Source organism: Rhizobium sp. R693, from assembly GCF_002211315.1.
GTDB lineage: Bacteria > Pseudomonadota > Alphaproteobacteria > Rhizobiales > Rhizobiaceae > Rhizobium.
Genome location: NZ_LOKY01000016.1, coordinates 1 through 56,693 on the forward strand (window position 1 = coordinate 1; position 56,693 = coordinate 56,693).

Consider the following 56,693-nt stretch of genomic DNA (forward strand, 5'->3'; position numbering starts at 1 on the left):
GGAAGCTGGCGCGCTTCTCTGACGTCAGACAATCTGTCATCGACCGGATCGTACACGGCTGGTCGCCACAGCAGATTGCAGGACGCATGCGCCTGGAACGCCATCCGATCTCTGTCAGCCACGAGACAATCTACAAGTTCGCATATTCGCCCGACGGCACGCCATCAAGCTGTGGCGGCACCTGCCGGAGCATCGTGCGCGACGCCGACCACGACATGCCCGACGCAAGCATGGTCAACGGTTTAGCCCGGAACTCAACATCTTGCGGCGCCCCGACACTGTTGCCGAGCGCAAGCAGTTTGGGCATTGGGAATGCGACCTGATCCAGTTTCGGAAAAAGTTCGGCAAGGCCAATGTGACGTCGCTGGTCGAGCGAGTCAGCCGCTTCGCGATCTTCCTGCGCAACAATGACCGTCAGTCCCGTCCTGTCATGGACGGCCTTGTTGAAGCACTGCAGGCCCTGCCCCACCTTGCTCGCCGTTTCATCACCTTCGACCGGGGGACGGAGTTCACTGACTGGCCGTATCTGCAAGCCAGCATCGGCGCCCAAACCTGGTTTTGTGATCCGCAATCGCCCTGGCAAAAAGGCACCGTCGAGAACACCAATGGCCGGGTCCGGAAATGGCTTTCGAGAGAGGTCGATCCACTGTCCGTGACCGACGCCGACCTGATCGACATCTGCAATCGGCTCAATGATACGCCACGCAAATGTCTTGGCTATCGAACGCCCGCGGAGGTCTTCCGCAAGAAACCGCTCGCCCAGATGCGGTATGCAGGTTAGCTTGACCAAGCCCGCAAGTCGCGGTTCAGCATGAACTCACAATATCGCGTTCGTGCATTTCGCTTATAGGTATGGCTCATCGATGGACTATTATTGAACCATAAGGCCTCTCTATGATCCATATATGAAACATTGTTCGGCCCACGGGTTGACGCTGGCGGCACTTCGACGTATTTGATCCATAAATCGCCCACAAACCGCATTTGTGAGCTCTTTATGGTACAACCATGGCAAAACCGGAAACAAGAGCCTATTCCTCCTACAGCCGTGATGCGCTGCTTCTGCTTGCGCAGATGATCCGGCGTGCCCGCATCGAACGAAAACTGACGGCGCAGGAGCTGGCGGATCGGGCAGGAATCTCCCGCGGGCTCCTTCAAAGGATTGAGCGCGGAGATCCCGGCTGCGCAATTGGTGCGGTCTTCGAAACCGCTGCGATTGTCGGCGTGCGCCTCTTTGACGCCGATCAGCCGACGATGGCTACACAGATCTCAGCCCACGGCTCCACCCTCGCCCTCTTGCCGAAATCCGTTCGTCACAGCGTCGCAAAGGTAAAAGATGACTTCTGACCAGCGGTATATTGAGGCTTACGTCTGGGTCTGGTTGCCGGGACAGTCCGAGCCGGTCGTAGCCGGTCGCCTTGCTCGCGAAGGCGAAAATCTCCTTTTCAACTACGGTCGCAGCTATCTTGGGCGAAGGGATGCGATTTCGCTCTATGAACCGGAGCTGCCGCTCCGCTCGGGTATCCTTCCCCTGCTACCCGGCCTGTCGATGCCCAACTGCCTGAGGGACGCGGCACCGGATGCGTGGGGCCGGCGCGTCATTATCAATCGACGCCTGGGGGCAAAGGCGCGCGACGCGGATCCAGCCGATCTCGACGAGCTGACTTATCTTCTCGAGTCCGGCTCAGACCGGGTTGGATCTCTCGACTTTCAGCTTTCGGCATCCAACTATGTGCCGCGCGCGGCTGCATCGGCGCCTTTGGCGGAGCTTCTCGATGCCGCGCGTCTGGTCGAGGAAGGTGTGCCTTTGACGCCCGACCTCGACGCAGCCCTTCTGCACGGTAGCTCGATCGGCGGCGCGCGGCCGAAGGCTCTGATCGATGACGGCGACCAGAAATACATCGCGAAGTTTTCCGCACAGACCGATCTCTACAGTGTCGTGAAGGCAGAGTTCATCGCGATGCGCTTGGCGGCAATAGCAGGACTAAACGTCGCTCCAGTCCGGCTCGCGCACGTTGCCGGCAAGGATGTCCTGTTGATCGAGCGCTTCGACCGTCAAAGGACGGACGGCAAGTGGGCGCGCCTTGCGATGGTGTCAGCCCTCACGCTGCTCGGGCTTGACGAGATGATGGCCCGATACGCGAGCTACGAGGAGCTGGCGACGGTCATCAGGCACCGTTTCACGGAACCGAAAGCGACATTGCGCGAGCTTTTTTCCCGTCTCGTTTTCAATGTGCTGTGCGGCAATACCGACGATCACGCGCGCAATCACGCCGCTTTCTGGAATGGCAAGGCTCTCTCGTTGACCCCGGCCTATGACATTTGTCCACAGGGACGGACCGGTCAGGAGGCAAGCCAGGCGATGCTGATCGACGGAAATCGACGTTCGAGCCAGTTGGTAACCTGTGTCGATGCGGCGCCAAGTTTCCTGATACCGCGGGACGAGGCAATCGCAATTGCCGCAGAGCAAATCAAAGTCATTCGCGACAAGTGGGATTCCGTATGCACCGAGGCGGCGCTGACCGAGGTCGATAAAGGTCTGTTTTGGCGACGGCAGTTTCTCAACGATTTTGTATTCGAGGGGGCACCGGACGCTTTGAAAGACCTTATTGGCTGAGCTGAATGGCGCGGCGCAGGCCGCAGCCGGCGCGAATTCCAGACGATCGCAAAATCGTACTTGCTCACCCTCCAGATCGCGCGATCAGACCCTTCTCCTCCTGTCGATTTCCGATGGCTCATGGACCCCAAGGTCGCGCCATGCAAGCCGCGATTGCTGGTTCTCCTGTCTCAGCACATCATGCGCTGTGCGGCCGATGCCGGCGCTGCTACCGCCCTTTGGGACCAGGCTACAGATCTAAATTTTTCCAAGCGCTCCTGTGAACCGTATGACAGCGACGGGCGGTGAACGACCTTGCCGGCGTTCATCCTCTCGATCATCGCCGGGGCCGTCGCAGACAATTTCAGCCGGCGATCGGTCATGATCGCCGGCCTGTCTCTGATCGCGATCGCTTCGATCGTGCCGGCGATCTCTGCCGGCTTTGGCTTCGTCAGTCCCTGGCTCACCGCCCGCTCGATGGGCTCGTTCCTGTTGATGTCCGGCCAGCGGCCCCCGTCGCTCTACCGTCAAAACCTATGTTCCTTTCCTTGAACAGGTGAAGCAAAGAGCGTCTGGCCAAACGACAAGGGCCGGTCGCCATCGGTCCTGGCAACCAGAGACGGCAGGCGCTCAGCGTCAAGGAAGACCACGGTGTCGGCGCCGAGCCTTTCGATATGCCTGACGGTTCCACGCCATTTGCCCTCGCTTTCCGAAAGCGTAATGTGCTCAGGCCGAATGCCGTAGGTCTTGCAGCCCTCTTTCTCTGCGACTTCCCCCTCGAAGAGGTTCATCTTCGGTGAGCCGATGAAGCCGGCGACGAAGGGCGTTGCCGGCTTATTGTAAAGTGTCATCGGACTGCCGATCTGCTCTACCTTGCCCCCGTTTAGCACAACGATCTTGTCGGCCATCGTCATGGCTTCGACCTGGTCGTGCGTGACGTAGATCATCGTGGCGCCGAGTTTCGCGTGCAGTTCCGTGAGCTCGAGGCGCATCTGCGAGCGCAGCGAGGCATCGAGGTTCGAAAGCGGTTCATCGAACAGGAACACCTGCGGATTGCGGATGATGGCACGACCGATCGCAACGCGCTGGCGCTGGCCGCCCGAGAGGGCCTTGGGCTTCCGATCGAGTAGATGCGAGAGCTGGAGAATGTCCGCTGTCTGTTTCACCTTCTCGGCGATTTCGGCCTTCGGGCGGCGCGCGAGTGAAAGTCCAAAGCCGATATTCTCGCCCACCGTCAGATGCGGATAGAGCGCATAGGACTGGAAGACCATGGCAATGCCGCGCTGGGACGGTTCAGCTTGCGTGACATCCTTGCCGCCGATGAGAATCTTGCCGGACGTGGACGTTTCAAGGCCCGAGATAATGCGCAACAGCGTTGATTTTCCGCAGCCGGACGGGCCGACAAAGACGCAGAACTCGCCCGCCTCGATCGTCAGATCGACGCCCTTTATCACCTCGAGGCTGCCAAAGCTCTTGCGGACATCTTCAAGAACGACTGATGTCATGACTTATCCCTTCACGGCGCCGGCAGTCATGCCTGCCACGATCTGCCGGTTGAAAAATACGAAAACGATGAGAGGCGGAATGGTGACCAGCAGGATGTTCATGAAGAGGAGATTGAACTGAGTCTGGAACTGCCCCTGGAAGTTATAGAGCGTCAGCTGCACCGTCACGTTCTCGCGACCCGGCAGGTAATAGAGCGGGTTCGTGAAGTCGTTGAAGATCGCAATCGACTGCACGACGATGACGGTCACCGTGACGGGTTTGAGCAACGGCAGCACGACCCGGAAGAAGATTTGCAGGGGCTTTGCGCCGTCGATGATGGCGGCTTCATCGAGATCGCGTGGAATGGTGGCGATGAAGCTGCGGAACAGCAACACGGTGAAGGCCAGACCATAGGCAACCTGAATGAGGATCATCCCCGAGATTGTCTTGAACAAACCGAGCGATTGCAGCACCCATATGGTCGGTACGACGGCCGGCGGGATCATCAGGCCGGCAAGGACCGCACCGTAGATCACCGCATTCCAACGCGAGGGCCGGCGTTGCAGCACATAGCCAACCATGGCGCCGAATAGCACGAGCAGCGTGACCGCGACCACGGTGATGACGGTCGAATTGAAATAAGCGAGCAGCAGCATGTAGTTGCGGGTCTGCACAACCTCCATGAAGTTCTGCCAGAGATGCCATTCCCGAGGCAGGCTGAAGGTCAGCGACGCAGCATCCTGCTTGGTCTTGGCGGCTGTGATGAAGATAAAGAGGAAGGGCAGCACGAAGATCACGCCGCAGGCCAGAAGAGCGGTGGTACCGGTGTAAAGCTGACGGCGGTTCATAGATCCACCTCCTTGCGGTTGAACCACGCCGTCATCGGCAGCACGATCAAGCCAATCAGGAGAAACAGGATGACGTTGCCGGCTGTCGAGAGGCCATAGAAGCCAGCCTGGTATTGCTTGTAGATGACGCTCGCCAGCACGTCCGAGGAAAAGCCCGGACCGCCGCGGGTCATAGCCCATATCAAGTCGAAGCTGCGCAAGCCGCCGATAAGCGACAACGTGACGACGGTAACGGTGGCCGGCTTCACCAGCGGCACGGTAACCCGGAAGAACATCTGCCGACGGGTCGCGCCGTCGATCCTTGCGGCCTCGTAGTAATCGGGGCTGATCGAGGCGAGTCCGGCGATATAGATCACCGTGGCCAGTCCGATCCCTTTCCAGAGGTCGACGAATACGATCGAATAGAGCGCCAGCGCCGGATCCGTGAGCCAGCCCGGACCATGAATTCCAATCGCAGCCAGGGCGACGTTGATGATCCCGCGCGTTGGATGCATGAGCACGGAAAAGGTGATCCCGACGCCGATGGTCGAGACGAGAACGGGAAAGAAGATCACCGTTCGAAGCAGACCCTGCGCCCATATGCCCGATGTCAGCAGAACGGCGAGGAGCAGTCCGAGCACTGTCTTCGTACCGGATGTCAGGATGGCGTAGATGACCGTGTTTATCAGCCCCTGGATCAGGAAGGGCTCGCGGAAGAACTGTCGGTAGTTTTCAAACCCGATGAACTGCGTGCTGAAAAGGTCCCAGCGTGTCAGGCTGAACCAGAACGAGGCGATCGTCGGGGCGAGAAAGAGGACCGTGAACACGACTGCGGCCGGCAGCACGAACCAGTAGGGATAAGGCGATTTGCGGGTCATGGGGATACCTTGAAGCTTCCCCCACCCGGCCGAGGCCAGGCGGGGGACCGGCTGGGAGGTTACCAGTTCGGCAGGCCGAGCTGCTTGGCCTGCTTCTCGACATCCTGGTCGTAAAGGGCGGCGGCGTCTTTCGCCGAGCGAATGCCCGTTCCGACTTCTACGGTGATCTGTTCCAGTGCTGGTCCCTTGACCGGCGACAGGAATTCAAGGGCAGGTCCGGTGCGGCCTTCCGTCTCGAAGTAGGGGAGCATGTCAGCCACAACCGGCGGGATATCCTTCGGAAGCTCGCATCCCTTCACTAGATAGGGTCCCGATGGTGCCGCCTCGGCCATCAAATCGCAAGCTTCCTTCGATCCGACGAAGTCCAGAAACTTTTTGGCCTCCTCGAGATTCTGGGACTTCGCGGAAACGTAAAGCGCTGCCGGCATCCACACCGTCAGGCCGTTCTTGCTGGCGTCTGCTCCAGGCTGGGCAAAGAAGCCCAGGTCCTTGAGGTTGTCAGGGAAGTTCTGCTGAACGTTGCCGATCCCGAAGGTCAGGTTCGGGTAGTGCGCAGCTTCGCCGGTCGCGACCATGCGCATTCCATCGTCGAAGGTTGCAGCACCGAAATCGGCGTTGAACAGCCCTGCCTTGGCCACCTCTTCGAGGTGTTCGAAGCCGCGCAGGGCTGCCGGTGTGTTGGCATACTTGATCTTGTTTGCGGTGTAGTCGGCCGCAAAATTCGGAACCTCGGCCTGGACATTGTAGAAGTCGGCGAGGACGAACAATTGCGATGTCCACGTCGTACCGTAGGTTTGCGCGACAGCAACCTTGCCGGCCGCCTTGATCTTCTCGTTGTTGGCCATGAACTCAGCCCAGGTCTTGGGCGTGTTCAGGCCGAGTTCGGCGTAGATCTTGCGATTGTAGAAGATGCCACCACCCATGGCCGGACCGAACGGGATCCCGCGCACGTGACCGTCCGGGCTGGTAACGACCTTCTTAAAGCTATCAAGAATTCCGGCTTCGGAAGGCAGGTCGGAAAGATCAGCGATCGTTTCCTGTGGCTTCAGCGCCTGGAAGAGCGATCCGCTGTTGTATTGGAAAATATCCGCCATTTCGCCGGTTGCAAGGCGCGTCTTGACGATGTTATCGCCTTCCGATCCACCGGCGCGCTGCTCGACGTCGAAGGTCACATCCGGATGTTTTTCCGTGTAGGCCTTGGAGACGGCGTCGAACGAGGCAATAGACTCGGGATTCGTGTCGATCTGGACACTGAGCGTCACGTCGGCATGAGCGACGCTGGCTGCAAGCGACATCATGGTTGCGGCAAGGATGCTGCACTTCGTCATTCTCATAGTCGTTTTCTCCTCTTGAAGACCGGAATGATTTGGCTGCGCGCCTGCGGACTTGTCCGCAGGCTACCTGTCAAATGGTAAACGTGATCGTATGCTCTCCCTGGCCGAGCTTAAGCTCTTGTGCTGGTTCGACCACCTTACCGTCTGCTGTCAACTGCTTGCGGTCATCGCTTCCCTTCAGGCGCGCGGTGACCCCTTCGGGCAAGGACAGGCGGCAAGTGACATTGCTGCCTTCCACCGACCATCCGGCCTCGATGCGCCCGAAGCGCGTATCGTGCCATGCCGAGACCGGCGAGAGCGTGGGCAGTATCGCCGGATCAAAGGCGATCTCTTCGAAGCCCGGCTTGTCCTCCAGCGGCTTGATGCCGGCGACATCCTCGAACAGCCACTGGCAGACGGCTCCATAGGCATAGTGGTTGTAGCTGTTCATGTCGGGATCGTAGATCGTGCCGTCCTCGGCAAGTGCGTCCCATCGCTCCCAGATGGACGTTGCGCCGCGCTCGACCTGATACAGCCAGCCGGGAACCTTGCGGTTGAGGAACATCTTCTCCGCCAGGTCCAGCATGCCGAGCCGGGTAAGGGCCGGCAGCAGGGCTGGGGTGCCGATGAAGCCAGTTCCGATGACGCCGTCAGTTTCCTCGGAGACCCTGCGGAAATAGGCGCGTCCGGCCTCTTCGTATTCCGCTGGAACCAGGCCGTAAAGGAACGCAAGAGCCCACGAGGTCTGGTCGTTGTGAGCGATGCGGCCCGATGGCGAGAAGAACTCGTTCTTGAATGCCGACCTGATCGCCCGGGCACGGCCATCGAGGCGAGTGGCGTCGGACTTCTTGCCGAGGATACCGGCAATCTTGGCCGTCAGCTCGGTCGAAATGAAGTGATAGAGCGTTGCGGCACAATCGTCGGCAACGGTCGGGCGCGGCTTACGGTTGTCGCCGACCGGCTGCAGCCAGTCGCCGAAGGTAAAGCCAAGCTCACCCCAGACTGCGGGCGGGCGGATGATCGGACCGTCGGAGATGCCCCAGAGATAGTCCAGCCACCGCAGCATGGCGGGGAAGCATTCTTCCAGGACCGACACGTCGCCGTAGTGCAGGTAGAGCTGCCACGGGATGATGACGATCGCATCGCCCCAACCTGTGGAGCCTGCCCAGTCGCCCCGCCCATTGATCGGGTGAAGCCGGGTCGGGTCGGGTGAGAAATGCGAAACCGCACCGTCTGGGCGCTGGTCGTGCATGACGTCACGAAGGAATTTCTTCAAAAACGAACCGCTGTCGGCCAGCCAGCAAGCCGTTCCGGCGAAGACCTGCGCGTCGCCGGTCCAGCCAAGTCGCTCATCGCGTTGCGGGCAGTCCGTTGGGATCTCGATGAAGTTCGACCGCTGCGACCAGATGGTGTTCTCGATGAGCTTGTTCACGGCATCGACCCCCGACGTGAACCCGCCTGCGGCCACCGGTACGGACGAGATCGGCACCATGGCGATGCTGACCAACTCCGCCCGTCCCGTGATGGTGATGCGTGCGTAGCGGAATCCCATGAAGGTGAAGATCGGAGCGTAAACTTCCTCGCCCTCACCGGCCAGCGTGTAGATGAGTTCGGCGCGGGCGCTGCGATAATTGCGGTTGTCGAAGAAGCGATCGGGTCCAAGGACCTCGGAATGTTCGACCCGAACGGTGGCTCCAGCGTCGCCTTTCAGGCGAAGTCGGATATAAGCCCCGGCGTTCTGCCCGAAGTCATAGACGGTCCGGCCATCGGCCTCGACCCACTGATCAAGAGGCGCGCGTTCGGCAAGTTCCTTGACGGCTTTCGTCTCGTGGGGGACAAGCAACTGCCTGTCGAAGGCAAGGATCTCAACGCCGCTGGTATCGTGCGGGCGGATCCGGGCGTCGAAGTCCTCTCCGAAGTAAATGCCGTTTCGGGTGACGGATGTAAATCCGCTAGTCCAGCGTTCGTCGGTTTTTAGGAGTGCCTTTCCATCGGCGCTGATTTCCGCGATCGCCGCCGTACGGTGGCCCCAGCAATTGAATACGGGGTTCAATGCCCACATCAGCTGGCTGCGATACCATCCATCGCCGAGCCATATCTCAATCCGGTTGCTGCCTGGCCGCAGCGCATCGCCGATGTCATAGGCCTGGTAGGCGATCCGGGCGTCATAGCAGGTCCAGCCGGGGGTCAGGAGGTCATCGCCGATGCGCTGTCCGTTGATGTAGGCGCGGTAGAGGCCAAGTGCGGAAATACGCAAGGTTGCCGAGGACGGCACGGCGTCGAGCTCGAATTCGCGGGCAATGAACGTGCCGGCCGTGCCCTGGCCGGCATCGCACTGCGGCGCAATCATCGATGCAGAAAACTGAAATAGTGAGCCACCAGCGCCGTTGTCCGCAGCATCGCTGTGGCCAGTCACGATCTTCATCACGAACCCCCCTCGATCACCGCTCAGCCGGAAGATCTATCCTTTTGTGTATCGTTCTATGTATATCATTCTACATTCCAGATTGCCGTGCAAGCATTTTGTGCGTATAGTTTTTCGGACCCGGGGATAGAGACATTTAAGAATGAAAAATCAGCTTGTTACCGCGACACAAGAGCGGATCACGATCCGCCATGTGGCACAGGACGCCGGTGTTTCCGTCGCGGCAGTGTCCAAAGTTCTCCGTAACGCATACGGTGTCAGCGAGGCCCTTCGAAACAAGGTCGAAGCCTCGATCGAGAAGCTGAACTACCGGCCATCGGTCGCAGCTCGCGGTATGCGTGGGCGCACCTATACGATTGGTATCCTCGTAATCGAACTGTCGAACCCGTTTCTTGCGGGCGTGATCGAGAGCGCCATTACGACGTTGTCGGAAAACGGCTACAAGTCGCTGATTGGTATCGGTCGTTCGGCAAGCCCGATCGAGGCTTCGATGATCGAGTCGATGATCGACAACCGGATGGATGGTGTATTGATCATTGCACCACGCATCTCCGGAAAGGTGCTGGAGCGTTATTCGCGCCAGATTCCAATCACCGTAATCGCCCATCACGAGCCGCACGCGCAAACCTACGACACCGTCAATTCCGACGATCGCAAGGGGGCCGCGCTCGCAGTCGAGGCCGCAGTGAGCCAAGGCTACCAGGATATAGCGATGCTGGGTTACGACCTTCTCGATTCCCCGTCGACTGTCGTCGCACTTCAACGCGAGATGGGCTACCTGGAGGCCATGAAACAGGCTGGGCTGGAGAGCCGGATTATCCGATTGCCGCCCGTTGCCGAAAACCGCGAAGCTGCGATTAGACAGTTTCTCACGGCGGCCGATCGCCCGAAAGCGGTCTTCGTCTGGTCGGATCTCGACGCCGTGCCATTGATCAACGCTGCCAGAACCAGCGGGATCCGGGTTCCGGAGGATCTCGCCATCATCGGTTACGACAACTCGCCGATGGCCGCCATTCCGCTCGTGGGACTAACGAGCGTGGACCAAAATGCGGAGCAGCTTGGGCTAACGGCGTCCGAAGTGCTGATGGCGCGCATCGACGGGCGCCAGGAAGCACAGCATCTGTTGATCGAGCCGCACGTCAAACTTCGAGGAAGCGTGTAAGCCATTGTACGCTTCGAAAATGTCGCTTGCCGCGAGCTTTCCATGCCAATGTTCACATCGGTGGTTTTATGTGAGGATGAACCTCTCCTAAAGCTCGCGTCATCCACCTCGTAACCTAAGGCGATTGCGGCCGCGGCAGGGACGGATATCTCCAAGAGGGCCAAGATTGAGGCCCTTGAGCGTTTTAATCCCGAGGTCTTATGTGTGAAGTCGATCGGCTTAGCCGTCTACCGCAAATCATCACGATCATTGGTCAGCTCGAGGTCCGCTGTGCCGACGGTTCGCCACAGTCGGCGTAGTGGCGCGGAATCACCGTCGACGAAGCCCATGCAACAACGTTGCCCCGTGGTGCGAGCTTACGAGTTGATGTTAGGGCGGTCGACACACTCGGCCCGCTCGCCGCGCTGCGGTGCCAGCGATCTCGCGATATCGACAATGTCATTGCGGCAAGCGGTCGGGTCTTCCCTTGTTCCAGGCAATGCCAAGCCCGATCCTGAAGTCGACCCCCCTCACCCTCTTCAGTTCAAAGGCGCGATTGGGAAGATCGAGCGTTCATTCCGGCGCAAAGCCGATGTCAAGACCCGTAGAGACAAGCGATACCAGCGGCGCTCGACCCATGGGGAGCGCCCGAACCATCCCGCGGCGGATCGCTCGGAGCCGGGAGGCGACCATCGCGACCGCAAGGGTCGCTTCCCGAAACCTGAGTTTCCGTCCGAATGCTTCGCCACGAACCTTGGCCAAGCCCCGGAACTTTCGCCTCATCCGATCGTTGGCAAAGCAATACGAACGTGGAGGAGAATTCAATGAACAGCTCTGACAACGACCGCGCTCCGGTATTCTCGGGAAATCGCGCAAAAAGCACGCTTACCGCTTTCTATGACAGCCGAAGCAAAGCTGAAGCGGCGATCGACAAGCTGAGGGCCGCAGGCGTCGCCGAGGTCCGCCTGATGCCGGGGTACGAGGCAGATACCGATGGAGCACCTGCCCCTAAACACGCAACCTTCTGGGCCGGCCTCGAAGATTGGCTCTTCCCGGACGACGACCGGAATGTCTACGCGGAAGGTCTTCGCCGCGGCGGCTTGCTTGTCTCCGCTTCCGTTGACGATGCCACCTACGACACCGCGCACGGCATCCTGGATGAGGAAGGAGCAATCGACATGGACGAGCGTGCCGACCTCTGGAGGGCGGAAGGCTGGGGTTCCCCTGACCAGACGACTATCGCGTCTCGCGACGACGTCTTCCAGGCGGATGTGGCCGCAGGGGCCGCAACCGGAGTTGGTCGCTATACGCGAAATCTCGGATCTCCGTCCCCGCGCGTACGCTCTTACGACCTGACCAGGGATCTGCCTGACGACGTTGTCGACGACATTGTGCCGACCGGTCATCAGCGCGACGTGTCGGAAGGCGACCGTCGTGCGGAAGGCGGACTGTCTCAGAGCCAGTCGATTGATGATCTGAGACAGAAGCAGAGCTTTCCAGGGGGAAGATGACTTCGAGGCGGTGTGTCAGCCCGACGCGTCCGTCACGACCCGACAGGTGAGGAGGAGAAGGGCGACGAAAAGAATTGCGCAGCGCGGGCTCGCGGTGGCGCGCCGAAAGCAAGCCCCAATCAATCGATGGCTGACCACTGCCTTTCGCAGCAACGGGCGATGCTGTCGGTGTTTTCCTGATTGGCGTCGCGATTTCGGAGCACCTTCGATGGGCGACAAGGAAGGTCAAGTAACCGTCGCCAAGGGTAGGGTGCAGGCCATTCAGAACGCTATTCTAAGCAAGAACTGCGCGGGGTTCGTAGCGCGGCTTAGGTTTGATGGCGGCGTTGTGTCGCGATGAGTATCCTTCGCAAGCCCGCCTTACGGCCTCAAGCATTTGCAAATGACAGTCGAACCGCGCACCGAACAGGACGGGTCTTTCACAGGTGTCCACTGCGATAATTCTCCAGAGAAGGTGGCTTTCAGGAAGTCCCGAATTTCATCCTGAACAGGACTGACGTCGCGTGGGATGCTGAAGCAACTCCTCCCAATTTGACCAGATGTGAAGCCCAGATGGTCAAACGTGGTCCAGCCTACGGCCTTTTGGAGAAGGGTGTCTCCCTTAAATGCTGGCGAAAGGACGGCGGTTTCAATCTTCCGCAACCTCGCAGGATCCTCGTTGCAAAACCAGATTGGATTGTCTTCCTGCCAGCTCTCCACGGTGCAATTGGCCCCGGCGTATACGCTCGTAATGGTATTTCCCCATGCATCGGCCTCATTGACATCAATGATTTTAAGAAGATCCGGCCAAGTGGCCTCCAAGCCCGTGTCGAAAACTCGAACCATCTTGAGCGTCCCGTTGCGAAACTCTCCCTTCAGGTCAATCCCATCGGCGGCCAACTCGTCAACGATGGAGCGAAAGTCTGGGTATGGAAGCCCGTTAACGGAAAGGAGACTTATGTTCTCTTTCACCCCACGGATATGTTCGAAGTTCTTACTCCTTAGCGCTCTTATGATCCGAACTGTAGATTCAGCACCGCGTTTTTTTACTCCGCCGACGGTGACAGCATAAGCACTCGAGGAGCGACCAGCGAAATAGTCCCATCCCTCTTGATCAGCGCCGTTGTCCATCAGCAGGTCAATCAAACGATCATCAGCCTGCGCCAGCAGCGCTTCCTTCACAAAGCTCCGCTTGAACCGCCCATCGGCATATCCATTTCCGTCGACATTCCCGCGACGTAAGATAGTGCGAGCGCTAACAAAGTCGTTCTGCCCTATGGCAGCCATCAAGGCGCGACCATCATCGGTAACAGGATCTGCGATCGCAGCCTTTGGCAATCCGCAACCAAGAACGAACGCCACCAGCGTCATCGCGATGAAATGCGGCCGCCGTCGCGTGATACGTCGAGGAGTGACAATCATGTGCTCACCTTTGAACCCGACTGAGGCGTACTTTCCGCCCTCGCTGCAAGCCAACTCGGCCTCGCACTTGGGAATGGCGCGGGTCTTCTTTCGGACCTTCCAGTGGCGGTCGCCCAGTGGCATATCTAACCAGCGCCACTATGGAAAGCACGACCCAAAGGGCGCTGTTGGGCTTGAGGCTATGATCCCTCACTCGGCTAGATGCGGCTAGTGCGGATGGAGCCGAACGGCGACTGTTTTCCTCATCGCGATGGCAAGCGGATCATTGAATATCTCCAAGGCGCGCTTTGCTTGGTCCGGAAACAACCAGCTGTCGTCGATCCGCCAGAATTGACAGAACAGCTCGTCGAAGTCACGCCGCCTTATCCAACGTATGGTTTCGCGCTCCGCTCAAGCCCTGCCGTACCCATCAGTGACTCTTCTTCGTCAGGTCGCGTTCTGCCATTCGACGGCGCTAACGGCCGTTGATCTCATCGAGAGATCGGATGCGCGTGGCACGTTTCGCTATGATTTGCCGCTGCACATCGAAGGCCCGCGACATTGCCGAAAAGCGAAGCGGCGGGAAAAACCGTTGTCGAGCGGTAAGGACACCCATTGTAGAGAGCTTGGCGTCTCGCCCGGCTCGGAAGTAGGCAACCGGGTCGCCGCGATCACCATCGAGCTCTATCAACAAGGTGTCCGACAGGTACCCCAGTTGCAGCCGATCGTGGGTGCACTATTGAGGCAACAACGTTTGCTGCGAGAATCCGACAGATTTTCCAATTGTCCTAGCTTGTGATCGCTTACGGTATCAAATCCAGAAGTGCCTGACCGCTCCCGTCCATTGCAAAAGGAACGGACTCGTGCTGATGAGCCACCATCCATCGCCCATCTCGCTTCACGAGACCTAGCGTCTGTCGGAACCAGAGATCCACCTGCGCTCCGTCTGTCTTCGTACCCGTCATATTCACGAGGCCGCTCCAGAACGCTACGTCTCCGCCGATCGTTAACTTGGCATCCTGAACATCGCCACCGATCGGACCGCTCCAGGTATTGAACCACGCCTGAAGCCCCGCCTCATCCTTGCCGTGATAAACGAGTGGTGGCGCCAGCGAGAATTCGACACAATCTTCGGTGTCGTAGGACAGTGCATTTTTGGATTGCTTTTCTCCGATTGCAGTCGCCCGCATCATCAGCATGGCGATGATCGCCTCTTCCTCGGCATCTTGAACACGTTCCTCGGTCATCGCGGATCCTCCTGTTCCTCGCGAAGGACGAACGAGGCGGCGGCGAGCCGACACAGCTGATGGAAAAATTTCAGTTCAGAGCTAGGATCACGACATTCCCTTGACCCCAACCGAGAACGCCGACATGCTTGTCACGCACTGCCTTCGCGTATCCCGCGGTGCCGCGTGGATCTTGTCTGTGCCTTGCGAGGGTTCCTTCCCCTAAAGTTCAGTTTTTCGGCCACAAGGATTCGATAATCCTGCATTCGGCCGTGATGGGCTGGAATTAGACGCTCGGGCTATATTAACCGCACCAGCGAAGCGCATGCACTGACCGCGCGCTCGAACGCGGCCTCATTGCGTAACACATCGTTTCTGGCAGCGGAGGTTCGATCCGCTGCCAGAAATGTTTCAACCAGGGTCTGCTTATTTTGCCGGGGACTTGTAGGAAGACGCGATTGTACCCGCCTTCTCTTGGGCGGCCTTGAATTCCGCGCCCGTGTAGGCTCGCACGGTTTTGACATTCGATACGGCTCCCGATGCACTGACGACGAGAAGTGCGGGGATCAGGTCAGCACCATCGTCGAATTCCGTGATTGCCATCCAGTCGGTTTCGCCGGTCGTGAGGTAGAAAGAATGCAGTTTCCCGCCCGCTGCTTCCATGATGCCACGGGCCGCCTTTTCTCGGTTCGATGGATGGTCAATCATTCCTTTCGATGACGTGGCTGTATAGCACCCTGTGGTTACGAATAGTGGCATGGGACATCCTCCCTCGATCATTCGGAAGATCGTGTGATCTGCCGAATGCTCACTATCTCAAAAAACTTGGCGTTAGACGAGCGTCGGACCGCAGAGCGATATATTGGTCGCCGCCTACCTCGGCGCCGTCACGGGGCCTGGCCCCCCGGTGGCCTGCTTCTCTTTGTAAGCAAGCACGGTTTTGCTGAGGTAAAGGTTATGACGTCCGAGGAACTGATTGACGTCATCGAGGCGATCACATCCCTGGAGCAAGAGCGGGACCAGCCGCCGCCCCGCCATTCAAGGGGCTCCCGCTGGGACTTTAACCCGCCTTGCTGAGATGACCAATGCCCCACCCTAGTCTTGGCGGGGTGGAAGACGTTCGAGATGCTCGACCGTGTCGGCAAGCTGCACCCACGGATGTTTCGATTGCTCGAAGACTGACATGGAGGGCGGCGCATAGGCCGGGTCGGCGAATGAACCGACCGCCACACCGATCCAGGTCCGCGCGGCCTCGACCCTTCCAATAGACGGTCGAACCGCAAGTCGGGCAAAAGTGCATTTGAACCTTGCTGCCGCTGTCGGCGGTGCGAATGAACTCCGTCGACGCTCCGGAGATTTCGACACAATCAATGGCGTAGAACGCGTTGGCGCTGAACGGTGCGCCCGCTCTTCGCTGACACGCAAAACAGTGACAGAGCGCCGTCAACAGAGGCGGTCCATTAATGGTCAGTCTGAGAGCGCCACAGGCGCATTGAGCATCGGTCATGGAAACTCCTTCCGCGTACGCGGCGAGATCAAGTTGAGTTGTGGGGGCTGAGCGGAGGCACGAACTGCAAGTCAAGGCAGGTGTGAGCTCACCATCGAGATACTGTGTGAGAACCGATGCACGTTCAGCGTTCTGGCTCTAGGTCAGCATGGCGACAAGTCGCGCCAGATCCTTCCGAAAATCGCCGGAAGCGAAGTAAGCCTCTGCTCTGGCGATAGCAGAGGGGAAGGCAACAGCGATAGCGAGCATCCTACGTCTCGCTACCCCCGTCCTCTGCCCGGGCGCTATTGCATCGTACTAGCTCGGTCGTTTGCTACTCAGACTACCGGTGTACTCTCGACCCCGCACTGGAGTCCGGTGCCCAAGAAGCAACATTACGCCTCATGCCTGTCTCCTAATCAGCCACGGTTCGGCGTCAACGAAACCGAGAATTCCCGCTTCCTGGCAGCCAAAGATTTTAAGGCTCGGCCGCGTTACGCGAAATGAGTATTTCGAGTTCGAATCCCAGTTCGAGAACTATCTTGGATTGCGCCTGGCTGACGGCTATGATCTCGAAGCTGGAGAGCACGATGATGGATGATCATGTCGATCGTAGGTTGGCGGCGATCTTGGCGGCTGATGTCGTCGGTTATTCTCGCCTGATGGCAACCGATGAAACTGCAACCCTGGCCGCTTTGAAACGTCATCGGCAAGTGGTCTTCGATCCGGTCGTGGCGGGCCACAATGGCCGTATCTTCAAGCTGATGGGTGACGGCACACTTGTCCAATTTGACAGCGTTGTCGATGCGATGAATTGCGCACTGGCGTTGCAGGAAAACTCAACCGACAAGGACGATGCACTGCTAAGTGAGTCCTTCGGATAGGCATAAACCTTGGCGATGTGAGGTTTGATGACGCCGACATCTATGGCGATGGTGTCAATGTCGCAGCCCGCCTGGAGTCCTTGGCAGAGCCGGGTGGTATTTGCATCGCCTCGACAGTCAAGGAAAGCATCGTTGGCCGTGTCGACGCCTTGTTCGATGACGGCGGCGAGGTCCACCTGAAGAACATCGACCGACCCGTCCACATCTGGAGATGGCATCCACCACACTCGACGGTGGTGGACTCCACCGTTCCGCTCAAGAGCGTCGAAAGCATGCGCCCGTCGCTGGCCGTGCTTCCCTTCCAGAACCTGAGTGGCGATGTCGAACAGGAGTATTTCGCGGATGGAGTTGTAGAAGACATAATAACGGCGCTCAGCCGCTTCCGCTCGTTTGCGGTAATCGCGCGCAATTCCTCATTCGTCTACAAGGGACGAGCGACCGATGTCCGCCAGGTCGCGCAGGAGCTCGGCGTGCGCTACGTCCTTGAAGGCAGCATTCGAAGAGCCGCCACTCGTCTGCGTATTGCGGCGCAGCTCGTCGAGGGTGGTACGGGCGCCCATCTCTGGGCCGAGTACTACGATGGATCGACAGACGACATTTTCGATTTCCAGGACCGCATCACCGAAAGCGTCGTGTCGAACCGCACATCAAGCGCGCGGAGGTCGCCCGTTCCCGGAGAGAGCGCCCGGAGAGCATGGAGGCATATGACCTCTATCTTCGGTCGCTGGCAAACGTGTACTCGAGTGAGCTGGATCGGAATGGTGCCGGACTTTCGCTGATCAAAAGGGCGATTTCACTCGAGCCAGGTAATGCGACCTATCTTGCGTCTGGCGTGATGCTGCTGATGCAGCGCGGGGTGTTTGGATGGAAGCTCCCTGATGCGGACGACAACCGGAAACTTTGTTCGAACTATATCGAGCGTGCCCTCTCCAACGGCCAAGGCGATGCGACCGTGGTGGGGATGTGTGGAAACGCGCTCCTTCAGTACCTGAGAGAGTATGACCGGGGATTCGAGCTGATCCGACGGGCCGTTTCGATCAATCCAAACAACCTCGAGGTCGTGGCTACCGCCGGCGTTGCCAACCTGCTCTGCGGTAGCCTTGATGACGCCGTGACATATTTTCAGCGTGCCGAGCGGCTCAGTCCCAACGGAGTGGACTCGCACTGGAACCTAACGGGGCTCGCCCACATCGAGATGGTGCGTGGCAATTACGAACAAGCATTGATCTGGGCGGGTAAGTCGATGGCTGCCAATGCCTACTACGGCCCATGCTTCTGGATGCTGATCGCTGCGAACGCGCAGCTCGGACGGATGGAGGAGGCCCGACGGCATCTCGCCAGCTTGCTCACGATCTCGCCCGAGGTCACGGTCGCCAGTATTCGCGCAGGCCAAGCCGCCAAGCTTCCAGAGCGGATCGAACCCATTCTGGCGGGGTTATTGCTCGCAGGTATGCCTGAAGCATGAAAGCGCGACGCCCGAAAGCCACGTGCAGCAAGCTACTGCTTCATAAGCTTCACCTTCAAAGCCTCGATCTTCGGGGTGATCGTGTCGCCGCCAGACAGCTTCGGTGTGAATTTAGCCCACGTTCCGCCCTTGGCCGGCTCCGCCCGATAGAGAACCTTCGGCTTTGCGGTGTCGCGCGCCCACAGTTGACATTCGTCCGAGTGGTTCGTGCCCCATGCCCCCGTCCACTGGTCCGAAACGCAGAGCTTGCCGTCTGAAGTCGACCACGTGCCCTCAGCATGGGACGGGCCGTTTCCCGTGTAGCCGAGCATCTTGCCGTCGGCGCCGAGATACCAGGAGATCGGCTCCTTCTCTCCTTTGTGACCTTTCTCGGTGAAATTATAGGTCTTCCCGGCGAACATTTCCTTGATTTCGGCCGCGGGGATCGGTGCGGCCCCTTTTGGCGCTGCCTGAGCGAACGCAATGGTGGGAAGCGCAGCCAGTACTGTCAAAGCAATCATCGATCGCATGTGAACCTCCTCTTTTTGAGCAAATACAAAAATGCGAATACCACGCTCTGGCTCGGCAACAGGCCTCTGTCAGCGTCTGAATGCGTTAAACGATGCGGGGCCGAACGACGCCAGCGAGTGGCTCGCAACCAGTACGCACGCTGAAATCGTAATCCATTGATGCCCCCGCCCGCCCACAATAGCACAGCGAACGGCGCTTTTGCCCTCCTCCGATTGAAGTAGCCAGCGGACGTGCTCCTGGCGCTTCGACCAGAGAGAGTCGCCGAAGGATTCGAATTCGCAGCCGTTGGGTCCTAAATCCCCGACCCTGTAGGCGCGGAGCGCTGAAGAGCTCACCCCCCTCGCCCTGCGGGAACCATTCCACCTCGAAAGGGATCTTCAACGCGGATCCGGCGTATCTCGCGATAGACGGTCCGCATTACCTCTCAGTACAAGATGCAATTGATGGAACTGCCGAACGGCTGACAGTTGGTTTGCCTTACCGTCGAAGCTACTGACTGCGACGCCTGCATCTTATTCCGGATGAGCTGGTTCATGATGGCTTGATCGTTCTGTGCTGACCTTTGCGCCTCCTCGATCATACGGTTGGTCTGGTGAGCTCCTGGTTGGTCATGGCGGGACGCAACCCAGTGTCCTTCCCCTTCGCATCAGCGCACATGATCCGGTCCGGGCCATGTTGCCTCACGATTTTGCAGGCACGATCGCCCGCCAGGTAATATCTGCCGTCCACCGGGCAACGGACTCTTGCTGTCGAAGAGCACAGCCTTTCCGGTCGTGGCGCTCACGGCGGGAACCAGCAAGGGCTTGCCGATGGACGACAGTTGCGTCAAGGAGTGAGTGGACAGCGTTCCCTCGACTGCGCTCGCCAGTCCTGACCCCGCTAGCCTCTGCTTGGGGCGGTCGCGCCGCGATTACCCCATGTTCTGCGACCCCAGTGCCCCCTGGTGGAAGGGAGTCGTCGAAAATGCCAGCACAAGCGCATTCGCCGCTTCATGCCAACCCATACCGACCTAGCACCGGTCGCTCAGCGAGAGCTAATACACCTCGCTCGCCACCTCAACGACCAGCCAAGAAAGTGCATCGGCTACAAAACGCCGGCCGGAGTCTTCATGGCGCATTCGCAAGAAGCGGGTGATCCCCTACCCTAATCGCCGGCCTGATGCACTCGGGTGAGGCTCTCCAAAATAACAGAGTGTTATGGGAGGGCAGAGCCTATACGGCAGGCGGCTCTGGATGGAGGAAGGGCCATGGGCTAGCTTCCGAACCCCTCTCGATCGGCACCTCGATAAGGACAGGAGCGTTCAGATCCAATGCCTCGATGATTAGCGACTTGAGTTCGCGCGGTGATGTGGCCCGGAATGTCTTGACGCCGAAGCTCTCGCCCAGCTTCACAAAGTCTGGGTTCGTCAGTTCGGAACCGAGGTAGCGACCTGAATAGGTCTGCTTCTGGTCACGCAGGACGTTTCCGTAGGCGTTATTGTTGAAGACAATGGCTACAACCGCGATGTTGTGTTGAACGGCGGTTGCCAGCTCCTGGATACCGAACATGAAACCGCCGTCACCTGACACCGATACGACGGCTTTGTCGGGGTTGCCGACTTTGACGCCGAGCGCGGTATTGAAGCCAAAACCGAGATTGTCCTGATAGCCGCAAGTGACATACCGTCTTGGGCTGTAGACCGGGAACGCAAATCGAGCGGTGAAGCCCATCTGACTGACTTCCTCGACGAAAAAGCCGTCTCTGGGAAGGGCCTCGCGGATCGCGTTGAGATAGTGGACCTGCGGCTGCACAGCCGAAAAGCGCTCCCTCGCCCTGCGGTTGAGCTCTGCAAACTCGCCTGTCCTGTCGGCAGCGGTCGGCGGAACCAGAGCGTCGATCAGAGCCCTGGTTCCTGCCCTCGCGTCGGCAACCACACGGACATCCGGTTTGAGGCGGACCATTTCCGTCGGATCGATGTCGATGCGAATAACCTTCAGCCCCTTCGGCAACCACCGCCAGCGCATGTATTGAAGTTCAAGGCGGCTCCCGATCCCGATCAAGACGTCTGTGTCCTTCCAATAGTCGAAGGCAGCCACCAAATTGAGATAGTTGGGATGGTCATCGCTGACGACGCCCTTGCCAGAACGGTGTGAGGTGACCGGCGCGTTGAGGGTTTCCGCCAGCAGAGCGACTTCATCGCCCGCCCCCACGGCGCCGCCGCCGACCATAATGAGAGGGTTCCGTGCATTTGCGAGAATTGCGGCAGCTGCCTTGATCTGCTCTGGATTTACCTGTGGGGCGGAAGCAGGTTTGGTCTGCGGAAGATCCAGTTCAGGTCCCGCCATGCCGAAGACATCCCACGGTGCTTCGACAGCGCCCGGCCCTCGACGTCCGGAAAGCATCTTGCCGATAACCTCGGCCATGACCGCTCCCGTCTGAGAGTGGTGATCGATGCGTTCGGCGACCTTGGTGATGCCCCGCATGGTCGCCAATTGGTCGGGCAGTTCGTGCAACTGCCCTCGCCCCTGGCCGATCAAATGAGACATGATATTGCCTGTTAGGCACAGAACCGGCGAATTGGAGCCGTAAGCCGTGCACAAAGCTGCGCCGGAGTTCAGGACGCCCGGACCGGGCACGACCGTGTATGCGCCGATCCGGCCGGTCGACTGGGCATAGCCGTAAGCCATATAGCCGGCACCCTGTTCGTGGCGGGTGTGGATGAAACGGATCTCGTCGCGCTTTTCATAAAGAGCGTCATTGAAGTCGTACATGTGGGCGCCGGGAATGCCGAACACCGTATCAATGCCGTTTTCGATTAGGGAGCGGGCAATGGCCTGCCCCGTGGTTTCCATTTTTGTCATGACTTGTCCAACTTTGAATTAGGAATGAGGTCTGGCTGCGGATCGAGTGTTCAATGCGCCCTCTGCGTGAAGAGACTTCACGATGACGTCGACGTCGTCAGGTTGCATTCCTGCAATGTTCATGCGGCCGGAATCCGCCATGTAGACCCCCTGCTTCAATCGCAGGGCTGCGGTGATTTCCTTCGAAATGGCCAGATTTGAGAAAAGGCCACGCTGCTTTGCGATAAAGGCCAGATCAGGATGTGCCGCTGCGAGTGCTGCACGATTTCCATTGACGCGAGAGCACATTTCCCGAAGCTCATCCTTCCAGATTTCCGTTAGCTCCGCGCTTTCCAGAATGGCACGAACGATTGCCGCGCCATGATCGGGCGGCATCGACCAGTTGACTCGGGCCAAGGAGGCCAGGTTGCTTTCGGCAATTTGAAGTTCTCTGGAATTGCGGCTCACGAGATAAAGTGCGCCGACGCGTTCGCGGTAAAGCCCGAAATTCTTGTCGCAGGAATAGGCAACCATTGCTTCGTCGACTGCACTGAGAACAAGGCGCGTCGGCTCTGCGTCTTGCTCAAGACTATCGCCGAGTCCCTGATAGGCAAGGTCGATGAACGGAATGAGCGCCCGTTCTACGAGGAACGCCGTGATCTGCTTCCATTGTTCAGTGGTAAAATCGATTCCCGTGGGGTTATGGCAGCAACCATGAAGAAGAACGATATCTCCCGCGTTCGCCAATGACAGCGCCTCGACAACGCGATCGAAGTCGATCTTCTGCGTGGCCAGATCGACGAACCGATAGTCCTTGACGGCCAACCGGGCGGATCCAAAGATCGGCGCATGGTTAGGCCAGCTGGGCGTCCCCAACCAGGCCTGAGCATTCGGATTGGCCTTAGCGATGAGCTCGGCGCCGAGCCGCAAGGCCCCGCTTCCGCCGGGCGTCTGAATACCGACAATGTGATCAAGCAAGCTGCTCGTGGCTCCGAAAATAATCGGCTTGAGCAAATTAACGAAAGTCAGATCGCCTTCCGGACCGAGGTAGCGTTTGCTGTCCTGCGTTTCGAGCAAGAACCTCTCCGCCTTCTTGACGGCGCGCATAACCGGCGTCTTTCCCTGTTGGTCACGATAGACGCCAACACCAAGGTCGATCTTAGTTTGACGTGGGTCGGCGTGAAACGCCTTGATAAGTGCCAGAAGGCTATCGGCTGGCTGCTCTTTGAGTTTATTGAACATCTTCCACCTCGCTTTTAGGAGCCGGCGTCACCCTACCGTGACTACGATGGCGATTTCTTGCATTTTTGTTCACACACAAGTAGAAGGACGCATGAAATTCCTAATTTTGCCGAACTTCACGCATGAAAGTCGACATGGCGAGCAAAGAGGCACTAGACCAGTTTGATATCCGGCTCCTTGCGGCAATCCAAAGAAACGCGGAACTGACGCAGGCCGAGCTATCACAACTCGTGAACCTGTCGGCCGCGCAGTGCTCTAGAAGGCTTGACCGCCTCCGGAGCGAAGGTTTTGTTCAGAATGTCGTGGCTATCCTCAACCCAGAAAAGCTAGGACTTTCCGTCGTTGCCCATACATTGGTGAGCCTGCGAGCCCATACGGAGGGAGGCAATGAGCAGTTGCACCGCTTCATTGAAACCTCTCCAGAAATCCTGGAGTGTTATTCGCAGACCGGCGAGGCCGACTTCCTGATGAAAATTGTGGCCAGCGACCTTGATCACCTCAGCGTATTCCTGGAGCGGATGATCAAGGTCACGGGCGGGCTTGCGTCAGTGCGGTCGAGTATCGTCCTCCGCACCCTGAAGAAAAGCACCGAGCTTCCCTTGCAGATCATGCGGTAGGCGAGCCGAGCTACGGAGCTCGAAGCATTGCTTCGACAGTCTGCGAAATGATTGCCTGATCCGCGCACAAGAACCGCACCGGAGCTCAATGCAGCCCCGATCAAGGGAGCCGCCAACGGACACAATTGGCAATGGCGTCCCTGGGGCATAGCAAAGCACCACACAGTCACGTGTGTTACCCGCCAGCGACCGTTTCGCACCGGGCAACAATCATTGAGAGGAAGAGTGCGCGGGTTTAGCCGCCTCCGTCGTCGGCAAAATCATCTTCACACGCAAAACCGCTACCAGAGATCCGCGATGCGTCGATCCTGCGCAACATCGATCGCAACAGTGCGGCCTATCTGGAAGGTTTAAAAATCGCTCCCATTCGACTTCTCGCACAAGCCGTCGGCTTTCGGTAAAAGAACGAGACAACGAGGCCCATATGATGCACCCAAAGCTATCTTTGCAACTGTTCTCAATGAGGGGGCTCGGCCCACTCGATCTGCAGCTGCGCGCTGCCGCATCCGCCGGGTTTCAATTCGTGGAGCCGCTCGAAGACCATCTGCAAGATAGTGCCGAGCTAGTAAGCGGTTTGCGCCGTTACGGGCTTAAAGCGCCAACGGCTCATATCGGTCTCGATTCCCTTCGGGCGAAGTCCCAAGAGCTTATCGATGCGTGCAACGAGTGCGGCGTCGAGACGGTCTTCTCACCCCACCCTTGGCGTACGTTCAACGGACACGGCGAGATCGCCTGGAGGAAATTGGGCGTCGAGCTTGCCGACCTTGCCGAACGACTGGGAGACCAGCGCATTGCATTTGGATACCACAACCAATCCGCGGGCTTCGCCGCAATGTCTGGTGCACGCTGTGGCATCGACGTTCTTTTCGAAGCTGCACGAGGAAGTCGGCTGCGATGGCAAGCAGACATCGGCTGGATCCACAACGCGGGCGCCAGCCCGTCAGAATGGCTGCGACGTTATCAACGACTTCTTGACTCCGCCCACGTCAAGGATAGAGCTCCTGAAGGAGCAAATGCCGATCAAGACGGATGGGCTGACGTCGGCGCAGGAGTTCTGATTTGGCCGAGCCTATGGCGGGAAGCGATACGTTGCGGGGCGAAAACACTCGTCGTGGAGCATGATAATCCGAAGGATCCCTCGGAGTTTGCAAGGCGCAGCTTCGAATATCTCAACCGCTTCCTGGCTCCGTGACGCCATCAGACGTTCTCATTGCCCACGCCGCCGCCATGGCAGCGGCTTGGATAATTTCCAGATTACGTGTTCGATCCGTAGTTAGCCGCTCTCATCCCAATGCTGGCCGTTCCGACTTCCAGTAGATACCTTTCGCCGGACCCTTCTGCTCATCCCGACTTCCTCCATCGCCTCTTCAAGGTCGGCAAGGTTCCAGGATGACATCCAGCAGATCGTCAAGCGCAATGAAGCCATCCAAATCCCCTTTGCCGGCCTGCCGTCTGAGGCTGCGTTCGTTAAGATGAAAAGGCGGCGTGCCTTCGCAGTAATGGCATTCCAGCGCCTTTGAGGATCGCTGCTGCGACCAAGAGCCGGGCCTCTGCCGCCGGTATTTCTTTCAAAGTTCGAACGAACATTTTCCATGGAGGTTCCATGATTGACCTCTCCCTTTGTGCCTTCCACTCGCGCATCAACTTTCGACCGCGCGGCCATCTGGTCGCCCGAGAGCTGCCAACAGCCGCCGGGCCGTGTCGTGGCTACGCTCCGTCGATCCCCTGGGTGTCCATCCGACTGCAGCATCGGCGAGATCAATGCGCCTTAATGCTTCAAAACAGAAATCGGATCCGAAGGCTGCCGCTCATGTCATCATCCTCGCGCTTGACGTTATCCACCTAAGATTGTTTAATCCGAGGCTATAACTTCTGGAGGTATGATGGCGTCGCGGTTTTTTTACGTCGCAATGGTAGTCTGCGTCGCCGGCGCGCTTCTGTGGTGGGCCATCAATTGGTGAACGGCCGTCGGGACGCGGTTCAATGACATCCGCTCAGGCCGGGACGCGCACGAAGCGCCCTCTCAGTCGCTTCGCGCAGTACTCTCACGCCAGGGTGTCGTAACGGTGGCGCAATCCTGTACTGCTTCGTGCCAACGCAATCGAGAAGCCGCCAGGCCATGCCGTCGCCGGAAAAACGGTTGAGCAGCTATTGAGAATACCACTCGTCTACACCATCATCGCTAAAGGTCCGGGCACCAGAGGACTTCTCGGTAAGCCGGATCATCCTAGAGGCGACGCCCATGCGAAACCTGAAGCGTGCATTTTGGGCTATGCTCGTGCTCCTGTCCCTATCTTGGTTGGTTGCTGAGCCAGCGGTCTTTCAGGCGGTGAGCTTCTTTGGCGTTCGTGCTCTGACGATGCAGTTCACCGGCATCATCGCGATTGGTTGCATGAGCGTCGCGATGGTTCTGGCGTTGCGGCCACGCTGGCCGGAGCCATGGTTTGGTGGTCTCGACAAGATCTATCGCCTGCACAAGTGGCTCGGCGTCACGGCGCTCGTCGTTGCCATCGTCCATTGGCTCATGGCTCAGGGGCCGAAATGGGCGGTCGGTTGGGGTTGGCTCGAGCGCCCGGTGGGCGGAGGGCGGCCTGCGATCGACAACCCTGTCCAAGCGTTCCTGGGGAGCTTGCGCGGTTTTGCCGAGACCGTCGGTGAATGGGCCTTTTATGCCGCCGCGCTCCTGATCGCACTGGCACTTGTCCACTATTTCCCCTATCGACTGTTCTATAAGACGCACCGCCTTCTAGCCGTCGCCTATCTGGCTTTGGTCTTCCACACGGTCGTCCTCATCAAGTTCAGTTATTGGGTATCCCCTGTTGGATGGATGACCGCGGTGCTGGTCGCCTATGGTACATGGGCGGCTACGATCGTCCTCCTGCGTCGAGTAGGTGCGGACCGCCAGGTGAACGGTAGGATCGTCTCTCTTCGCTACTATCCTGGGGTGCGCGTGCTGGAATCCGAAATCGAGGTGCCGCGAGGCTGGCCGGGGCACAAGCCAGGCCAGTTCGCCTTTGCCACGTCAGATGTGACAGAGGGCGCCCATCCCTACACCATCGCCTCCGCATGGCATCGTGAAAACCCAAGAATTTCCTTCATCACCAAGGAACTGGGCGACCACACCGGCCGCCTGCGCGAGAAGCTTGCGGTCGGGCAAGAGGTGAAGATCGAAGGGCCCTATGGCTGTTTTACCTTTAATGACGACTGTCAACATCAGATCTGGATCGGCGGCGGAATCGGCATCACCCCTTTTGTTGCGCGTATGAAGCACATGGCACCGCAAAAGACAGCGCCCGACTGGCCCGATGGGCAGACGGCGGATCTCTTCCACAGTACCGCCGATGTCGATGAAGAAGCCCTCGCTAAGCTGGCTCAGGATGCCAGATCCGCTGACGTCCGACTGCATTTGTGGGTCGATGCGCGCGACGGCCGCCTGACGGGCGAGCGCATTCGAAAAACTGTTCCCAACTGGCGTGAAGCGAGCATCTGGTTCTGTGGCCCGACGGGCTTTGGCGAAGCATTAAAACGCGACTTCGCTGCGCAGGGCTTTCCCGTAACTCGGCGCTTCCACCAGGAACTCTTCGCGATGCGGTAGAGGTCTTTAACGGAGTGTCCAACTTGCAAACCGCATGGGCATCATTCCGGGACGCTGCTTTGCGCTATGTAAATGCTACCGGTCGGAAAGACGAACGTTTTCAGTCCATGCCTCCTTGTCCCGACTTCGAAGCCGTCGCAGCTAGATTTATGCCTGGCTGGCGTTTGAACAAACAACAGATGACATCATGCCGGTGTCGTGTCTTCAGACATAGATCCTGCGCAGCGCGATTTTGGACAATTACGCTTGCGATGCTATGACTTAATCGCGACTAGAAGCGGAGCGCAGACAGGGCGGAACGCGCATGGCTACTGCAGTTGCTATCCTCGGGGGTATCGGGCTTTTTTTGCTCGGCATGACCGTCATGACTGATGGTTTGAAGGCGCTGGCGGGATCTGCACTGCGGACTGTTCTCGGCAAGGCCGCGGCAACGCCGCTCTCAGGGGCTTTCTGGGGTGCCATCGTCACGCTACTCGTTCAGTCGTCGAGCGCGGTAACGATGACGACGATTGGCCTCGTCAGCGCCGGGCTCTTGACGTTTCCGCAAGGGCTTGGCCTCGTATTCGGCGCAAATGTTGGCACGACCGGAACGGCCTGGCTCGTGGCGCTGATTGGTGTGCGCGTCTCGCTTTCAACTTACGCGCTGCCGATTATCTTCTTTGGCTCACTGGCCAAGTTGCTGGGGAGCAGGCGGATCGCGGCGGCGGGCGGCGCACTCGCAGGATTTGCGCTCGTACTCTACGGGCTGACCACCTTACAGCAGGGCATGGGAGGTCTCGCCGAAAGTCTGCACCCGTCCGACCTGCCCGCGGTTCTCGGCATGCCGGGGGTCGGCTGGATCGATGGGTCGGTCGGTCTCATGAGCTTGGTGGTCGTCGGCTTGGCGATGACCGCGGTCATGCAGTCATCGACAGCTTCGATCGCCGTTACCATTTCGGCATTCTACGCCGGTGCGGTGGGCCTCGAACAGGGCGCAGCCCTGATCATCGGTCAGAACATCGGAACGGCGACGAGCTCTGCACTGGCAGCCATAGGCGCCAGCGCAACGGCCAAGCGCCTGGCTCTTGCCTATGTTTTGTTCAAGCTTATAGCAGCAGTTATCGCTATCGTCGCGTTTCCGGTCACGGCCCGGCTGATGAAGGCCCTGACGACATCACTCGATGGGATGACGCTCCTTGCCGCCTACCATACGGCCTATAACGTGGTGGGTGTCGCGGTGCTGCTTCCGGCGACGCAGTGGTTCACCCGCATCGTGGAGCGGCTCCTGCCCTCCAGGCAGACGGCACTTCAACGCGCTCTCGATCCAAGCGCACTTGCCAGTCCGGTGATTGCGGTCGAAACCGCCCGGCGCGTCATAGCCGGCGTCCTCACGCGGTCCACGGCTTCCGTTGCCGTGATGCTTTCCGGCGGAGCCGTCCCTTCAGCGCAGGCTGGCGAGGCGGCCAGTGCACTGTCGGAAGTACGGTCTTTCTTGTCCGAGCTAATAGAAGGGCCTGAGACAGATGCCGAACGGTTGCGCATGACGAGCACGGTGCACGCACTCGACCACGCCTCACGTCTCGCAGAAATCTTGGCCGACGGCAATTCACCTGGGCATCGGGCCGAGGCTTCCGGCAATCTTCGCGCTGCAGAGCTATGCGCACGGGCCATGCGCGCGGTACAGGCGATAGGTGGCTCCATCACCTCGGAATCTGCTCTCAGCACAAAGGCCACCTCCATCGGCTGGAGCACTTCGACCGAGGTCGCTGCATCGCTCGATGAAGCAGAGGCAGCATCAAGCGAGCTGGAGGCCCTGCAGCGCAACCACCGCGCTGCGGCCCTCGCCTCCGTTGCGCGGGGCGAACTGACTGCGGCCGATGCGCTTGGTCGGATCGACGCTGCCCGACGGCTTGACCAGATTGCGCACCACGCCTGGCGTTCGGCTGCCCATCTGCTCGGCAGAGGCGTCAATGCCGATTGAGACTTGCGGTGAGGCCCAAAGGCCGATCCGCTTACTGGCGCTCGTCAGGTTGTTAGCGACTGCAAAAGCGGAGCCAAGGCTTCATCTCAGTCTTCTCGGCGACGCGAAAATCTCTTCGTCGCACCACACATAACAGACGCTCTGCTCTTACCCTCAAGACATCTAATCCCGGTCGAAACAACGTGACACCATGGGCCTACCCTATCGACATCAGGCTGGCGTTGCCGCCGGCTGCGGCGGTGTTGATCGAGGTGGACACCTCCTCCAGAAGCCAGTTGAGGCAGTAAGCGTCGGGATCGCGTTCAAGCTGCTCGCTCGAAGCTGACTGGGTCAGCAGCAGAGGACCGGGCATCACAGCGAGTTTTGCCAGCATGGCCGAAACGCGGTCGGCGTCGCCTTCAATCAGAGCGCCGGCCATCGGGCTGGCCTTTGCGGACGCCGCTTGCCAGGAAAGCCGTTGGGCGACGCTGGTGGGAACGCCGTTCAGCGTCGAGCGGAGACTGTCATCAGCGTCGATGACAGCGCTGTTACCGGTGGCGAGAACCGCCGAGACCTGGCGAATGAGGCCGGTCCGAGAGGCCGCAGCGCAGAGGATCGCGCCTCGCGCGTGAAGCGCATAGAGGTTGCGCTCGCCGACGGGACCGGCAAGCTCGGTTTCCAGGCCCAGAGCCGATTGGCTGCCGAGATGGCGCGCCATTTCCGCGTCGTCTGAAAGCCCCTGTTGATCCAGCCACTTGGCAAAGTCGGAAAGAGCGGGATCGCTGTAGACGGAGCTGTGTTGCGGCGGGATCGGCGGCGTTGTGACCAAACGCCCGAGATAGAGCGGACCGCCTGCCTTGGGACCTGTGCCCGACAAGCCGCGACCGCCAAAGGGCTGGACGCCGACAACGGCGCCGATGACGTTGCGGTTTACATAGAGATTGCCGGCCTTCACCTGCGACGTGACGGTCGCGATCGTCTCGTCGAGGCGCGTGTGGAGACCGAAGGTCAGGCCGTAGCCGGTGCCATTAATCTCGTCGATCAGGCGACCAAGATCCTGGCGCCGCCACCGGATGACGTGCAGAACGGGGCCGAAAACTTCGCGCTTCAGCTGCGAGATCTTGTCGATCTCGATGATCGTTGGTGCAACGAAGGTTCCGTGCTTGGTCGCATCCGGCAAGTCAACGCGCTCGACAGCGCAACCGGCGCTGCCCATGGCGGCAACGTGGGCCTCGATGATGGCCTTGGCTTCAGCGGTGATTACCGGACCGATATCGGAGGCCAGCCGGTTGGTATTGGCGATCGAAAGCTCGCGTAACGCGCCCTTCAGCATGGTCAGCGTGCGATCAGCGACGTCTTCCTGCAGGCACAGGATGCGCAGTGCTGAGCAGCGCTGCCCGGCGCTGTCGAAGGCCGAGGCGATCACGTCGCCGACGACCTGTTCGGCGAGTGCCGAGGAGTCGACGATCATGGCGTTCTGACCGCCAGTCTCTGCAATCAATGGGATCGGCTTGCCGTCCTTTGAGAGGCGTTTGGCAAGTTCGGCCTGGATCATACGGGCGACTTCGGTCGAGCCTGTAAACATAACAGCTGCGGCTTCAGGGGCTGCAACAAGGGCCGCCCCTACCCTTCCGTCTCCGGGAACCAATTGGACGACGTCTGCAGGAATTCCGGCCTCGTGCAGGATGCGAACGGCCTCGGCGGCAATCAGCGGTGTTTCTTCCGCGGGCTTTGCAAGGACCGGATTGCCGGCGACAAGAGCGGCAGCGACCTGGCCGGTGAAGATTGCCAGCGGAAAGTTCCAGGGGCTGATGCAAACGACCGGCCCGAGTGGCGCGTGCGACGGTCCAAGCGTGCGGCGGCTCTGCTCGGCATAGTAGCGCAGGAAGTCGATGGCCTCGCGCACTTCGGCAACCGCGTTTAGCAGCGATTTACCGGCCTCGCGGATAATGAGGCCCAAAAGCGTTTCCATTTTCGCCTGCATGATGTCGGCGGCACGATCAAGCAGTGCCGCTCTTGCAAGGGGCGATGCCGCAGCCCAGGACGAGGCAGCCTTCAGTGCGATCGCGGCTGCATGAGCCGCCTCTTGCACGGTCGCTTCGCGCACGCTACCGACAACGTCACGGCTGTCGGCCGGGTTTGGAACGTTACGGGCCGCTGGCGCCGCATCGGTCTGGCTCGTTGGCGCGGCCGTCCACGAGAACCTGGCACTCGCCTTCAGTGTTTCGGTCAGCGTCTGCAGAGAGGTTTCGTTGGAGATATCGAGGCCGGCAGAGTTGCGGCGCTGACCGTACAGATCGCAGGGAAGCGCGATCTTCTCGTGCTTTTGACCGGGCACCGGCATTTTGGCGACGATCTCGACCGGATCGGCAACCAGCTCATCGATCGAGACATTGGGGTCGGCAATGCGGTTTACGAAAGAGGAGTTGGCACCATTTTCGAGAAGACGGCGCACGAGGTAGGCAAGCAGGGTTTCATGGGTACCGACGGGGGCGTAGATGCGGCACGGACGGTTGAGGTTCTGCCGACCGACAACCTCGTCGTATAGCGGCTCCCCCATACCATGCAGGCACTGGAACTCGTACTTGCCGACATAATAGTCCGCGCCGGCCATGCGGTAGATGGTGGCAAGTGTCTGCGCGTTGTGGGTGGCGAATTGCGGGAAGACCGCGTCGGTTGCGGCAAGCAGCTTCTTGGCGCAGGCGATGTAGGAAACGTCGGTGTAGATCTTGCGGGTAAAGACCGGAAAATCCTCCAGGCCATCAAGCTGCGCGCGCTTGATTTCTGCATCCCAATAGGCACCCTTGACGAGGCGTACCATGATGCGCCGACCGGCACGACGAGCAAGATCGATGATGAAGTCGAGCACGAAGGGGCAGCGCTTGCCGTAGGCCTGAACCACGAAGCCCATGCCGTTCCAGCCGGCGAGGTCTTCGTCGAGACACAGCGTTTCGAGGATATCCAGTGACAGCTCCAGCCGGTCTGCCTCCTCGGCATCGATGTTGAGGCCGATGTCATAGGATTTGGCGATCACTGCAAGCGCCTTTACCTTTGGCAACAACTCGCCCATGACGCGGGCGCTCTGAGCTCTCGAATAGCGCGGATGCAGGGCGGAAAGCTTGATCGAAATGCCGGGGCCTTCATAAATGCCGCGGCGGTCGGAGGCTTTGCCGATGGCGTGGATCGCTGCTTCGTAGTCCTTGTAATAGCGCTCGGCGTCGGCGCCTGTGGTCGCCGCCTCGCCGAGCATGTCATAGGAGTAGCGGAAGCCGCGCTGCTCCAGCGGCTTTGCCCGCTGGAGCGCTTCGTCGATCGTCTCACCGGTGACGAACTGCTCGCCCATCATGCGCATTGCCATGTCGACGCCGCGCCGAATGACAGGCTCGCCGCAGCGTGCGATGAGGCGGGTGAGCGCTGCCGAGAGGTTGCGATCGTTGACTGTCGCGGTGAGCTTGCCGGTAACCACCAATCCCCAGGTTGCGGCATTTACGAAGAGCGAACGACCGCCACCGAGATGCGATTTCCAATCGCCTTCTGCAATCTTGTCTCGGATCAGGGCGTCGCGCGTTGCCGTATCGGGAATGCGCAGTAAGGCTTCGGCGAGACACATGAGTGCAACGCCTTCCTGGCTTGAAAGCGAATATTCGTGAACGAGACCCTCGACGCCAGTGCCCTTGTGCTTGGCGCGCAGCGCCCCGATGAGCTCGCGGGCCGTTGCAGCCGCGTCCTGCCTGACCTTTTCGGGAAGCGCGGCGGCGTCAACGAGCCGTGGGACGCAAACGGTCTCCGGTGTACGGTAAGCGGCCGTGATGGCACGCCGCAGATCGCCTTGCGGTCGCACTGCCGGGGCAAAATCCTCGAAGGGATTCTGACCGTGAGGCTGCGTGTCACCGGTCTTGTTCGCCACCGCTTCGTTGGTGATCGTCATCTCTTTGCTCCAGGTCGGAATGGTGGAAGATCCATAGCAGTTCCCAAGAAGTGAATTTCACTTGAACGTGACTCAATAGAGATATATTTGCCTATTTTAGGCGCAACGAAGAGGAAATACCGTGAGCATTGTTACAAATGGCAGGGAAATCGACCAGTTCGACCACAAGATCATCGAAGCCCTTGTCGCCGACGGTCGCATATCGATTACCGATCTTGCCAAGAAAGTGGGCCTCTCCAACACCCCCTGCCAGGTCAGGTTAAAGAGATTGATCGAAGAAGGCTATATTCTTGGCTTTCGAGCCATTGTTGATGTCAAAAAGCTCGGCAAGAATCACGTTGCGTTCACGGAGGTAAAACTGTCGGACACGCGTGAGCATGCGTTGAAGGCTTTCAACAACGCCGCGCGCAAGCTGCAGGAGGTCGAGGAGTGCCATATGATCGCCGGCGCGTTTGACTACCTTTTGAAGATACGCACGTCAGACATTGCCAATTACCGCCTCGTGCTCGGCGAAAAGATCTCGAGCCTCCCCTTCGTCGCCAGTACATCGACCTTCGTGGCGATGGAAGCGGTCAAGGAAAGTGGCGCCTGACGATGATTGTGCTCGCCTAAGCTCTTTCACGGCACCTGTCCTGCTTAAGTGCGGCACTTACATTTTACCTATTTACAGCTAACATGTCAGTCTGCTACCTCTAACATATCGACTTGGAGGATTGATGTTGACTGAGAAATTCGGGCTTTCCGTTGCCCTTGCAACTCCGTTTGATTCCAATGGCCATATCGCCGTTGACGCGATGATTGCGCAGGCAAGACAAAGCCTTGCGGCTGGATGTTCAAGTGTCACGCTGTTTGGCACCACCGGCGAAGGCTCTTCAATCGGAACCGAGGAACGTGAGCGTATCCTCGGCGCATTTCTCAATGCCGGGATCGAGCCGCAAAAGCTGGTTATGGGCGTGCTGGTTGACGCCGCCGAAGATGCCGCAGCCCAGGCAGGGCACGCCCTTTCGCGCGGTGTGCGCAACATCCTTTTGGCCCCGCCTTCCTATTTCAAGAACGTCAGCGACGACGGCCTCTTCAAGTGGTTTTCTGCTGTCTTCGCGATCCTCGGCGACAAGGCGCGCGACATTATCGTCTACAACATTCCGTCGTTAACCATGGTGCCACTGACCGTGTCGCTGATCGGGCAGTTGCGCACGGCCTTTCCGACGATTGTCACTGGCGTAAAGGATTCATCCGGCGACTGGCCCTATACCGAAAGCCTGCTCAAAGCGCACGGCGATCTCATCATTCTGATCGGCGATGAGCGGCACCTCGCAAGGGGCGTGCGCCTTGGCGGCCAGGGCGCGATCTCCGGCATGGCGAACTTCCTGCCTGGCGAGGTGAAGCTCATGGCGGAAGAAGGCAAGGATGATACGCGCGTAGAGGGTTTTGTCGGCGAGCTTCTGCAATATCCGGTGACTGCGGCCGTCAAGGTCATGGTCGCTCGCCTTGCCGGCGACAAGATGTGGCTTTCCGTTCGTCCGCCACTCGTTTCGATTTCCAGCGACGGACAGGAAAAGCTTGCTCTTGCCTTCGATGCACTTTTCCGCTCCAAGGCAGCATAGGTGCGATGTACGAGGGGGAGGCAATGGACGGGTCGGATGAGCAGCCAACATTGCGCGAGAAGGCCTATGCAAGCTTTACGCGCCATCTGCTCGCGCATGACGTGCGCCCCGGTCAATTTGTATCCCAGCGTCGCCTCGTGGAACTGACGGGATTGCCGCTCGGCGCAATCCGGGAGCTTATCCCGCGACTTGAGGCCGAAGGGCTGATCAAGACGGTGCCGCAGCGCGGGCTGCAGATCGCCCATATCGATCTCAATCTCATTCGCGAGGCGTTTCAGCTGCGCCTGTTTCTGGAGAAAGAAGCAGTCGCATTGTTTACGCATTCCGCCTCCGACGAGACGATTGCGAACCTTCTCAAACAGCATCGCGACATCGCTGATGCCATTCGCAATGGCGACGCCTCGCACGAGCTGGAAGTGCACGCACAGGCGGTTGACTGGGGCATGCATGACGCTTTCATCGATGCGCTCGGCAACACCATCATTTCGAACGCCTACCGGGTCAATTCCATCAAGATGCGCCTGATCAGCCAGGAGCGCTTTCGCATTGAGGGGCACGTTGGCCCCGTTATGGGCGAGCATCTTAAGGTACTCGAGGCGATCGAAAGACGATCGGCAGAGGATGCCGTCAACAGCCTTGCGACGCACATCAACCATGCAAGGGATCGCGCACTGAGGATGTAGTCGACAATAACGCGCCGGCATGAGGAGATCGCCGGCAACAAGAGGAGGAGTTACATGCCATCATCATTTTTCAACCCCACTCGCCGTGGTTTTCTTGCCGGGACGGCTGCTCTTGGCGCCAGCGGCCTGTTAGGGGTCCGCTCGGCATCTGCTGCCGTCGATTGGAAGCGTTTCGCCGGCACGACGCTGGAAGTCAATCTGGTCAAAAGCCCGCGAAGTGAGACGCTGATCAAATATCTGTCTGAGTTCGAGGCACTGACGGGCATCAAGGTCAATGCCGAAGCCACGCCAGAGCAGCAGCAGCGCCAGAAGACCACGATCGAACTGAGTTCCGGCAAGCCGAGCTTCGACGTCGTGCATATGAGCTATCACGTGCAAAAGCGGCAGTTCGAAAAAGGCGGCTGGCTTGCCGATATCAGCAGCTTCCTAAAAGACCCTTCCCTCACCGATCCGTCTTTGGTCGAAAGTGACTTCGCCGAGGCCGGCATGAAATTCGCCAAGGATTCCGATGGCGTGCTCCGTTCGCTTCCGTTCTCAGTCGACTACTGGATCGTTTACTGGAACAAGGCGCTCTTCGAAAAGAAGGGGCTTTCCTATCCGACCACGTTTGAGGAGATGGCACATGCCGCCGAGGTGCTGACCGATCCGTCGACCAACACCTACGGCTTCGTTGCCCGTGGCCTCAAGAATGCCAACACGCCGGTTTGGACGACGCTATTGCTCGGCTATGGATCGAGCCCGCTCGGACCTGATGGCAAGCTGCGCACCAATTCTGAAGAGGCCGTCGAAGCAGCCAAGCTCTACCAGCGGCTGATGACCAGGGCAGCGCCTCCCGGTGTCTCCGGCTTCAACTGGGCAGAGGCCCAGTCGGCCTTCCTGCAGGGCAAGATCGGCATGTGGCTCGATGGCGTGGGTTTTGCGCCGCCGATCGAAAACCAGGAAAAGTCTCGTGTCGTCGGCCAGGTCGGATATGGCGTCATGCCGAAGGGGCCGAAAGCCCAGGCAGCGGCAACCACAGGAGACGGCCTGGGCGTTGTCGCCGCAAGCCAGAAAAAGGAAGCCGCATATCTCTTTTGCCAGTGGGCCATTTCCCACGACATGGGGGCGCGCCTGCTCCAGGCCGGCGCCGGCGTTCCGTTCCGCCAGTCCGTGCTCGAGGATCACAAAGTGCGCGAAGGCGTGAAAATGCCGGCCGCGTGGCTCGATGCTGTTGCCAATTCCGCGAAGGTGTCGCAGCTTGCCCTGCCGATCATCATACCCGTCACGGAGTTCCGTGACATCTACGGGGTCGGCCTCACCAACATGATCGGCGGTGCTGATCCAGCCACGGAGTTGAAGGCTGCCACAGCTCAATTCGAGCCGGTCCTGGCACGAAGCGAGGGATAATGGCTTCGGTGAGCATGGAAACCGCAACTGCGGTCAAGGCCAAGCAGAGGAGCAAACCGGGCCGGTTTGCTCCCAATTACTGGCCTTTCGTTATCCCCGCCCTGATCGTCGTGGCGGCTGTGATCGTGTTTCCCTGGGTCTTTACCCTGTGGATGAGCGTCAACAGCTGGACGCTTGGCCAGACACAGGTCTTTGCCGGGCTGGACAACTACCTGCGCCTTGCGGTTGACCTGCGCTTTTGGGACTCGCTATGGCATACCGTGCTCTACACGACGCTGTCGGTCGCAGCTCCGCTTTTCCTGGGGACGCTGGCCGCCCTCATCTTCGATGCCCAGTTCCCGTTGCGCGGCATTATGCGCGGCATATTCGTGATGCCGATGATGGCGACCCCGGTCGCCGTCGCGCTCGTCTGGACAATGATGTTCCATCCGCAACTCGGCGTTTTGAACTACCTGCTTTCCCATATCGGGATCGGTCCGCAGGAATGGATCTACAACCAGACGAGCGTCATCCCCTCGCTGGTGTTGGTGGAAACCTGGCAGTGGACGCCGCTCGTCATGCTGATCGTGCTTGGCGGCCTGGCCGCAGTACCGCGCGAACCCTACGAGAGCGCGGAAATCGACGGTGCCAATGTGTGGCAGAAGTTTCGTTACCTGACGCTGCCGATGATTGCGCCGTTCCTGATGATCGCCGTCATCATTCGTAGCATCGATGCGGTCAAGAGCTTCGACATCATCTACGCGATGACACAAGGCGGCCCCGGGACCGCGTCGGAAACGATCAACATCTATCTCTACAACACGGCCTTCGCCTACTACGACATCGGCTATGGCTCGGCGATGGCGGTTGTCTTCTTCATCTTGATCGTGGCGCTTTCCTTCATTCTCTTGATGGTCAAGCAGCGCACCAACTGGTCCGACGGGGAGACACACTGATGAAGCGCAAGGCGCTAGATCGCATCGGACTTCTTTTCGTGGCGCTGGTGATGGTCTCGCCAGTGGTCCTGTTCTTCCTCTGGATGATCTCATTGTCTCTGAAATACGAGATCGACAATGGCGCGTATCCGCCGATTTTCATCCCGGAACGCCTCGCCTGGTCGAACTATGTCAAGGTGTTCGAGGAAAACAACTTCTTCCTCTATCTCTGGAATTCGGTTCTGGTCACCGGTACGGCGACGCTTCTGGCACTGGTAATCGGTGTACCGGCCGGTTACGGCATTGCCCGTCTGAAGGCTGAGAAATCCGCTGTCGTCATCATGATCGCGCGCATGACGCCTGGCCTTTCTTTCCTCATTCCCCTCTTCCTGCTGTTCCAGTGGCTGAACCTGCTCGGCACGCTATGGCCGCAGATCATCATCCATCTGGTCGTCACCGTCCCGATCGTCGTCTGGATCATGATCGGCTATTTCGAAACAACGCCGATGGAACTGGAGGAAGCCGCAAGCATCGATGGGGCAACGCCGTGGCAAGTGTTCCGTCTGGTGGCTCTGCCGATTGCCAGGCCCGGGATCGTCGTTGCCTTCATCCTGTCGGTCATCTTCTCCTGGAACAACTTCGTCTTCGGCATCGTCCTTGCAAGCCGTGAGACGCGTACGCTGCCCGTTGCGGTCTATAACATGCTGTCGTTCGAACAGGTCAGCTGGGGGCCTCTTGCCGCAGCAGCCCTGATCGTCACTCTGCCAGTGTTGATCCTGACTGTCTTTGCACAGAGGCAGATTGTCGCCGGCCTGACGGCAGGTGCAGTGAAGTGATATCTGCAATCTCGATGGAAGAGCCGCCGGTGCGGGCCAGGCACGTTCTGTGTGTCGGAGCAGCTGTCCTCGATACCCTCTTCAGGGTCCGTGTTATGCCGACCGGGCAAGGAAAAGTCCTTCCCTACGATATGCAGCAGATTGCGGAAGGTATGGCCTCGAGCGCCGCCTTTGCCGTTGCAAGACTTGGCGGCAAAGCCAGCCTTTGGGGTGCCGTCGGGGACGACGAGACCGGCGAGCGCATCATCAGCGAGCTTTTTGAAAGCGGCATTGACACCCGTGGCATGCACCGCGTGGCAGGCGCTCGCTCGGCCGTGTCGACGATCCTTGTCGATGATGTTGGAGAGCGCCTGATCATCCCCTTCTACGAAGAGCGGCTGCATCAGTTCGTTCCCCCGGTTAGCGCTGACGATGTCGCGGCATTCGATGCGGTCCTGGTCGACGTTCGTTGGCCACAATTGGCATTACAGACGCTGCTCGCTGCCCGTGAAGCCGGCATACCCGCGATCCTCGATGGTGACGTGGCGCCCAATGGTGTGATCGCGATGCTGGCGCCTGCAGCAAGCCACATAGTCTTTTCTCAGCCGGCCGCAGAAGGCCTTGCGGGAACGGCAGACCCGGTATCGATGGTCCGCTTGCTGAAGGAGCGCTTCAGCCACGCCTTCGTCAGCGCAACATTCGGGGATAGAGGCTCCTATTGGTTTAATGACGACCGTGCCTGCATCTGCCATCTCGAAGCACCACGGATTGCGGCCATCGACACACTGGCCGCAGGTGATATCTTCCATGGAACCTTCGCACTCATGCTTTGCGAGGGCATGGCGATTGAGGATGTGATGCGCTCGTCCTCGATGGCGGCGGCCATTAAGTGCCGGACATTTGGAGGGCGCATGGGGGCGCCCGATCGAGCCTCGCTTGATGATGCTCTGAAGAACTGGCCAGCCCGGGCCGCCGACGTCACATCTTGCGCGAAATAACAATCACATCGCATTGATATTGCTTATTATCCGCACTAAATAAAGGCGAGCTCCCAAGATTTACTCTCATCCCGCCTCGCATCGAAATCGGAGCGGCCCGCTCTTGCCAGGACGGGCCTATATCCAAGCTTGCCATTCAGCCTCATGCAGATCCAAGGTGCTCGAACCGCGTCGGATTGCGCTCAACAGGTGCCGGAAGAGATCCGAAGGACCGCTGAGGCTGCGAAGCGGCAGCTTGGCGATTTTGGCTCTTCTTTTTTCAATTCCGGCCCGCGCAGGCTTTCCTTGAAGATGTCTGCAGGGCTCATGCGGGTCTTGCCCCTGGCCTCTCTCACTTCCGGCGGAACCCTGCACAAGGATCGGGACATCTCTTACGCGCGCTCGTGCACTCGACCGGTCTCGAGCCGTGATGAACCGTCCAGATGTGAGGACACGGGATCGCATGGCCTTGCCTGTCCGCAAGGGCTGGAATGCCGTCGCCGGGGCCGTCTTCAATACTCAAGATTGTGTATTGCCAAATTATCACCACTGCGCGAATATTCTGGCAGTTTGGTTTTGAGGATGCGACTTGCCATGGACATGTGGAAGCCGCCGGTCATTATCATCGGCACCGAGAGTGGCGCTATGTTTACAATCGCCGATAGCCGGGCGGCGATTGACTTCCTGTTGATGCGCTGGACGGGCAAATTAAGCCCCGCCTACCAGACCGCTATCTATGTCTGCGGTCGTTCGATTGCAGATCAAAAGGAAACCGCAGCCGCCCAAGAGGCTTTTCTTGCCGTTCTGTCGGATGCTGAGATCGCGTTCGATTTCCTGCAATAGGCGATGGCCTATGCGGCTTGCGCCAGACACTGACTAGCGCCGGTTTGCGAAACCGCGAGGTTCTCAACCGCCATGGATAACGGCTGAGGCGGACAAAACCTCGTCTGGAAGCGGTCGGCGGGAATGTGACGGCGCATTTCCTCCATGCGGCACGCCTAAGCCGTTCTAACCGCCTGCAGGCGGTTGCCTGTGTCCCGTCATTGCGACGTATAGATCATGCCACCAGCATGTGAGCTTCGTAGGGGCGCTAAGAAGGAAGCCGCAGCCAAGGCACGCCAGAGCATCACTATGCAGTGGCCCTGCCTCCACCCATCATCGGGCGGTCGACTTCGGCCCGATTGCGGCCGGATCGCTTGGCCGCATAAAGTGCGCGATCGGCTTTCTCGAGAAGGTCGGCGGAATTGTCTGCAGGTGAGGTGGTAAAGGAGACACCGACGCTGGCGGTAAAGCGTAAAATCGTCCCGTCAACGCTTTGCGTTTCAAGCAACTCTATCTTCCGGCAAAGGAACCGAGCATACTCAAACGCGTGATCGGATGAGGGAGCGTCGTAGACGACGACGAATTCTTCGCCTCCAAATCTGGATGCCAAGGCGTTCGATAGGTCTGGGATATTCTCAAGGAGACCAGCGAGGGATTTGAGACAGCGATCGCCAGTTGGATGTCCATGCTGATCGTTGATCGATTTGAAATGATCGATATCGATCAGCAGAACGGCTGTGCCCCATTCTGCCGACGATCTCAGGATCGCTGCGGCCAAAAATTTCTCGAACATGCGGCGATTGGCCAGTCCCGTTAAAGGGTCTTTCTCGGCGAGCGCCTGCAATACCACATTCGTGCGACGCAATTCACTGGCGGTGCTTCCGTAGGAGACGATCGCATCTCCAATGAGTGCCAACTCCTTGAGCCGTGGCTTGCTCTGCGGGGGTTCAAGCGCTTCGTCCTTTTCGATCCGGTGAAGGTTGCGGATCGCCGCGCCGATTGGTTCTGCAAGGTGTCGGCGCGCCAGTAACAGTAAAACCGGTACGAACAAGGCGGGAATGATGAGCGCGACGATCACGAGATAGCGAACCGCCACGGCACTCCGTTGAATGCCTCCGGCGATGTCGTCTGCCACAACAGCGGAGTTCCCGCTGACCTCCTTGCCCATCGTTTCGAGAATGCGTATCGCCTCTTCATATGCGACAAGACCCGCCGTGGATTTCGCTGAGCCTGCGGATGCACTATCACTGGCTTCGATGTCTGCGTCTTCCCGCTCTTTCTGACGCGTGGCCGCTATGGTCTTCGCCAGCGAGGCCACCTTACGGGATCCGGCGGTTAGGGCGCTTGAACCATCGAAACCGAAACCCTGGGCAAGTGCCTGGATTTGCAATTGAAGTTGGCGTTCCAGTCGACGGTCGTTGGCGAGAAAAATGGCGCGCACAAGAGACGACATCCGTTCAACCTTGACGGCATTTCGGGTCTGCGACAGGATCAACGGTATCTGCGTCTCGCGGGTTGCAATAGCGTCTTGCTCGATGCGGGTCAGAAACAGACCCGCGCCCAGCGCCGCAAGCACCGAGTAAACGACCGCAATTAGCAGGAAGATTCGTCCGACAAATCGGAGCGACACCCCGCGAATTGTCGGTGATCGAGTATCGGTCAATTGGCCGCCCTAGTAGATGTTGAAAGGGAAATATTGATCGTTGATCTTGTCGTAGACGCCATTGAGTTTGATTTGCTTTAGCGCCTCGTTCACGCGAGCTATGAGTGCGATATTGCCTTTTTGCGCGGTGATATGAGCGGAGCTCTGCAGGAACTCGCTGGAAATCGGATCTCCGATATAGCCGTACGTGGAACCCGTGGGTGTTTCCATGAAGCTCAAAAGCTCGATGGCGTCACCAATCAACAAATCGGCTTTCTTTTCTTCGAGCAGTTTCTGCGCTGACGGCTGGTCTTTTGCCAGGACTGTGATGCTGTCTTTGTACGCCTTCTTGGCATAGTCGGCCTGGACCGTTCCATCCGCAGCAGCAATGCGGGCACCCGCCAGAGCGGCGGGAGAACTGTCCGTAAATTTCTCGGCGTCACCGATCAGGACCGAGTGCGAGCGATAGTATGGCGCGGAGAATTCGACGCGTGCGGCACGCTCCTTCGTATATGCCATGCTGGCGATGATCAAATCATACTGGTTGGACTCCAGGCCTTCGATAATCTTGGACCACTCCACCGTCTGAAAAGTGCAGTCAGCTTCCAGCTGTTTGCAAAGTGCTTTTGCAATGTCGACGTCAAAGCCTTTTAGGACACCGCTCTCATCAACAAAATTGAAAGGTGGATACGCCCCTTCTGTCGCAATCCTGAGGTGCTCGGCAGGGAAGGCGGATGAAATGCCAGCAAGTAGAACACCTAGGGCCAAGACCGCGATTCGCATCATGTGGTTCTCCATTTCCCGCAACCATAGTCTGAAAAGACTAAGGAAATCCTGAAATGGCCGCTCGAACTCGACCGGATGAGGCCACCGATGCGCGCTGATTGCCGGCCGCAAAGGCCTTAATCGACCCGCATCGAGGCAGACGAGGTGGCAAAGCTATGGTTGCGCTCCTGATACCGGCTGCCTTTGCAGATTCGTGACGACGTCCCCTCGCCGCTTGGGATTGGCTCCGACGGCCAAGGCCGGTCCTGCGCGGAGAACCAGAGTAAGTTTGGGAAGGGATTGAGGCTCGTCAGGCCCGCAGGGCCGGTGCGCTGCAAATGCGGGCACAAGGCCCCCCGGCTTTTGGTGAGGCAGCGCCTGTCGCGGTGATTACCGCACATCACAGACGGACGTGTCCGTCGATTAGGCGCCTTACCCAGTCTATTTCTTCTGATAAGCGACGGATCATCTCGATCGTGAGCTCGTGCTCTTTGCCGTCAGCCGCCTTGCAGACCACAACCGCGCTATCTGCTTCCCAGGGGTCGGCGAACGCGGAATGAATGCAATGCGCAAGAAGGTTCCGAGATGCAGCGACCTTTTCCACCGCGTCGAGATGGGCGGCGATCACATCGTGATCAGCTTGAGCGGCGCGCCGCACGCGCATGTGGCTTCGCCAATGAGAAATGATGGGACCTTTCGTTATGCGCTCCTGCATTCCCGCTTCCTGCAGTTGGGCGCGCATCGCACTTTCGAGAAAGCACCAACGGATTAGAACGTTACCGATCTCTGAGGCCAGGTCACGCAATGTTGGATTGGAGGCATTCATGATGGAAAGGATCACCACGCTAAATAGAATCAACCCTACCGCGAAGAATGAAGGCGTATGACGCTTCCGTCTACTTATCCGTTTAGGTGAACTTGGCGGCAAGAACAAACGACGAAACGTCGTCAAAAGCTGTGGTTCAAACCGACCACCATTCTCCCTTATTTTTGATGGGTTGACCCCGGAGCCGAACCCCAGCCCCTCCGTGGGTCAACGGGGCGTGCGGTTGGGGGCTATGGCGAATTTACTCTACCCGCGCGCTCCCCCTTTGCGAGGTTCTTTGAGCCGAGAACGGAACAAAATATCGTCACCGACCATTTGTCCAATGCCTTGGGAGTCGAAACCCCTCAAGGCCAATGCTCCCTGCCCCGCAACCGCGACAGCGGGGACTTTTTTAGGCCGGCTGCCGGGGGCGGCAAGCGGCTTTGCACTTGGCGAGTTGACTGCGGCAAGCGCGTCGGGGACATCTCCCTCAAAAGTCGCGGAAATCAAGAACCCGCCACACCGATCGCCAGCTCCTGCGCCGCGATACTCATTTTATGGATGACAGCCACGCGCTTGTCTGCGACAAGAGCCGATGAGAGACAGGGGCGCCTTCCTAACGGTTGGCTGAGAAGCACCCTTTGAACCTGAACCGGATCATGCCGGCGGAGGGAGTCGCTCGGGACCTTTCGCTTCCTGCGTTCGTCGCCCGCGCCTTTCTCCCCGATCGAAAGGCGCACGATGCTTGACCAAACCTCGCCGGGAATGTTGCTTTGCGAATTACACAAGCAACCACCGCTCGTCCACTGCATCACCAACTTCGTTGCCATGAACATCGCAGCCAACGTGCTTCTGGCGACTGGCGCTTCTCCCGCCATGGTGCACGCGGAAGAAGAGACTGGTGAATTTGCCGCAATCGCCGGCGCCCTGACAGTCAACATCGGTACACTGTCGTCAGGCTGGCTGCGCGGCATGGAGGCGGCCGCCGTCGCGGCCCGCCAGTCCGGCAAGCCATGGGTTCTCGATCCGGTCGCCCATTATGCCACGGGTTTCCGTCGCGCGGCCGTGGCCCGGCTGCTGGAGCTTGGTCCCGCCGTCATTCGGGGCAACGCTTCGGAGATCATCGCGCTTGCCGGCGGCGCAAGTCGCGGTCAGGGCGTCGACAGCCGTGACGGTGTCGAACAGGCCGAGGAATCCGCCCGGCTGCTTGCTCGGGCGCATGGAGCGACCGTTGCGGTGACCGGCATCGTTGACTTTGTCACAGACGGCAAACAGGCGGCACGCATCGAGGGCGGCTCGGCATTGATGCCCCAGGTGACCGCGCTCGGTTGTTCCCTGACCTGCCTTGTGGGAGCTTTCGTAGCGGTTCGCCCGCACGCGCCATTCGAGGCAGCGGTTGCGGCCCTTGCGACCTTTGCTGTTGCCGGCGAGATGGCAGCCAGCAAGGCGCACGGCCCGGGTTCGTTTTCGCCAGCGTTCCTCGACGCGCTGGCAGCGCTCGACGCCTCCCTGCTTGATCGAAAAGCCAAAGTGTCTGCCGCATGAAACACCTCGATCTTTCTCTCTACCTCGTCCTCGATCCTGGCCTTTGCGCTGCCTTCGGGATGGTGGGGACCGCACGTGCAGCGGTCGCCGGCGGGGCTAAAATAGTGCAGTTGCGCGACAAGCGTGCAGATACCGCCCAAATGATTAAGACCGGGCGGGCACTTAAGGCGGCTTTGTCTGGCAGCGGCGCGCGGCTGATCGTCAATGACGACGTGGAGGCGGCGATCGCAATCGGTGCAGACGGCCTGCATGTCGGACAGGAGGACATGGACGCGCCGACTGCCCGGGCACGGATTGGGCCGGACATGATCCTTGGGCTCTCGGTCGAGACCGAGGCACTGGCTGCAGCGGTCGATCCTGAAATCGTCGACTATGCCGGTATCGGCCCGGTATTTGCGACGCCGACGAAGGCGGACCACAAGGAGCCGATCGGTTTTGCCGGGCTTGCTCGCCTGGTGCGGATCTGCCCCGTTCCCTCAGTCGCAATCGGCGGCCTGAAGGCTGTCCATGTGGGGGACGTTTTCACGGCCGGCGCTGACGGTCTTGCGGTCGTCTCGGCGATCTGCGGCACGCCCGATCCGGAGGCTGCCACCCGCCAGTTCGCCAAAAACATCGAAAGGGTTTACGGATGATCCGCAACGTTCTGTCCATAGCCGGTTCCGATCCCTCGGGCGGAGCCGGAATCCAGGCCGACCTGAAGGCCTTCTGCGCCCGAGGCGTCTACGGCATGGCAGTGTTGACTGCGCTAACGGCGCAAAACACGCAGGGTGTGTCCGGTGTCCATCTGGTTCCCGCCGCTTTCGTGGCCGATCAGATCAGAGCAGTTTTTGCCGATGTGCGCGTTGACGCGATCAAGATCGGCATGATTGCCAACGCGGAGATCGCCGATGCGGTAGCCGATGCGATCGAACCCCATAAGGGCATACCGATTGTCCTTGATCCCGTGATGGTCGCCAAAGGTGGCGCTGCCCTCCTCGATCCGTCAGCGGTCGACGTCCTTACCCGGCGCCTGCTGCCACTTGCGACGCTCATCACACCCAATCTGCCCGAGGCTGCAGCACTCCTGCATGCAGCGACGGCCGAAACGCGCGCGCAAATGGCGCATCAGGCGCAAAGCCTGCGTGCGCTCGGCCCTGAGGCCGTGCTGGTCAAAGGCGGGCATCTGTGCGGCCATGAAAGCCCGGATGTCCTCGCAACCACCGCCGGCCCAAGCTGGTTCGAGGCGCAGCGGATACCAACGGCGAACACGCATGGCACGGGCTGCACACTGTCGAGCGCGATTGCTGCCGAACTTGCAAAGGGTGCGGCGTTGCCCAAGGCGGTGGCGGATGCGAAGGCCTACCTTGCCGGAGCCGTGGCGCAGGCCAACACGTTGAATGTCGGCTCCGGTCATGGGCCGGTCCAGCATTTTCACGAACTCTGGTCCATGGCGCTCCGCGAAGCCGAAATACGGACGTAACACTCAACGAAGCTTTACCTGTTGCGCGCCTGCCGGATGAACACGATTTTTTGGAAACGTTGATCGACCGCCTGTGGCAGAGGCGGTGATGCATCTTAAAAATCGCGCTTTGGACGGACACGCGACCTCTTGAGCGAGCCTGCAAAAAAATCGCGCGTTGAAAGCTGGCTGAAAGCTCGGGGTGCTAATCCTTTTTCCATGCACCGGGGAATATGCGTTGGAGAGCGTTGCGCCGGTGCCATACGCAACAGGGAGGAATTCATGCGTTTTCATCGCAGCTTCGTGCGCGCTTTTTCCATGTCTGCTCTGGCCATTGCCGGGCTTTTTGCCACAACCTCGCTTGCCGGTGCATCCGAAAAGATCACCATCATGGTCGGCGGTTATGAAAAGCAGATCTATCTGCCGGCCAAGCTCACCGAAGCCCTGGGCTACTTCAAGGACGAAGGGCTCGATGTCGAATTGCTCAACGAGGCCGCTGGCGTTGATGCCGAAAACCAGCTTCTCGCCGGGGCGGTCCAGGGTGTCGTTGGCTTCTATGATCACTGCGTCGACCTTCAGGCCAAGGGCAAGTTCGTCCAGTCTGTCGTCCAGTTCAGCCAGGCGCCGGGCGAAGTGGAAGTCGTTTCCAACAAATATCCCGACGTGAAGAGCCTTGCCGACCTCAAGGGCAAGAATCTCGGCGTGACGGGGCTTGGCTCCTCGACAAACTTCCTGACCCTCTACATGGCGTCCAAGGCCGGCCTTTCGGGCGGCGACATCGTCACCGTGCCGGCTGGCGCCGGGGCGACCTTCATCGCCGCCATGCAGCAGGACCAGATCCAGGCCGGCATGACGACCGAGCCCACCATCTCGCGTCTCGTGAAGACTGGCGACGCTCGCGTCCTTGTCGATTTGCGCACCGTCGATACCACGCGCGCAGCGCTTGGGGGTACCTACCCCGCCGCTTCGCTGTACATGGAGACGGCCTGGGTGGATGAGCACAAGGAAGAGGTCCAGAAGCTTGCCAACGCCTTCGTCAAGACCCTGAAATTCATCAACACCCATTCGGCCGCCGAGATCGCCGAGAAGATGCCGAAGGATTTCTACGTCGGTGACAAGGATGGATACGTGAAGGCGCTCGAAGCGGGCAAAGGCATGTTCACGGCCGACGGCGTGATGCCGCAAGACGGTCCGAAGACGGTCCTCGCCGTGCTCTCGGAGTTTTCCAAGAACGTCAAGGGCAAGCAGATCGACCTGTCCAAGACCTATACGAGCGAATTCGTGAAGAACGCAAAATAGCCAATCCTCCCGACCGCTCCCGCCTCCGGGCGGGGGCGGGTTCTTCGGAGATATCGTCTGCGAGCGCAAATTGCGCCGCCGAAAGGATAACCCATGTCCAAAAATCAGGGCCGGGAGCCGGCCATCGAGCTCATCAATGTCACACGGCGCTTCGTCTCCCCCACCGGCAAGACGCTGACGGCGCTCAGGGACTTCAACATGACGGTGGAGCGAGGCGAATTCGTCGCGGTGGTCGGTCCGACCGGCTGCGGCAAGTCCACCACCCTGAACCTGGTCACTGGTCTGGCCAAGCCCTCGGCCGGCGAAGTGCGGCTGATGGGTGGCCCTGTGAAGGGCATCGACCCCCGCGTCGGCTTCGCGTTCCAGAAGGATGCCCTCTTTCCCTGGAAGAACGTCATCGACAATGTCATGGCTGGCCCCCTCTTTCGCGGCCGGTCGCGGGTCGAGGCGGAGGCAGCCGCCAAAGACTGGCTCGCCCGCGTGGGGCTGTCGAAATTCCTGCATCACTACCCGCACCAGCTTTCGGGCGGCATGCGCAAGCGCGTGGCGCTTGCCCAGACCTTCATCAACGAGCCGGAAATCCTTTTGATGGACGAGCCCTTTTCCGCCCTCGACGTGCAGACCCGCACCGTCATGCACGAAGAACTGCTGAAGCTCTGGGCGGAACGCAAGGCATCGGTGGTTTTCGTCACTCATGATCTCGAAGAGGCGGTGGCGCTCGCCGACAAGGTCTATGTGCTGACAGCCGGCCCGGCGACGGTGAAATCCGTCTACCACATCGATCTGCCGCGTCCCCGCGTGGTTTCGGAAATCCGCTACGAGCACGCCTTCATCGACTACTGCAAAACCATCTGGGACGACCTGCGCCAGGAGGTCGAGACCAGCTATCGCCGCGCCAGCGAAGCGGCGTGAGAAAGGATAAGGCCATGACGGACATTACCATGGAGACGGGCATTACTTCTTTTCGTCCGGGTACGTCGGACAAGGAGATTGAGGCCGCCGCGCTGAAGGCGATCAAGCGCCGCAAGCAGACGGTCTTCTTCTGGCAAATCACGATCCTTGTCGCAGCGCTCGGGCTGTGGGAGCTCTCTTCCGATTTAGGCTGGATCGATCCCTTCTTCTACTCAAGTCCCTCCGGGGTCGTGCAACGCCTTTATGAATGGACGACGGAAGGCACCGCGGAAGGGTCTCTCTGGTATCATCTCGGCGTGACGATGGAAGAGGCGCTGATCGGCTTCTTCACCGGTTCGATTGCCGGCGTCGTGATCGGCGTCGGGCTTGGACGCAACCCGATGCTCTCCGATATTTTCTCGGTCTACATCAAGGCGATCAATTCGATCCCGCGCGTCGTTCTCGCACCCATCTTCATCATGATCATGGGTCTCGGTCTCGCCTCCAAGGTGGCACTTGCCTTCGTGATGGTATTTTTCGTGGTCTTCGCCAACGCTTTCCAGGGGGTGCGTGAAGCCGACCGCGACATGATCGCCAATGCCCGCATCCTTGGCGCGTCGGACTGGCAGGTCACCCGCACCGTCGTCATCCCCTCGGCGATGAGCTGGATTTTCGCCAGCCTGCATGTGTCCTTCGGCTTCGCCATCATTGGCGCGATCGTCGGCGAGTTCGTCGGCGCCCGCTTCGGCATCGGTCAGCTGATCTCGATCGCCAAGGGTACCTTCGATGCCGCCGGCATGTTCGCCGCCATCGTTCTCGTGATGGTCGTGACGCTTGCGGCCGAATATGTGATGACCCTCGTCGAGAACCGGCTTGCCAAGTGGCGCCCGCAACAAAGCCTCGAGACACATTGAACCGATCGCTGATCAACCGCTATCGAGGGGGCCGCAAAGCCCCCTCTTTGCTATGACGCCAACGGCAAGCGGACCGTCACGGCAAGCCCGCCGCTTGGCGATGTCCCAAGATCGATGGAACCGCCGGCACCGTCCAAGACTTCATGGACGATGGCAAGGCCAAGCCCACTGCCCTCGGCTTGGGTTCCGATAATGCGATAGAAGCGTTCGAAAACCTGGTCACGTTCGTTTTCCGGGATGCCGGGACCGGAATCGTCGACTGTTAGTACCACTTGCGCTTGATGACGCGTTACGCTGACGGTGATCTCGCCTGGTGCCGGCGTATAGCGCAACGCGTTGTCGACGAGATTGACGACCATCTCGCGCAGCATCGTCTCGTCGCCCACCACCGGGGCCTGACCGTTCGCCTCAAGACCAATGTCGATCCCGCGTCGAAGTGCCTCCTCCGCATGGGCCTCGAGCACTTTACGCGCGACCTCCGCCATGTCGACACGTTCGGCGCGCGGGGCGCGACTGCCCGGCTCGGCACGCGTCAGGGTAAGAAGCTGTTCGGCGAGGCGAGACGCCTGCCGCGTGCTGCGGGTAAGCGCTTGCAGTGCCTCGTGGCGGCGGGTCGGGTTGCTTTCACGCGCCGCGAAACCGGCCTGCGTCGCAAGCAGCGTCAAAGGTGTCCTGAGCTGATGGGCGGCATTGGCGACGAACCGGCGCTGGGCTCCCATCTGCTTCTGTACCCTGCCCATGTAATCGTTGAGAGCGTGCACAAGCGGTTGCAGCTCCGTCTGCACGCTTGCCGGATCGAAGGGTTCAAGTCGTTCGCGCCGGCTCGCCAGGACCGCATCGCGCAGCCTCAGCACGGGTGCGAGCAGGCGCCTCAGACCAAGCACGGTGACAAGGCCGGCGGCCACAACCAGTGCGACCTGATTGGTGAAATCGGACATCCAGAGGCTTCGCTTCAGCGCGCTTTCACTGTTCAGCGTCACCGCCACGGTCACCGTCGCGACGCCGTCATTGCCAAGACCGACGACCGGATGGTCGATCGCCATCGCCCTGATATCGAGGTCGCGAAACCGCATATCCTGACCGGTGCCGAGCTTTTCAGGCTGCACAAGCGTCGGGTCGCCGGCAACGAGATTTCCCCATGGGGTCGTCACCCGATAATAGACGCGGTCGCCATAGCCGGTGCCGAAGATCTCGAGGGCAGCCGGGGGAATGTCGACCGTGATCGTGCCGCCTGGATCGACACGCACCGCTTCGGCGATCATGCGCGCGGAACCTAGCAGCATATTGTCGGTGACGATGTTTGCGGTGAAGACGGCACGGCGCTGGCTGACATAAAGGTTGAGACAGAGCACGCAGACGAGCGTTACGGTTACCCACGCAAACAACTGGGCACGAAGGCTGTGGCGAAGGCGCACAGATAGACCTGCAACGCGCGAACGCGGCCGAAAAACCGTCATCTCAAGGTGCCCTCAGCATGTATCCGAGGCCTCGCAATGTCGCGATCTGGACAGCTCCGCCTTCGAGCTTCTTGCGTACGCGGTGCACATAGATCTCGATGGCGCTCGGATCCGTCTCGGCGTCGAAGCCGAAGACACTCTCCAGAAGCTGGGCCTTGGTCACCGTCGTTCCGGCTTTCAGGATCAAATATTCGAGCACGGAATGTTCGCGCGGCGTAAGTTGCAAGGGCTCGCCCTTGAGGCTGAATTGCCGGGTGGCGCTGTTGAGCACGAGATCGCCCACGGCGATTGCCGGATTTGCCAGATCATGCCCCCGCCGGATCAGGGCACGCAGCCGCGCTTCCAGTTCGGCAAGCTCGAAGGGTTTGGCAAGATAGTCATCGGCTCCCGTGTCGAGGCCCGCTACGCGTCCGTCGAGCGAGGCATTGGCCGTCAGGATAATCACGGGCGTCTTGTTGCCAGCACGGCGAATGCGTTTGAGCAGCGTCATCCCGTCGACCTTGGGCAGGGAAAGATCGAGGATGACCGCCGCGTAATTCGCGATGGCGAGAAAATGCTCGGCCTCCTCGCCGTCATGCGCCGCATCGACAGTATAGCGAGCCTGCTCAAGCGCCCTCGCCAGCCAATCTGCCAGCTCGTGATTGTCCTCAACGATTAACAGTCTCATTTGCCGTCGTCCTTCGCACCGAGGAAGATTAGGAAGAAAGTATTGCAAACGCAATTGGTTGAGGTCGATCGCTACAGCGATCCATATAGCATTCTACGTGATAGATCAGCAGATGAGCGCAGGAAAACTCCTGTCGCGAGAACGGCCAGATGAGCCATCGGCGCGGACAACTGCCGCCATTCGCACGTCGCCGCTCATTCTCTCTTTTCCTGTCTTGCTTCAACCGGTGGGGCAGCTCACCATGATGGACGCGACCTGTTCGGCATCCCCGGACCGTTCAGGGTCCGCGGTCTCCGTTCGGTAGAAGGGATGGTTGCGATGTACAAGGACCGAACTGTCCAGGATTGGTACGAGGTGGGCAAAAGACAAGGCGTTCGCGCAGGCAGGCTCGGCGGGGAGGTGCAGCGCCATCAGTACGATTTTGATGACGAGGAGGAGAACGCCGACTGGATCGACGGAGTCCTCGAGGGCGTCCTGTCTGTTGGCGCCAGGATCGCCGCGGTTAAGAGCGTTCAGGATCTCATCTCAGGGTCGAAGGGCGGGCTGATCCAGGTGATCTTGGTGGAGCGTCGATGGACTTCTTCATATCGCGAATGCCCAGTCTGCTGTCGATCGGCGCCGTAAGCCGATCGACTACTTGAGATCCAGCAGACGTTCGGGAAGGAATTGACGCTGGGGAGGCTTGCAGGGATGCGCCGCACCTGTGGGCGTAAGGGCGCGCCTGGCGATTGGGAGGATCTCGCGATTGTATTGAGAGCACCTCGAATGCGCTTGGTGATTTCATAGACGGTAGTGGTGCCTCAGTAGGCGCAGGAGAGCGCGTTGGTCGGTCTGAAGCCATGGCTGCAGGCCGGATTCACCGAATGCCGTGGCTGATATTGAAAATCACCACGATTAGAATTGTCCTGGGTCGTACAAGCCGAAGCAATGGCAGCCAACCCGATCAGCATTCCGGCTGCGACGAAAGCCCGAAATTTGCTCATGTGTGTCTACTCGCAAATTGATAGGGAAACGAGAATGTTGGACTATATTAGAGTAACGGTAGCCGCTTTCGGTCAACCAAAAGATTAACTCGCCCAATATGGCATTGCCGATATATTGGGCACAACCAGTCCGCTAAAAATCGGGGTGAGGCATGTCTAGCATCTCGACAACATCAGATTTTGTCTCCGAGCTCGTTCGCGCCGCAAACCAAATTCAGCTGCTGACGCCCAACGAGCGAAAGGAGCTGGTTACTCGCGGCATCGCCAGCATCCACGAACTGCGGCTGACGCTTGACGAAAGCGGAGTGAATACACCCATGGCGTCTCGCGCACTCAGCGAGGTAGAGACATTGATTGCCGAGATGGATGATATGCCAAACGAGCTCGTTGCTGCTGCATTCATGGTTTTGTGCGACGAGATCAACACACTCCTGAGAACTTGCGATACTCCATCTGCGACCAAAGAGAGGGGGCAGTGAGGTGTTTCGGCAGCTTTTTGGCTGCCGCGATTGCGGTGAGTGCCCAAGCCTGCGCCGGAACCAGCGAAAATAACGTTCAATGGAACGCCCAGCAACAATGAAAGATCACAAAGTCGTTCAAGGTGTACCCCTACACGCCGCGCCCACATCAGGCTGAATGTTTCTTAGGGATTGCGGAATTATTGGGATGGTCAGCGATATGGCCTATCCGGACCCGATGGTCGACGGTAGGTTCTACGCCATGTGGGTCGGATCCACCTCGTAGCAGACGGGGATGAGATGAAATTGCGTTTGACATGGATCCTCATTCTGGCGTCGCCGGCGCTGCTTGCATCCGAAGCAGCTCGTGCAGACACGCTTCCGCTTTCCAAGATTGACCGCAAAATTGAGAGCCACATTCAACGCGGCAACACGAAGAAGAACGTTCAGTGCCTCGCCTTCATACTGAATGACTTCCAGGAACGAAAAATCCGCAAGTCAGACATCTACGTCACATTCGATGATCCGTATATTGACGGTATTGGTATCGGAATAGCCGAAACGGACGAGAACTACACTTGCGAAGCCGGTAAACTGCGGGCCTGGGAAGCGAATGAGTACCAGGTTGCAAAGACATTTTAACAGGACATGCATCCTCCGGAGCGCAAGCGTTTCAATACCGCGCGCGCTGCCTGCTGGATCTTCTGTCTCCATCGATATCCACGAGGATGCCGCGACGGCTCGACATGGGCTGAATTGACCGGCATGGATGGACGGCTTGTCTCGAACAACCGGCGAAACGTGACGTTCGGCCTGACAAATACACCGTCGCCACACGCGCCCAACGCTCCGATGGTCACGTCTAAAGCACGCGCAGACCGTTTAGTGACCATTGACGGCAGCATTTCCTACTGCAGAACGACAACGGGCGCTGGCAGGGTCTGATGTTCACGAGAATTCGATGTGACCACGTATGAGATATTGGCCTAAGAAGATGGTTGTCTCACCTCGTGAAAGGGATTGTCATCATGTACGGCTCCAAAGCTTCCTTCTCCGTTTGCTTGGCCTTCGCCACTGCACTGGCAACGGTGGCATTCGCCCAGATGCCGCCGCAAGAGCCCGGTTCGAAATCCTTCAAACTCGGTTCATTCGACATTGTGGCCTTGCATGACGCACAGTTCGTCAGGCCGAATGACAACAAGATATTCGGTGTCGGTCGCAGCCCTGAAGACGTCGCCGACGTCCTAAAGGCCGCAGGCGCGCCTGCGGACACGATTACGCTCAGCGTCGACGCGCTTTTGGTGAAGCAGCCAAAGCGGTTGATCCTCATCGACACAGGTGTCGGCGGCGCGCTTCTACAGTCACTCGCTCAGGCAGGCTTCAAGCCGGAAGACGTCACCGACGTGCTGATAACGCACTCCCATCCCGACCACATGGGCGGTCTCGTCAAGGACGGCAAGCTGGCCTTTCCCAAGGCAACTATCCGCATGTCGTCGCCCGAGTGGACCTTTGCCAAGAAGAACGATCAGCTCGCTGATGTCGTCAAGGCAATCGACGGGCACGTAAAGACCTTCGAGCCCGGCGCCCAGGTCATCACCGGCATTACCTCGGTCGGTTTGAAAGGACATACGCCCGGCCATGTCGGCTACGAAATGGCTTCCGGCAAGGAGAAACTGTTTGACATCGGCGATACCGTTCACAGCTCGATCATTTCACTTGCCAGGCCCGATTGGCCGCTCGGGTTCGACAGCGACGCAGCCGTCGGTGAGGAAACCCGCATTGAGACCCTGAAGAAGCTTGCCGGATCGAAGGAACTCATCTTCGCACCTCACTTCCCATTCCCCGGTGTCGGCCATATTCAGTCTGATGGCGATCACTTCAAGTGGGTTCCCGCCTCGTAAGAGGGGCAGGCACTGTCACTGGGGCCTCCCCTCACCGCGGACGGCCTCACCTTCGGCTGACGCCGAGCCTCATGCTCGGCCCTCGCCTCAAGACTTGACCGCACCCGCAGTCAAGCCGGCGATAATATGCTTCTGCGCCAGGAAGAAGACGATGATCGTCGGCATGATCGTCAGCGTGATGAAGGCGAGCACCAGCTGCCAGGCAGTGCCGAACTCGCCGCGATAGACCATGATGCCGAGCGGCCAGGGATACATCGTCTCCGAGTTCAGCATGATCAACGGCAGAATGTAGCTGTTCCAACTGCCGACGAAGGAGATGATGCTGACCGTCGCAATGATCGGCCGCGAGAGCGGCAGCGAAATGTGCCAGAAGAAGCGGATGTAGCCGCAGCCGTCGACGATTGCGGCCTGGAACAATTCTTCCGGAAGGTTGCGAAAATAGTTTCGGAACAGGAGAATGCTCATGCCGAGGCCAAAGGAAACCTGGGGCAAGACCACGCCCCAGTAGGAATTCAACAAGCCAAGGTCACGGATCCGGATAAACAAAGGCAGGATGGCGGTCGCCGCCGGAAACATCAGGCCGATCAGGAAATAGTTGAGCAGGAAGCCGGCACCGAAGAACTTGACATGCGCGAAGGTGAAGGCGGCCATGGCCGAGACCGAAACCGTCAGGCCGACCGTCAACGTCGCGATGATCAGCGAATTCGTCATTTGCCGCCAGTAGCGGTCCCCGAAGAGAATGTCGGTATAGTTTTGCGGGTGCCATGCGGCAGGCAGCCCAAAGGGGTTGGTGCGCAGATCGCCGAGATCCTTGAAGCCGCCAAGCGCTGTGGTCAGCAATGGCACGAGCACGATTGCGGCAATGATCGTCAGCGAGACGTAGAGGTAGATCTTGGTCCCGGCAGCGATCCGGGCGGATGAGGCCATATCAGTCATTGCGCATGAATATCCGTTTGTAGCCGAAGGCAAGCGTCACGCAGATGACGAACAGGACGACGCCAACGGCGCTGCCAAGTCCGACCTGCATGCGGGTAACGCCAAAGTTGAACAGGAAGGTGACCATGGTCTGTGTCGCGTTAAATGGCCCACCGCCAGTCAGCGGCATGATGAGGTCGAAGAGCTGCAGTGAGCCAACGACGGCGAAGAAAACGGACAGGCGGACGGTCGAGCCGAGAAGCGGCAGGGTGATGTAGCGGAACCGCTGCCAACCGCTCGCGCCGTCGATTTCGGCCGCCTCCAGCACGCTCTTGTCGAGCGATTGCAGTCCCGCGATGAACAGCATCATGTGGAAACCGAAATACTTCCAGACGACAACTGCCAGGACCGCATAGATCGCCAGGTCCTTGTCGGCCAGAACATAGGGGGTCTCGACGCCGATGAGGTGGGCAGCCGAGGCAAACAGACCATAGTCGCCGTCGTAGACGAAGCGCCAGATGAGGCCCGCTGCAACCTCCGCCAAG

Annotated in this window: 49 protein-coding genes, 6 pseudogenes and 1 riboswitch (1 of these 56 running past the window's edge); of the genes and pseudogenes, 33 read left to right on the plus strand and 22 right to left on the minus strand. The window is 59.2% G+C overall.

The window, feature by feature from the left end:
- The 4 genes and pseudogenes from ATY79_RS15735 to ATY79_RS15750 all read left to right on the plus strand — a co-directional run.
- A pseudogene (locus ATY79_RS15735) lies at positions 1 to 781 on the plus strand (IS30 family transposase); the annotation flags it as partial.
- A gap of 227 nt (positions 782 to 1,008) precedes the next feature.
- Positions 1,009 to 1,347, plus strand: a complete 339-nt coding sequence (locus ATY79_RS15740; RefSeq protein ID WP_088704326.1) for a helix-turn-helix transcriptional regulator — start codon at positions 1,009 to 1,011, stop codon at positions 1,345 to 1,347.
- Positions 1,337 to 2,617, plus strand: a complete 1,281-nt coding sequence (locus ATY79_RS15745) for a HipA domain-containing protein (protein ID WP_088704327.1) — start codon at positions 1,337 to 1,339, stop codon at positions 2,615 to 2,617. Before ATY79_RS15740 ends, ATY79_RS15745 begins: the two co-directional genes overlap by 11 nt.
- A gap of 294 nt (positions 2,618 to 2,911) precedes the next feature.
- Positions 2,912 to 3,061: pseudogene (locus ATY79_RS15750) on the plus strand (MFS transporter); the annotation flags it as partial.
- 62 nt (positions 3,062 to 3,123) lie between these two features.
- Here the strand turns inward: ATY79_RS15750 and ATY79_RS15755 are convergent.
- The 5 genes from ATY79_RS15755 to ATY79_RS15775 form a co-directional block, all read right to left on the minus strand.
- Complete coding sequence (locus ATY79_RS15755) at positions 3,124 to 4,101, minus strand: ABC transporter ATP-binding protein (protein ID WP_088704328.1); 978 nt, start codon at positions 4,099 to 4,101, stop codon at positions 3,124 to 3,126.
- 3 nt (positions 4,102 to 4,104) lie between these two features.
- On the minus strand, positions 4,105 to 4,929 hold the full coding sequence (locus ATY79_RS15760; protein WP_088704329.1) for a carbohydrate ABC transporter permease: 825 nt from the start codon (positions 4,927 to 4,929) through the stop codon (positions 4,105 to 4,107).
- Positions 4,926 to 5,786, minus strand: coding sequence for a sugar ABC transporter permease (locus ATY79_RS15765; RefSeq protein ID WP_088704330.1), 861 nt, complete (start codon positions 5,784 to 5,786; stop codon positions 4,926 to 4,928). The genes ATY79_RS15760 and ATY79_RS15765 overlap by 4 nt, the downstream gene beginning before the upstream one ends.
- A gap of 59 nt (positions 5,787 to 5,845) precedes the next feature.
- Positions 5,846 to 7,120 carry an extracellular solute-binding protein gene (locus ATY79_RS15770; protein WP_088704331.1) on the minus strand — a complete coding sequence of 425 codons (1,275 nt, stop codon included), beginning with the start codon at positions 7,118 to 7,120 and terminating at the stop codon, positions 5,846 to 5,848.
- Between the two features lie 70 nt (positions 7,121 to 7,190).
- Positions 7,191 to 9,524, minus strand: a complete 2,334-nt coding sequence (locus tag ATY79_RS15775) for an alpha-L-rhamnosidase (RefSeq protein ID WP_088704332.1) — start codon at positions 9,522 to 9,524, stop codon at positions 7,191 to 7,193.
- Between the two features lie 142 nt (positions 9,525 to 9,666).
- Between ATY79_RS15775 and ATY79_RS15780 the strand changes: the two genes are divergently transcribed.
- Entirely contained in the window at positions 9,667 to 10,686 is a 1,020-nt protein-coding gene (locus tag ATY79_RS15780; RefSeq protein WP_088704333.1) for a LacI family DNA-binding transcriptional regulator, read from the plus strand.
- A gap of 356 nt (positions 10,687 to 11,042) precedes the next feature.
- On the opposite strand, the pseudogene ATY79_RS15785 reads toward ATY79_RS15780, so the two are convergent.
- Positions 11,043 to 11,289: pseudogene (locus ATY79_RS15785) on the minus strand (hypothetical protein); the annotation flags it as partial.
- Between the two features lie 200 nt (positions 11,290 to 11,489).
- On the opposite strand from ATY79_RS15785, the gene ATY79_RS15790 reads away from it, so the two are divergent.
- Positions 11,490 to 12,176, plus strand: coding sequence for a hypothetical protein (locus ATY79_RS15790; protein ID WP_088704334.1), 687 nt, complete (start codon positions 11,490 to 11,492; stop codon positions 12,174 to 12,176).
- Positions 12,177 to 12,536: 360 nt separating this feature from the next.
- On the opposite strand, the gene ATY79_RS15800 is transcribed toward ATY79_RS15790, so the two are convergent.
- From ATY79_RS15800 to ATY79_RS15815, 4 genes and pseudogenes are all read right to left on the minus strand, one after another.
- On the minus strand, positions 12,537 to 13,577 hold the full coding sequence (locus tag ATY79_RS15800; protein ID WP_088704384.1) for a hypothetical protein: 1,041 nt from the start codon (positions 13,575 to 13,577) through the stop codon (positions 12,537 to 12,539).
- 782 nt (positions 13,578 to 14,359) lie between these two features.
- Positions 14,360 to 14,803 carry a nuclear transport factor 2 family protein gene (locus ATY79_RS15805; protein WP_088704335.1) on the minus strand — a complete coding sequence of 148 codons (444 nt, stop codon included), beginning with the start codon at positions 14,801 to 14,803 and terminating at the stop codon, positions 14,360 to 14,362.
- Between the two features lie 405 nt (positions 14,804 to 15,208).
- Entirely contained in the window at positions 15,209 to 15,541 is a 333-nt protein-coding gene (locus ATY79_RS15810; protein WP_088704336.1) for a GYD domain-containing protein, read from the minus strand.
- Between the two features lie 336 nt (positions 15,542 to 15,877).
- Positions 15,878 to 16,289 (minus strand): annotated as a pseudogene (locus ATY79_RS15815) (GFA family protein).
- Between the two features lie 569 nt (positions 16,290 to 16,858).
- Here ATY79_RS15815 and ATY79_RS31555 point away from each other — a divergent pair.
- Genes ATY79_RS31555 through ATY79_RS31565 form a run of 3 tightly spaced genes read left to right on the plus strand, consistent with a single transcriptional unit; the run spans position 16,859 to position 18,617 of the window.
- Positions 16,859 to 17,152: a hypothetical protein gene (locus tag ATY79_RS31555; RefSeq protein ID WP_245312383.1), complete on the plus strand. Its 294-nt coding sequence runs from the start codon at positions 16,859 to 16,861 to the stop codon at positions 17,150 to 17,152.
- Between the two features lie 17 nt (positions 17,153 to 17,169).
- Positions 17,170 to 17,931, plus strand: coding sequence for an adenylate/guanylate cyclase domain-containing protein (locus tag ATY79_RS31560; protein WP_245312384.1), 762 nt, complete (start codon positions 17,170 to 17,172; stop codon positions 17,929 to 17,931).
- Entirely contained in the window at positions 17,847 to 18,617 is a 771-nt protein-coding gene (locus ATY79_RS31565) for a hypothetical protein (protein WP_245312385.1), read from the plus strand. The genes ATY79_RS31560 and ATY79_RS31565 overlap by 85 nt, the downstream gene beginning before the upstream one ends.
- Positions 18,618 to 18,649: 32 nt before the next feature.
- On the opposite strand, the gene ATY79_RS15825 is transcribed toward ATY79_RS31565, so the two are convergent.
- Positions 18,650 to 19,126, minus strand: coding sequence for a DUF995 domain-containing protein (locus ATY79_RS15825; protein WP_088704337.1), 477 nt, complete (start codon positions 19,124 to 19,126; stop codon positions 18,650 to 18,652).
- Between the two features lie 921 nt (positions 19,127 to 20,047).
- On the opposite strand from ATY79_RS15825, the pseudogene ATY79_RS15830 reads away from it, so the two are divergent.
- Positions 20,048 to 20,274, plus strand: a pseudogene (locus ATY79_RS15830) (IS30 family transposase); the annotation flags it as partial.
- A gap of 64 nt (positions 20,275 to 20,338) precedes the next feature.
- Here the strand turns inward: ATY79_RS15830 and ATY79_RS15835 are convergent.
- Positions 20,339 to 21,967: a thiamine pyrophosphate-dependent enzyme gene (locus ATY79_RS15835; protein WP_088704338.1), complete on the minus strand. Its 1,629-nt coding sequence runs from the start codon at positions 21,965 to 21,967 to the stop codon at positions 20,339 to 20,341.
- Between the two features lie 18 nt (positions 21,968 to 21,985).
- Complete coding sequence (locus ATY79_RS15840) at positions 21,986 to 23,188, minus strand: amino acid aminotransferase (protein ID WP_088704339.1); 1,203 nt, start codon at positions 23,186 to 23,188, stop codon at positions 21,986 to 21,988.
- Between the two features lie 122 nt (positions 23,189 to 23,310).
- Here ATY79_RS15840 and ATY79_RS15845 point away from each other — a divergent pair, with 122 nt between their 5' ends.
- The 5 genes and pseudogenes from ATY79_RS15845 (at position 23,311) to ATY79_RS15865 (ending at position 29,360) form a co-directional block, all read left to right on the plus strand.
- Entirely contained in the window at positions 23,311 to 23,805 is a 495-nt protein-coding gene (locus ATY79_RS15845; RefSeq protein ID WP_245312386.1) for an Lrp/AsnC family transcriptional regulator, read from the plus strand.
- Positions 23,806 to 24,229: 424 nt separating this feature from the next.
- Complete coding sequence (locus tag ATY79_RS15850; RefSeq protein ID WP_088704340.1) at positions 24,230 to 24,997, plus strand: sugar phosphate isomerase/epimerase; 768 nt, start codon at positions 24,230 to 24,232, stop codon at positions 24,995 to 24,997.
- Between the two features lie 506 nt (positions 24,998 to 25,503).
- A pseudogene (locus tag ATY79_RS31970) lies at positions 25,504 to 25,620 on the plus strand (type II toxin-antitoxin system VapC family toxin); the annotation flags it as partial.
- A gap of 427 nt (positions 25,621 to 26,047) precedes the next feature.
- Positions 26,048 to 27,400, plus strand: coding sequence for a ferric reductase-like transmembrane domain-containing protein (locus ATY79_RS15860; RefSeq protein ID WP_088704342.1), 1,353 nt, complete (start codon positions 26,048 to 26,050; stop codon positions 27,398 to 27,400).
- 304 nt (positions 27,401 to 27,704) lie between these two features.
- A complete protein-coding gene (locus ATY79_RS15865; protein WP_088704343.1) occupies positions 27,705 to 29,360 on the plus strand; it encodes a Na/Pi symporter in 1,656 nt (551 codons plus the stop codon).
- A gap of 196 nt (positions 29,361 to 29,556) precedes the next feature.
- On the opposite strand, the gene putA is transcribed toward ATY79_RS15865, so the two are convergent.
- A complete protein-coding gene (gene putA, locus ATY79_RS15870) occupies positions 29,557 to 33,267 on the minus strand; it encodes a trifunctional transcriptional regulator/proline dehydrogenase/L-glutamate gamma-semialdehyde dehydrogenase (RefSeq protein WP_245312387.1) in 3,711 nt (1,236 codons plus the stop codon).
- A gap of 121 nt (positions 33,268 to 33,388) precedes the next feature.
- Here putA and ATY79_RS15875 point away from each other — a divergent pair, with 121 nt between their 5' ends.
- The 8 genes from ATY79_RS15875 (at position 33,389) to ATY79_RS15910 (ending at position 40,489) form a co-directional block, all read left to right on the plus strand.
- On the plus strand, positions 33,389 to 33,859 hold the full coding sequence (locus tag ATY79_RS15875; RefSeq protein WP_088704344.1) for an Lrp/AsnC ligand binding domain-containing protein: 471 nt from the start codon (positions 33,389 to 33,391) through the stop codon (positions 33,857 to 33,859).
- A gap of 127 nt (positions 33,860 to 33,986) precedes the next feature.
- Entirely contained in the window at positions 33,987 to 34,871 is an 885-nt protein-coding gene (locus tag ATY79_RS15880) for a dihydrodipicolinate synthase family protein (RefSeq protein WP_088704387.1), read from the plus strand.
- A 5-nt stretch (positions 34,872 to 34,876) separates the two neighbouring features.
- Positions 34,877 to 35,554 carry a GntR family transcriptional regulator gene (locus ATY79_RS15885; protein ID WP_189638024.1) on the plus strand — a complete coding sequence of 226 codons (678 nt, stop codon included), beginning with the start codon at positions 34,877 to 34,879 and terminating at the stop codon, positions 35,552 to 35,554.
- A gap of 54 nt (positions 35,555 to 35,608) precedes the next feature.
- A complete protein-coding gene (locus ATY79_RS15890; RefSeq protein WP_088704346.1) occupies positions 35,609 to 36,940 on the plus strand; it encodes a sugar ABC transporter substrate-binding protein in 1,332 nt (443 codons plus the stop codon).
- Positions 36,940 to 37,875 (plus strand): sugar ABC transporter permease, encoded by a 936-nt coding sequence (locus ATY79_RS15895; RefSeq protein WP_088704347.1) that lies wholly within the window; start codon positions 36,940 to 36,942, stop codon positions 37,873 to 37,875. The genes ATY79_RS15890 and ATY79_RS15895 overlap by 1 nt, the downstream gene beginning before the upstream one ends.
- Complete coding sequence (locus tag ATY79_RS15900) at positions 37,875 to 38,690, plus strand: carbohydrate ABC transporter permease (RefSeq protein ID WP_088704348.1); 816 nt, start codon at positions 37,875 to 37,877, stop codon at positions 38,688 to 38,690. Before ATY79_RS15895 ends, ATY79_RS15900 begins: the two co-directional genes overlap by 1 nt.
- Positions 38,687 to 39,667: a sugar kinase gene (locus tag ATY79_RS15905; RefSeq protein ID WP_245312388.1), complete on the plus strand. Its 981-nt coding sequence runs from the start codon at positions 38,687 to 38,689 to the stop codon at positions 39,665 to 39,667. The genes ATY79_RS15900 and ATY79_RS15905 overlap by 4 nt, the downstream gene beginning before the upstream one ends.
- Positions 39,668 to 39,856: 189 nt before the next feature.
- Positions 39,857 to 40,489, plus strand: a complete 633-nt coding sequence (locus tag ATY79_RS15910; protein WP_189638025.1) for a DUF982 domain-containing protein — start codon at positions 39,857 to 39,859, stop codon at positions 40,487 to 40,489.
- Between the two features lie 286 nt (positions 40,490 to 40,775).
- Here ATY79_RS15910 and ATY79_RS15915 read toward each other — a convergent pair whose 3' ends face one another.
- The 3 genes from ATY79_RS15915 to ATY79_RS15925 all read right to left on the minus strand — a co-directional run bounded on the left by ATY79_RS15915 (position 40,776) and on the right by ATY79_RS15925 (position 43,734).
- Positions 40,776 to 42,131 carry a GGDEF domain-containing protein gene (locus ATY79_RS15915; protein ID WP_245312389.1) on the minus strand — a complete coding sequence of 452 codons (1,356 nt, stop codon included), beginning with the start codon at positions 42,129 to 42,131 and terminating at the stop codon, positions 40,776 to 40,778.
- A gap of 9 nt (positions 42,132 to 42,140) precedes the next feature.
- Positions 42,141 to 42,896 carry a transporter substrate-binding domain-containing protein gene (locus ATY79_RS15920; RefSeq protein ID WP_088704352.1) on the minus strand — a complete coding sequence of 252 codons (756 nt, stop codon included), beginning with the start codon at positions 42,894 to 42,896 and terminating at the stop codon, positions 42,141 to 42,143.
- A gap of 379 nt (positions 42,897 to 43,275) precedes the next feature.
- Positions 43,276 to 43,734: a hypothetical protein gene (locus ATY79_RS15925; protein WP_088704353.1), complete on the minus strand. Its 459-nt coding sequence runs from the start codon at positions 43,732 to 43,734 to the stop codon at positions 43,276 to 43,278.
- 540 nt (positions 43,735 to 44,274) lie between these two features.
- Positions 44,275 to 44,371, plus strand: a riboswitch (TPP riboswitch).
- Between the two features lie 50 nt (positions 44,372 to 44,421).
- Here ATY79_RS15925 and thiM point away from each other — a divergent pair.
- The 6 genes from thiM (at position 44,422) to ATY79_RS15955 (ending at position 49,767) form a co-directional block, all read left to right on the plus strand.
- Entirely contained in the window at positions 44,422 to 45,225 is an 804-nt protein-coding gene (gene thiM, locus ATY79_RS15930) for a hydroxyethylthiazole kinase (protein ID WP_088704388.1), read from the plus strand.
- Complete coding sequence (gene thiE / locus ATY79_RS15935; protein WP_088704354.1) at positions 45,222 to 45,857, plus strand: thiamine phosphate synthase; 636 nt, start codon at positions 45,222 to 45,224, stop codon at positions 45,855 to 45,857. Before thiM ends, thiE begins: the two co-directional genes overlap by 4 nt.
- Positions 45,854 to 46,684, plus strand: a complete 831-nt coding sequence (gene thiD, locus ATY79_RS15940) for a bifunctional hydroxymethylpyrimidine kinase/phosphomethylpyrimidine kinase (protein ID WP_088704355.1) — start codon at positions 45,854 to 45,856, stop codon at positions 46,682 to 46,684. Before thiE ends, thiD begins: the two co-directional genes overlap by 4 nt.
- A 297-nt stretch (positions 46,685 to 46,981) precedes the next feature.
- Positions 46,982 to 47,962 (plus strand): ABC transporter substrate-binding protein, encoded by a 981-nt coding sequence (locus ATY79_RS15945; RefSeq protein WP_245312392.1) that lies wholly within the window; start codon positions 46,982 to 46,984, stop codon positions 47,960 to 47,962.
- 93 nt (positions 47,963 to 48,055) lie between these two features.
- On the plus strand, positions 48,056 to 48,874 hold the full coding sequence (locus tag ATY79_RS15950) for an ABC transporter ATP-binding protein (RefSeq protein ID WP_088704357.1): 819 nt from the start codon (positions 48,056 to 48,058) through the stop codon (positions 48,872 to 48,874).
- A gap of 14 nt (positions 48,875 to 48,888) precedes the next feature.
- The gene (locus tag ATY79_RS15955) at positions 48,889 to 49,767 is read left to right on the plus strand and encodes an ABC transporter permease (RefSeq protein WP_088704358.1); all 879 of its coding nucleotides are present in this window, start codon (positions 48,889 to 48,891) and stop codon (positions 49,765 to 49,767) included.
- Between the two features lie 50 nt (positions 49,768 to 49,817).
- On the opposite strand, the gene ATY79_RS15960 is transcribed toward ATY79_RS15955, so the two are convergent.
- Entirely contained in the window at positions 49,818 to 51,224 is a 1,407-nt protein-coding gene (locus ATY79_RS15960) for a sensor histidine kinase (RefSeq protein WP_088704359.1), read from the minus strand.
- Between the two features lies 1 nt (position 51,225).
- Positions 51,226 to 51,891, minus strand: a complete 666-nt coding sequence (locus tag ATY79_RS15965; protein WP_088704360.1) for a response regulator — start codon at positions 51,889 to 51,891, stop codon at positions 51,226 to 51,228.
- A 318-nt stretch (positions 51,892 to 52,209) separates the two neighbouring features.
- Between ATY79_RS15965 and ATY79_RS15970 the strand changes: the two genes are divergently transcribed.
- Entirely contained in the window at positions 52,210 to 52,515 is a 306-nt protein-coding gene (locus tag ATY79_RS15970) for a hypothetical protein (RefSeq protein ID WP_088704361.1), read from the plus strand.
- A gap of 176 nt (positions 52,516 to 52,691) precedes the next feature.
- Here ATY79_RS15970 and ATY79_RS31570 read toward each other — a convergent pair whose 3' ends face one another.
- The gene (locus ATY79_RS31570; RefSeq protein ID WP_088704362.1) at positions 52,692 to 52,874 is read right to left on the minus strand and encodes a hypothetical protein; all 183 of its coding nucleotides are present in this window, start codon (positions 52,872 to 52,874) and stop codon (positions 52,692 to 52,694) included.
- Positions 52,875 to 53,026: 152 nt separating this feature from the next.
- Between ATY79_RS31570 and ATY79_RS15980 the strand changes: the two genes are divergently transcribed.
- The 3 genes from ATY79_RS15980 to ATY79_RS15990 all read left to right on the plus strand — a co-directional run bounded on the left by ATY79_RS15980 (position 53,027) and on the right by ATY79_RS15990 (position 55,233).
- Complete coding sequence (locus tag ATY79_RS15980) at positions 53,027 to 53,353, plus strand: hypothetical protein (RefSeq protein WP_088704363.1); 327 nt, start codon at positions 53,027 to 53,029, stop codon at positions 53,351 to 53,353.
- Between the two features lie 279 nt (positions 53,354 to 53,632).
- Entirely contained in the window at positions 53,633 to 53,974 is a 342-nt protein-coding gene (locus ATY79_RS15985) for a hypothetical protein (RefSeq protein WP_245312390.1), read from the plus strand.
- A 386-nt stretch (positions 53,975 to 54,360) separates the two neighbouring features.
- Complete coding sequence (locus tag ATY79_RS15990) at positions 54,361 to 55,233, plus strand: MBL fold metallo-hydrolase (protein ID WP_088704364.1); 873 nt, start codon at positions 54,361 to 54,363, stop codon at positions 55,231 to 55,233.
- A gap of 87 nt (positions 55,234 to 55,320) precedes the next feature.
- Here ATY79_RS15990 and ATY79_RS15995 read toward each other — a convergent pair whose 3' ends face one another.
- Entirely contained in the window at positions 55,321 to 56,169 is an 849-nt protein-coding gene (locus tag ATY79_RS15995) for a carbohydrate ABC transporter permease (protein WP_088704365.1), read from the minus strand.
- Positions 56,162 to 56,693 carry the 3' portion of a sugar ABC transporter permease gene (locus ATY79_RS16000; protein WP_088704366.1) on the minus strand. 407 nt of this gene lie beyond the right edge of the window, so the window shows 532 of its 939 coding nt (coding positions 408–939); the start codon falls outside the window, past its right edge; it ends in the stop codon at positions 56,162 to 56,164. The genes ATY79_RS15995 and ATY79_RS16000 overlap by 8 nt, the downstream gene beginning before the upstream one ends.

What these genes read in the sequence shown, in the direction of transcription:
- ATY79_RS15920 (WP_088704352.1), bottom strand. Translation starts at nt 42,896, where the DNA reads ATGATGCGAATCGCGGTCTTGGCCCTAGGTGTTCTACTTGCTGGCATT.
- ATY79_RS15970 (WP_088704361.1), top strand. Translation starts at nt 52,210, where the DNA reads ATGTACAAGGACCGAACTGTCCAGGATTGGTACGAGGTGGGCAAAAGA.
- ATY79_RS15850 (WP_088704340.1), top strand. Translation starts at nt 24,230, where the DNA reads ATGATGCACCCAAAGCTATCTTTGCAACTGTTCTCAATGAGGGGGCTC.
- ATY79_RS15990 (WP_088704364.1), top strand. Translation starts at nt 54,361, where the DNA reads ATGTACGGCTCCAAAGCTTCCTTCTCCGTTTGCTTGGCCTTCGCCACT.
- ATY79_RS15760 (WP_088704329.1), bottom strand. Translation starts at nt 4,929, where the DNA reads ATGAACCGCCGTCAGCTTTACACCGGTACCACCGCTCTTCTGGCCTGC.
- ATY79_RS15960 (WP_088704359.1), bottom strand. Translation starts at nt 51,224, where the DNA reads ATGACGGTTTTTCGGCCGCGTTCGCGCGTTGCAGGTCTATCTGTGCGC.
- ATY79_RS15885 (WP_189638024.1), top strand. Translation starts at nt 34,877, where the DNA reads ATGTACGAGGGGGAGGCAATGGACGGGTCGGATGAGCAGCCAACATTG.
- ATY79_RS15955 (WP_088704358.1), top strand. Translation starts at nt 48,889, where the DNA reads ATGACGGACATTACCATGGAGACGGGCATTACTTCTTTTCGTCCGGGT.
- ATY79_RS31555 (WP_245312383.1), top strand. Translation starts at nt 16,859, where the DNA reads ATGATGGATGATCATGTCGATCGTAGGTTGGCGGCGATCTTGGCGGCT.
- ATY79_RS15895 (WP_088704347.1), top strand. Translation starts at nt 36,940, where the DNA reads ATGGCTTCGGTGAGCATGGAAACCGCAACTGCGGTCAAGGCCAAGCAG.
- ATY79_RS31570 (WP_088704362.1), bottom strand. Translation starts at nt 52,874, where the DNA reads ATGAGCAAATTTCGGGCTTTCGTCGCAGCCGGAATGCTGATCGGGTTG.
- thiD (WP_088704355.1), top strand. Translation starts at nt 45,854, where the DNA reads ATGATCCGCAACGTTCTGTCCATAGCCGGTTCCGATCCCTCGGGCGGA.
- ATY79_RS15790 (WP_088704334.1), top strand. Translation starts at nt 11,490, where the DNA reads ATGAACAGCTCTGACAACGACCGCGCTCCGGTATTCTCGGGAAATCGC.
- thiM (WP_088704388.1), top strand. Translation starts at nt 44,422, where the DNA reads ATGCTTGACCAAACCTCGCCGGGAATGTTGCTTTGCGAATTACACAAG.
- ATY79_RS15745 (WP_088704327.1), top strand. Translation starts at nt 1,337, where the DNA reads ATGACTTCTGACCAGCGGTATATTGAGGCTTACGTCTGGGTCTGGTTG.
- ATY79_RS15755 (WP_088704328.1), bottom strand. Translation starts at nt 4,101, where the DNA reads ATGACATCAGTCGTTCTTGAAGATGTCCGCAAGAGCTTTGGCAGCCTC.
- ATY79_RS15770 (WP_088704331.1), bottom strand. Translation starts at nt 7,120, where the DNA reads ATGAGAATGACGAAGTGCAGCATCCTTGCCGCAACCATGATGTCGCTT.
- thiE (WP_088704354.1), top strand. Translation starts at nt 45,222, where the DNA reads ATGAAACACCTCGATCTTTCTCTCTACCTCGTCCTCGATCCTGGCCTT.
- ATY79_RS15865 (WP_088704343.1), top strand. Translation starts at nt 27,705, where the DNA reads ATGGCTACTGCAGTTGCTATCCTCGGGGGTATCGGGCTTTTTTTGCTC.
- ATY79_RS15845 (WP_245312386.1), top strand. Translation starts at nt 23,311, where the DNA reads ATGAAAGTCGACATGGCGAGCAAAGAGGCACTAGACCAGTTTGATATC.
- ATY79_RS31565 (WP_245312385.1), top strand. Translation starts at nt 17,847, where the DNA reads ATGGAGGCATATGACCTCTATCTTCGGTCGCTGGCAAACGTGTACTCG.
- ATY79_RS15900 (WP_088704348.1), top strand. Translation starts at nt 37,875, where the DNA reads ATGAAGCGCAAGGCGCTAGATCGCATCGGACTTCTTTTCGTGGCGCTG.
- ATY79_RS15945 (WP_245312392.1), top strand. Translation starts at nt 46,982, where the DNA reads ATGTCTGCTCTGGCCATTGCCGGGCTTTTTGCCACAACCTCGCTTGCC.
- ATY79_RS15965 (WP_088704360.1), bottom strand. Translation starts at nt 51,891, where the DNA reads ATGAGACTGTTAATCGTTGAGGACAATCACGAGCTGGCAGATTGGCTG.
- putA (WP_245312387.1), bottom strand. Translation starts at nt 33,267, where the DNA reads ATGACGATCACCAACGAAGCGGTGGCGAACAAGACCGGTGACACGCAG.
- ATY79_RS15780 (WP_088704333.1), top strand. Translation starts at nt 9,667, where the DNA reads ATGAAAAATCAGCTTGTTACCGCGACACAAGAGCGGATCACGATCCGC.
- ATY79_RS15805 (WP_088704335.1), bottom strand. Translation starts at nt 14,803, where the DNA reads ATGACCGAGGAACGTGTTCAAGATGCCGAGGAAGAGGCGATCATCGCC.
- ATY79_RS15835 (WP_088704338.1), bottom strand. Translation starts at nt 21,967, where the DNA reads ATGACAAAAATGGAAACCACGGGGCAGGCCATTGCCCGCTCCCTAATC.
- ATY79_RS15810 (WP_088704336.1), bottom strand. Translation starts at nt 15,541, where the DNA reads ATGCCACTATTCGTAACCACAGGGTGCTATACAGCCACGTCATCGAAA.
- ATY79_RS15740 (WP_088704326.1), top strand. Translation starts at nt 1,009, where the DNA reads ATGGCAAAACCGGAAACAAGAGCCTATTCCTCCTACAGCCGTGATGCG.
- ATY79_RS15860 (WP_088704342.1), top strand. Translation starts at nt 26,048, where the DNA reads ATGCGAAACCTGAAGCGTGCATTTTGGGCTATGCTCGTGCTCCTGTCC.
- ATY79_RS15985 (WP_245312390.1), top strand. Translation starts at nt 53,633, where the DNA reads ATGAAATTGCGTTTGACATGGATCCTCATTCTGGCGTCGCCGGCGCTG.
- ATY79_RS15775 (WP_088704332.1), bottom strand. Translation starts at nt 9,524, where the DNA reads ATGAAGATCGTGACTGGCCACAGCGATGCTGCGGACAACGGCGCTGGT.
- ATY79_RS15800 (WP_088704384.1), bottom strand. Translation starts at nt 13,577, where the DNA reads ATGATTGTCACTCCTCGACGTATCACGCGACGGCGGCCGCATTTCATC.
- ATY79_RS15825 (WP_088704337.1), bottom strand. Translation starts at nt 19,126, where the DNA reads ATGCGATCGATGATTGCTTTGACAGTACTGGCTGCGCTTCCCACCATT.
- ATY79_RS15840 (WP_088704339.1), bottom strand. Translation starts at nt 23,188, where the DNA reads ATGTTCAATAAACTCAAAGAGCAGCCAGCCGATAGCCTTCTGGCACTT.
- ATY79_RS15995 (WP_088704365.1), bottom strand. Translation starts at nt 56,169, where the DNA reads ATGACTGATATGGCCTCATCCGCCCGGATCGCTGCCGGGACCAAGATC.
- ATY79_RS15765 (WP_088704330.1), bottom strand. Translation starts at nt 5,786, where the DNA reads ATGACCCGCAAATCGCCTTATCCCTACTGGTTCGTGCTGCCGGCCGCA.
- ATY79_RS15980 (WP_088704363.1), top strand. Translation starts at nt 53,027, where the DNA reads ATGTCTAGCATCTCGACAACATCAGATTTTGTCTCCGAGCTCGTTCGC.
- ATY79_RS15890 (WP_088704346.1), top strand. Translation starts at nt 35,609, where the DNA reads ATGCCATCATCATTTTTCAACCCCACTCGCCGTGGTTTTCTTGCCGGG.
- ATY79_RS15950 (WP_088704357.1), top strand. Translation starts at nt 48,056, where the DNA reads ATGTCCAAAAATCAGGGCCGGGAGCCGGCCATCGAGCTCATCAATGTC.